The following is a 56,845-nucleotide window of genomic DNA, read 5'->3' as shown; positions in this document are numbered from 1 at the left end:
AATCGCACAGGAATTCGTAACTGTCCTGGTCATCAATGCCGATACGCGTTTTCACCGTTACCGGAATCGACACCACGTCGCGCATTGCTTTGACGCAATCGGCGACCAGTTGCGCATTCCCCATCAGGCAAGCGCCAAACATGCCATTCTGCACGCGGTCGGAAGGACAACCCACGTTGAGATTGATTTCGTCATAACCCCGCTGTTCAGCGAGCTTCGCGCACTGCGCCAGCGCCGCAGGATCGCTCCCGCCCAGTTGCAATGCGACCGGATGCTCTTCTTCGCTATACGCCAGATAATCGCCTTTACCATGAATGATCGCGCCGGTGGTTACCATCTCCGTATAGAGCAATGTCTGGCTGGACAGTAAGCGCAAAAAGTAGCGGCAGTGTCTGTCCGTCCAGTCGAGCATCGGCGCGATAGAAAAACGATGAGCGGGAAAAGCGGTAGACTGAGATTCAGGCAGCATGGCGAATATTCAAGCATCCGATTAAAAAAGGGGCGCTACTATAGCATAGACCGTTACGATAGTGAGCCACATCCTCGCGGCTCACTCCCCCAGCCCATCAACAAACGCTATTTACGCCCCGGTTTTCCGTCGTGTGATCCGAAAAACTGCGGCGGATGGTCGACCCAGCGATCCTCACGTGTAGCGGCATAGACCGGGTTAAGCGGATAATAAATGCGGTTATATTTTTTGTTCGCCTCACCCACGACTAACAGACGCACCTCTTCACTGGTGTTATTGATAAAAGTATGGCACACGCCTGTACCTGCCGGGAAACCGACGCTGTCGCCCGGCTCTAGCTTCCATAAATACCCGTTAATCCAGGCCTCAGGATAACCTTCCAGCACATAGATAAACTCTTCCTCATCGCTTTCAGCGTGCGGGTACGACGTGCGCCGACCCGGCGGCAGGCGTTCATGATGAATGCCGAGTCGTCCTAACCCCAATTTGCGGGCAAGCGGCGCGCCAATAGCAAATAGCTCATCGCTGTCGGGATAAGTGGAGTCATCAGCCCCCTCAACCTCACGCCAGTGGCGAATACAATCGGGTCTTTTCATGGTTATTTTCCAGTATTGCGATGCGTCAGGTATAGCACACCGCGGTGGATCTCGGCGTTTTAAGCAGAACATGTTAAAGTAAGGGATTAACCTTCCACGCAAATCGAGGCGCCAAATGGACAAAACCACTACGCAAGAGTTATTGGCTCAAGCTGAAAAACTCTGTGCGCAACGCAACGTGCGGCTTACGCCACAGCGTCTCGAAGTGTTGCGCCTGATGAGCCTGCAGGAAGGGGCTATCAGCGCCTATGACCTGCTCGACCTGTTGCGGGAAACTGAGCCGCAGGCCAAGCCGCCAACCGTGTATCGTGCGCTCGATTTTCTGCTGGAACAAGGGTTTGTGCATAAGGTGGAATCCACCAACAGCTATGTCCTTTGCCATCTGTTCGATCAGCCAACCCACAGTTCCGCGATGTTCATTTGTGACCGCTGTGGTGTGGTAAAAGAAGAGTGCGCAGAAGGTGTGGAAGACATCATGCATACGCTGGCGGCCAAAATGGGCTTTGCTCTGCGACATAATGTTATTGAAGCACACGGGCTGTGTCCGGCCTGTGTAGAAGTTGAGTCATGCCGCCATCCTGGCGAGTGCCAGCATGACCATACGATTCAGGTGAAGAAGAAAGTGGGGCGCTAGGTAAGCGGGAGAGCGTACATCCTTGTACTCTCAGGAGGGAGGGGTTAATTACCAGCGGTAATCATTACGTTTTTCCCAATCGTTAACTTCTTTCTCCGCCTGATCTTTCGCGTAACCGTAACGCTCCTGGACTTTACCGACCAGTTGGTCACGTTTACCTTCAATGACCGTCATATCATCATCGGTCAGTTTGCCCCATTGCTCTTTCACTTTACCTTTAAACTGCTTCCAGTTGCCGCCGACTTCGTCTTTATTCATCATCAAGTCCTCATCGTTAGGTTGTGAATAGCGAGAGTGCCATGTCCAGACACATGCTGTTTTTGCTGGACGTGAGAATAAGTGTAGTCAGTGATTCTGGGTTTTATTTACTATTCGGAATTTTTAACCATCCTGCTCAGGCGAACCAGGTTCCATTACGCCAGTGGCGTCGCCAGATAAAGGCCAGTGAAAGCCCACGCAGCGCGAGGAAAACGGTTAACGCCAGCCACAAGCCATGATTTCCCAGCCACGGCAACGTCAGGAGCGTTAATGCGAATCCTGTGGCGGCAACGGCCATACTGTTGCGCATTTCTGCAGCCCGCGTCGCGCCAATAAACATGCCGTCGAGCAGATAACACCAGACACCCACCAGCGGTAACACCACCTGCCAGAAGAGATAGCGATCGGCCAGTAGTCGGATTTGCGGCAGCGAGGTCAGTAGCGCAACAATCTGCTCGCCAAACAGGGCATAAACCAGCGAAAACAGAATAGCCACAATACCGGACTGCCGACAGGCCGCCCGCCATACGTCCAGTAACTGGCTACCATCTCGCGCCCCATAGGCCTGGCCCGAATGCGCTTCCACGGCATAGGCAAATCCATCCAGCGCGTAGGCGGTAAAGGTTAGCAGGGTCATCAGAACGGCATTAACCGCAATAATATCGCCTCCCAGACGTGCACCCAGCACCGTGATAGCGCCAAAACAGAGCTGCAGCAGCAGCGAGCGCAACATGATGTCACGGTTAAGCGCCAGCAAACGACGGAAGTTGCCACGCCACGCCTGCTTCAGCATTGCCAGCGATATTCCGCGCATATGCAGGACTTTGCGCACCATCATCAGGCCGATCAGTAAGGTGGCATATTCAGCAATCACCGTCGCCAGTGCCGCACCTTGCACGTTCATATGCAGGCCCATCACCAGCCATAAATCGAGCACAATGTTAAGAATATTGCCAACAATCAACAGGATAACCGGCGCACGCGCATACTGAACGCCAAGCAGCCAGCCGAGCAGCACCAGATTAGCCAGCGAGGCGGGTGCGCTGAGCCAGCGGATTTCAAGGAAACGCCGGGCTTGTTCCAGTACCGCTTCACTTCCCCCGACAATATGCAGCGCTACATCGATAATCGGCGTACGAAACAGTGCGATAAGCAACCCCGCGCCCAGCGCCAGCATTAGCGGCTGCACCAGTGCGCGCGCCAGCGCCTGAGGATTTTTCGCACCAAATGCCTGCGCAGTAAGACCCGTGGTGCTCATGCGCAGGAAAAGCAGCAGCATAAAGAGAAAACTGGTTGCCGTAGCACCAACCGCAACACCGCCAAGATAGACCGGGCTATCCAGATGACCAATCACCGCGGTATCCACCAGTCCCAGCAGGGGAACGGTGATATTGGAGAAGATCATCGGTAAGGCGAGGTGCCAGAGTGCTTTATCAGAAGAGGTAAAGAAAGGCATACAGGAAAGCCTGATGAAAAGAAGTGAAAACTAACTGTGGCGCAGAATGCGCCACAGTATTAATACATGATTACAGCCATTCACCGTTACGAATGACACCTACCGCCAGCCCTTCAATGGTGAAGCTTTGCTCACGCAGGTCGACAACGATAGGTTTAAATTCGCTATTTTCTGGCAGAAGTTCAACCTTGTTGCCCTGCTTTTTCAGGCGCTTAACCGTAACTTCGTCATCAATACGGGCAACAACAACCTGTCCGTTACGCACGTCCTGAGTTTTATGCACCGCCAGCAAATCGCCGTCCATAATACCGATATCTTTCATAGACATACCGCTGACGCGCAGCAGAAAATCGGCGTTCGGTTTGAACAATGAGGGATCGACCTGGTAGTGGCCTTCGATGTGCTGCTGCGCCAGAAGTGGCTCGCCTGCCGCCACACGACCGACAAGCGGTAATCCCTCTTCTTCTTCCTGCAGCAGTCTAATACCGCGCGATGCGCCGGAGACAATTTCCAGCACACCTTTACGCGCCAGCGCTTTCAGATGTTCTTCAGCGGCATTTGGGGAACGGAACCCCAAACGCTGCGCGATCTCCGCACGCGTCGGTGGCATACCTGTCTGGCTGATGTGATCTCTAATGAGATCAAACACCTCTTGCTGCCTGGCCGTTAACGCTTTCATTCCGCCCCCTGGGTGTATATACAGTTATGCTGTGAGTATATACAGCTAAAGGTGATTTTGGAACCGCAAACTGCACAAAAAGCAGGAGATTTATGAAGATGTGGAATCCTTATCGCAAATGCGACCACAACAGGATGCCCCAGGTAATCAGAGCGACAAAAATAGACAACAATACCGCCGCCGACCCCATATCTTTCGCCCGGCCGGAAAGTTCGTGATACTCAGAGCCTATACGGTCAACTACCGCCTCAATCGCACTGTTGAGGATTTCAACGATCATCACCAGCATCACGGAACCAATCAACAGCACGCGAGTAATCGCATCGACGTCCAGCCAGCAGGCGATAGCTACGCCCAGCAGTACGGCAACGCTTTCCTGGCGGAATGCCGCCTCATTGATCCATGCGGCGCGAAAACCTTTCCAGGAATAGCCTGCAGCTTTGATAATTCGGGTGAATCCAGTGGTATTATTGGCCATCAAAAAGAACCTTTTTACATTATTAGCGTCAATGTCATTGTAACGTTACCCCGTTTGTTTCAGGGTGTGGCAAAGCAGCGCGAAGTATGACGGGATACCACAGAAATTCACTAAACTTTCTGATATCCTTGCAGCGCATTTGCATTATTAACCAGAGGCTTTACATCGTTTATGTCCGGCTGGCCACGAATTTACTACAAATTACTGAATTTACCATTAAGCGTCCTGGTAAAAAGCAAGTCTATTCCGGCAGAACCTGCCCCGGAATTGGGACTCGATACGTCTCGTCCCATTATGTACGTCCTACCGTACAATTCAAAAGCAGACTTGCTGACGCTGCGTGCCCAATGTCTGGTGCACGATCTCCCCGATCCCCTGGAACCGCTGGAGATAGACGGGACTTTACTGCCGCGCTACGTGTTTATTCACGGCGGCCCGCGTGTGTTCACCTATTACACGCCAAAAGAAGAGTCCATCAAGCTGTTCCATAACTATCTCGACTTACATCGCAGCAATCCAGACCTGGATGTGCAGATGGTGCCGGTTTCGGTGATGTTTGGCCGTGCGCCAGGGCGTGAAAAAGGTGAAGTTAATCCGCCATTACGTATGCTAAACGGCGTACAGAAATTCTTTGCGGTTTCATGGCTGGGTCGCGACAGTTTTGTCCGCTTCTCCCCGTCGGTCTCTCTGCGTCGTATGGCGGATGAACACGGTACGGATAAGATCATTGCCCAGAAGCTGGCACGCGTGGCGCGTATGCACTTTGCTCGCCAGCGTCTGGCCGCTGTCGGCCCGCGCCTCCCTGCCCGCCAGGATCTGTTTAATAAACTGTTAGCTTCAAAAGCGATCGCTCGCGCGGTAGAAGATGAAGCGCGCAGTAAAAAAATCTCCCACGAAAAAGCGCAGCAAAATGCCATTGCGCTGATGGAAGAGATTGCCGCCAACTTCTCCTACGAAATGATCCGTTTGACGGACCGTATCCTGGGCTTTACCTGGAACCGTCTGTATCAGGGGATTAACGTTCATAATGCGGAGCGTGTACGCCAGTTGGCGCACGATGGGCATGAAATCGTGTACGTTCCGTGCCACCGCAGCCATATGGACTATATGCTGCTGTCGTACGTTCTGTACCACCAGGGTCTGGTTCCGCCGCACATCGCAGCCGGTATCAACCTGAATTTCTGGCCAGCGGGTCCGATTTTCCGTCGTCTGGGCGCATTCTTTATTCGTCGTACCTTCAAGGGCAACAAGCTCTACTCCACCGTATTCCGTGAATACCTGGGCGAATTGTTCAGCCGCGGCTACTCGGTTGAGTACTTTGTCGAGGGTGGACGTTCACGTACTGGTCGTTTGCTCGACCCGAAAACCGGCACCCTGTCGATGACTATTCAGGCGATGCTGCGCGGCGGTACGCGTCCTATTACTCTCGTACCGATCTACATCGGCTACGAGCACGTAATGGAAGTGGGCACCTACGCCAAAGAGCTGCGTGGCGCGACGAAAGAGAAAGAAAGTCTGCCACAAATGCTGCGTGGCTTAAGCAAGCTGCGCAACCTGGGTCAGGGCTACGTCAACTTTGGTGAACCAATGCCATTGATGACTTACCTCAACCAGCATGTGCCAGAATGGCGTGAATCTATCGATCCTATCGAGTCTATCCGTCCGGCCTGGCTGACGCCGACGGTGAATAACATTGCCGCCGATCTGATGGTGCGCATTAACAACGCTGGCGCGGCCAACGCCATGAACCTGTGTTGTACCGCGCTGTTGGCTTCCCGCCAGCGCTCTCTGACCCGTGAACAGTTAACCGAGCAGCTCGACTGCTACCTGAGCCTGCTGCGCAACGTGCCGTACGCGGCGGACTCAACCGTTCCTGCGCAAAGTGCCAGTGAACTGATCGACCACGCCTTGCAGATGAACAAGTTTGAGGTCGAGAAAGACACCATCGGTGACATCATTATTCTGCCGCGCGAGCAGGCGGTCTTGATGACGTACTACCGCAATAACATTGCGCATATGCTGGTTCTGCCTTCGTTGATGGCAGCCATTGTGACTCAGCATCGTCGTATTTCACGCGTCGCGCTACAGCAGCATATTGATGCGTTGTACCCGATGCTGAAAGCCGAGTTGTTCCTGCGCTGGGAGCGCGATGAGCTTGCCGGGGTGATTGACGAACTGGCCAGCGAAATGCAGCGCCAGGGGCTGATTACTCTACAGGATGGCGAGCTGCATATTAACCCTGCCCGCTCCCGTACGCTGCAGCTGTTGGCTGCGGGTGCTCGCGAGACGTTGCAACGCTACGCTATCACCTTCTGGCTACTGAGCGCCAACCCGTCGATCAACCGTGGCACGCTGGAGAAAGAGAGCCGCACCGTGGCACAACGCCTCTCAGTGCTGCACGGCATTAACGCGCCGGAATTCTTCGATAAAGCGGTGTTCAGCTCTCTGGTGCTGACACTGCGTGACGAGGGATTCATTAGCGATACCGGGGATGCCGAGCCGGAAGAGACGATGAAGATCTACCAGATGCTGGCCGAACTGGTCACATCGGATGTGCGTCTGACCATCGAGAGCGCCACACAGGGCGAATAAGCATAAAAAAACCGGTCGAAATGACCGGTTTTTATTTTGCAGGCTAAGCCAAACTCAAAAGTGCCAGTAGCTCATCGCCAGTCCTAAGAACAGTACCAGGCCTACATAGTTATTGTTCATAAACGCTTTAAAACAGGCATCACGCTCACGATTAACGATCAGCTTCTGCTGATACACAAACAGCGCACCCGCCACCAGCAGAGACCAGTAATAGCCCGGTCCCAGCCCGTTCAGCCACCCAACCAGCGCCATCAGCACCAGTACACCGACCTGCAGAATACCAATAATGAGTTTGTCGTTCTGGCCGAACAGGATCGCGGTCGATTTAATGCCAATCTTCAGGTCATCATCCCGGTCAACCATCGCATACTGTGTGTCATAGGCCACCGCCCAGAGAATGTTGGCGAGGAACATCAGCCAGCAGCTCAGTGGTACAGACTCGCTCACGGCGGCAAACGCCATCGGTATAGACCAGCCAAACGCCGCGCCCAGCACCACCTGCGGCAGATGCGTGTAGCGTTTCATGAAGGGATAGACCCACGCCAGCGCTAGCGCCGCAACGGACAACAAAATGGTCATCGTGTTGAGCGTCAAAACCAGCAGGAAGGCGAGCAACACCAATACGACGAACAGCGTTCGGGCTTCTTTTTCGGTGACAGCACCGCTCGGCAGCGGTCGATTCGCGGTGCGTTTAACGTGTCCGTCAAACTTCCTGTCGGCATAATCATTTACCACACATCCAGCGGCGCGCATTAACCAAACGCCGGCGACAAATACCGCCAGGATCCACAGTTGCGGCATGCCTGGGGTCGCCACCCACAATGCCCATAGCGTTGGCCAGAGCAGCAGTAAGGCGCCGATCGGCTTATCCGTACGCATCAAGCGGTGAAACGCCAGCAGCTTATTCTGCGTCAGACTCCACTCCATCTTTATCTTCCTCTCAGTACAACGGCGATGCAGGCAGAAAAAGCTCGGTAAGCATCAGCGGCTTACCGCTCAGCCGTAGGCGGGAACGACGCCCCCATAGCGCTGCATCGCGGCCAATCTCAATAAAATCTCGGGTCAATGTCGATGACGTAAACAGGTAGCGTCCGAGCGGGGTTTTCCCCAGGTTCTGTAAGGCCAGTTCAGGGCCGCACAAGGTTGATTCAGGCACCACGGTCCGTCCGGCAAGCCAGGGTTCACCATCCGCACATAACAGGATTTCACGTAACCAATAGCGAGACTCTTTAGGCAGCAGCGTCAGTTCTTCAGCCACCTCATTTTGCCCAACAAATCCTTCGCGAAGTAACGTGACGGTGACCTTTTTCCCCTGCTGCTCAAAACGTTTGGTCATGGAATCTTCCAGTAACAACCAGTCGAGCAGTTGGGGGTCCAGCGCCGGGATCGCATCAAAATAACGCAGCGCACGCAGTTGCGTTAACGCAGGGTGTGGCATGCCTTACTCTCCGATTTATAACCTGAAGGCATTGTATCGCAGAAAATGCATTACGGGGTGAGCAAACACAATTAAGTGATCGTCAGAGCAACATAAGTGTAACAATTAGCACCGAAGGATAAAAAAAGGTGCGCCAGGAGACGCACCAGTTGTTGCAAAATCAGCACTGCGGGGAGACGTTTACCCCTTGCCTTTTACACTGCTGATAAAGGTGGATCGGGCAGATTTGGATCCCAGACGTTCAGCTTCATCAAGCAGCTTCAGCGCTTTATCGACATCGCCTTTCGCCACGGCATCCTTAATGCCCTGGTTAAAATAACTTTCCGTGTCATTTAACATCGGCTCACTTTTCTTCACCGGTTGTGGCGCTGGAGCAGCAACGGCTGCCGCCGGAGCCGCATAAGTAACTGCAGGCGCTGCGGTATTACCCACCGTGACAGGGCCAGGGCCGGATGAGCCAAACAGCGGCCCTACCAGCACGCTGGAGGAGGAACTGGTTTTGACTTTCAGCTTCAGCAGACCGTCGGTGGTATGACGGGCGATCGGGTCAGGAATATCCGGAACAGCGTTACCTACACCCTTGGCATAGGCTTTTGCCGGGTCAAGCAGGGTCGTGGTCTGCTGGAGATCTTTATCTGTGGTAAAGACCAGAACATAGAGCTTTTGCTGGCCCAGCGCTGGCGTCAGACGCATTACGCCTTCCAGACGATCGGCACTCATCACGCCGGGTTCCTGGTAGGTGAAATAGCTGCTGGGGAAGAACGCAGATGGCGTCATGTTCTGATCAAGAATTAAAACGTTTGGTGCAAATACGCTGGTTTGTTTGTTGACTTCACTGGTCAGCGTCAGGGTTAACTCACCAATATTCGCGGGTACGCTGTACGCAGCGACTGGGCCAGTAATACCAGCAACATCAAGACGCTGACCCGCTGTCGCTAGCTGTGTCGACTGGGTTTTGGATTGATCAACCGGCGTCCAGGTTAACTGTTGTAGCGCAGCAGTGGGAATAGCTGGAGCCGCGGTGGTGTTCTGCGGAACAATATTTACATCGGCCAGGCTGATGCCAGGCGCGCTGGCAAATAACCCTGCAGATAAACAAAGGGCAACGAGACTTTTCTTCATTTTCATTGTTATCACCTCAGATAGCATGGGTTCAGCGGTGGCCAGGCAATAGCGCGCTAAACCGTAATCAAGAGGGGCTGGCGCCCCTCTTTCGGTCTTTACGTCAGGTTAGTGCTGAATTACCACCAGATTTCCATCTGGGCACCGAAGGACCACTCATCGCTGTCGCCACGGCTGGTTGTGCTGATACCAGAGTTGGTTGCAGCAGCGTATTTGGTTACGTCGTTACCATTTTTAACGTAGCCCCACTCTTCATCCCATTTGGCATAGGTTGCAAAGACACGAATTGCCGGGCGGGACCAGATGCTGTCGCCAGCCTGCCACTGTTGCGCCAGGGTGATTTTGTACTGGCTGTTGCGATCGCCAGTTTGCTGAGATTTGACGTTGTCGTAACCGACTTCCAGCAGGGTGCTCATGATCGGTGTCCATTTGTACATCGGACGAATACCGACGGTGTACCATTCGGTCCCCAGGTCGTTATCCATATCGAGGTTCTGGTACATACCGACGTACATCAGATCCCATTTGTCGCCCAGGGAGATTGCACCGTGGTCAAGTACGCGGAACAGGCTACCGTTGTTATTCACAACGTTGTTAGCATAGTTCACGCCATCAATAGTCACGCTAGAAGAACCGTAAGACCCCTGGTTCAGACCTTTACCCTGAGTTGTCATGGAATCTGTGGCGTACTGAACAACAAACTTGTTGTAGCCCTTCAGCATGCTCTGGGTATGTTCAGCGGTGAACATCCAGCCATCTTTTGATGCACCGTCTGCCAGGCTGTAGTCGTCTGTGGTGTTAGCGCGACCGTAGTCAACGCCCAATTCCAACATCCCATCCGGGTTAGTTGCCAACTGTGCTAAACGAACGTCAAATACGTCGTTGGCGGTGTCTTTGGTACGATCATATATATTCTGGCTGCTGAAAGCATATGAACCACCCGCTTCCTGTGAACGGCTCGCGGCCAGAGACAGTTTACCGAAGCCCAGATCGATGTTTTCAATACCAGCACCAGGACCTGAAATATCCCAGTAGTAGAAGTCGATCATGTGAACATCATGACGCTGATAGAAGCGCTTACCTGCCCAGATAGTGGAGCCTGGCAGCCATTCAATCAGGTTTTTACCCTGCACGTTGGCTTCACGGAAGGCCGGGTCAGTCCCTTCCCAGTCATTCTGCTGTGCGACGGAATAGGCAACGTTAGTGTCGAAGTAGAAGCTCTTATCGCCCTCTTTCCACACTTCCTGACCTAATTTAATTTCCGCATAGGTTTCACATTCGTTACCAAGACGGTATTTACTTTGGGCGCCGGTTGCCTGGAAACACTGTTGTTCACCGCCGCTACCCGTCCAGCCAATACCGGAACGTGCATAGCCATGGAAATCCACAGCCATTGCCTGAACAGACATAATGCCTGCCGCCACAGCAACCGCCAGAGGGAGTTTGCGCAGAGTAATCATCGTTCTATCTCCTGAGATCATTGCTTTTCTTTAAACGCTTCACCTTGACGGTTTTGCGCTTTTTTTTAATGGGATACCTTAAACACCCGGCTCTTGATGCAACCGACGACATGCACTGCCATCCTCACGGAACAGATGGCAACGCTCTGGCGGCAGGCCGATAGCGAATGTGGCACCCTCTTCTACCAACACCACGTCGTTCTGGCGGTAAACCAGGTTTTGACGGATGGCGGGGATCTGGATATGAATTTGTGTTTCGTGACCAAGCTGCTCGACCACCTGCACTTCACCTTCGAGGGTGACATCGGCGATATCGCTGGGCAGCAGATGTTCCGGGCGGATACCTAAAGACATGTTGGCGCCAACCTGCACCGCATGGCTGTCTACCGGGAGCCATATTTGCTGGCGGTTAGGCAGTTCAACCTGCACCTGATCGATGGCTGTCCCGGTGACTTTCACCGGCAGGAAGTTCATCTTCGGCGAGCCAATAAACCCGGCAACAAAGCGGTCAGCCGGGTAGTGGTATAGCTCCAGCGGTTTACCGACCTGCGCTACGCGACCGGCATCCAGCACCACAATTTTGTCAGCCAGGGTCATCGCTTCGACCTGATCGTGGGTGACGTAAATCATCGTGCGACCAAGACGTTTATGCAGGCGGGAGATTTCAATACGCATCTGCACGCGCAGCGCGGCGTCGAGGTTTGACAGCGGTTCGTCCAGCAGGAATACACGCGGTTCGGCGACCAGCGTACGGCCAATCGCCACACGCTGACGTTGTCCGCCGGAAAGCGCTTTTGGTTTACGCTCCAGCAGGTGTGCCAGTTGCAGAACTTCCGCAACCTGGTTCACACGTTGGTTCATCACCTCTTTTTTCGCCCCGGCCAGTTTGAGGCCGAATGACATGTTTTCCGCGACAGATAAATGGGGGTATAACGCGTAGGACTGAAAGACCATACCCACACCGCGTTCGGCGGGCGGAATGTCGTTCATCCGGGTCTCCCCGATAAACAAGTCACCACTGGTGATGGTTTCAAGCCCGGCGATCATACGCAGCAAGGTCGACTTACCGCAGCCTGACGGTCCGACAAACACCACGAATTCCCCTTCGTGAATGTCGAGATTGATATCTTTCGATACCACCACGTCACCCCAGGCTTTTGTTACATTTCGCAGCTGTACGCTCGCCATGCCCTTCTCCCTTCGTTACAACCTGTCATCGACAGCAACATTCATGATGGGCTGACTATGCGCGATCACTTGACTGCGTGAATCCTCCACCCCCCGGCTTTTTTATGGGGGAGGAGGCGGGAGGATGAGAGAGCAGCGTCTGAGACCCGGGCTACCTGCCTCAGAGGAATTTCGTGATGCAGCCTGCAAAAATCGGTGGGTTTTTATGTGCGCCAGTACGCAATACTCACATTTATGTAACACAGATCACATAAAGAGCGGGTGGGGCGTAGGAGTAAGGAGGATGGAAAGAGGTTGTCGTATAAAGAAACTAGTAACCGTTAAGCCACCTCTGCAAAATCACCAAACAGGATGGGAACTATGAAAATCAAAACTGGCGCACGCATCCTCGCATTGTCTGCATTAACGACGATGATGTTTTCCGCCTCGGCTCTCGCCAAGATTGAAGAAGGTAAGCTGGTTATCTGGATTAACGGCGACAAAGGCTATAACGGCCTCGCTGAAGTGGGCAAAAAATTCGAGAAAGACACCGGGATCAAAGTCACTATTGAGCACCCGGACAAACTGGAAGAGAAATTCCCGCAGGTTGCCGCGACCGGCGACGGCCCGGACATCATCTTCTGGGCTCATGACCGTTTTGGCGGTTACGCTCAGTCTGGCCTGCTGGCTGAAATCACGCCTGACAAAGCGTTCCAGGACAAACTCTATCCGTTCACCTGGGATGCCGTACGCTATAACGGCAAACTGATTGCCTACCCGATCGCGGTTGAAGCGCTGTCGCTGATTTACAACAAAGACCTCGTGCCAAACCCACCGAAAACCTGGGAAGAAATTCCTGCACTGGATAAAGAACTGAAGGCGAAAGGTAAATCCGCGCTGATGTTCAACCTGCAAGAGCCGTACTTCACCTGGCCGCTGATTGCCGCCGACGGCGGTTACGCATTCAAGTTTGAAAACGGCAAGTACGATGTGAAAGACGTGGGCGTGGATAACGCCGGCGCGAAAGCGGGTCTGACCTTCCTGGTTGACCTGATCAAGAACAAACACATGAACGCGGATACCGATTACTCCATCGCCGAAGCGGCCTTTAACAAAGGTGATACCGCGATGACCATCAACGGTCCGTGGGCGTGGTCCAACATCGACAAGAGCAAAATCAACTACGGCGTCACGCTGCTGCCAACCTTCAAAGGCAAAGCGTCTAAACCGTTTGTTGGCGTTCTGAGCGCCGGTATCAACGCCGCCAGCCCGAACAAAGAACTGGCGAAAGAGTTCCTCGAAAACTACCTGCTGACCGATCAGGGTCTGGATGAAGTGAACAAGGACAAGCCGCTGGGCGCCGTTGCGCTGAAATCCTTCCAGGATCAGTTAGCAAAAGACCCACGCATCGCCGCCACCATGGATAACGCCCAGAAAGGCGAAATCATGCCGAACATCCCACAGATGTCCGCATTCTGGTATGCCGTTCGTACCGCAGTGATCAACGCAGCCAGCGGCCGTCAGACCGTCGATGCCGCGCTGAAAGATGCACAAGGTCGTATCACCAAGTAATGCTGTAGCACACGTGCCGGATGGCGGCATAAATGCCTTATCCGGCCTACAACACACCGTAGGCCTGATAAGCGCAGCGCCATCAGGCACGCTGACCAACAGGTTTTCATTGTTGTTGAGGATTGAACCCCATGGATGTCATTAAAAAGAAACACTGGTGGCAAAGCGACACGCTGAAATGGTCAGTGATGGGTCTGCTTGGGCTGCTGGTCGGTTACCTTGTTGTTTTGATGTACGCTCAGGGGGAGTACCTGTTTGCCATCATGACGCTGATTTTAAGCTCTGCTGGCCTGTATATTTTCGCTAACCGTAAAGCCTATGCCTGGCGCTATGTTTACCCGGGCGTTGCCGGTATGGGGCTATTTGTCCTGTTTCCGCTGATTTGTACGATCGCCATTGCCTTTACCAACTACAGCAGTACTAACCAACTGACCTTTGAACGTGCTCAGGAAGTCCTGATGGATCGTTCGTATCAGGCTGGGAAAACCTACAACTTTGGCCTGTATCCGGCGGGTGATGAGTGGCAATTGGCTCTCACCGACGGTGAAACCGGCAAGAATTATGTTTCCGACGCCTTCAAATTTGGCGGCGAACAGAAACTGCAACTGAAAGAAACGGATGCTTTGCCAGCGGGCGAGCGTGGGACGCTGCGCATCATCACGCAGAATCGCCAGGCGCTGAACCAACTGACCGCCATCCTGCCGGATGAAAGCAAAGTGATTATGAGCTCGTTGCGCCAGTTTTCCGGCACGCAGCCACTTTATACGCTCGCTGATGACGGTACGCTCACCAACAGCCAGAGCGGCGTAAAATACCGCGCCAATAACGATATTGGTTATTATCAGGCGATTAACGCTGACGGTAGCTGGGGTAGCGAAAAACTCAGTCCAGGCTATACCGTTGCCATCGGCTGGGATAACTTCACTCGCGTGTTTACCGACGAAGGCATCCAGAAACCGTTCTTCGCCATCTTTGTCTGGACGGTGGTCTTCTCCGTTCTGACCGTGATCCTCACCGTTGCTGTGGGGATGGTGCTGGCCTGTCTCGTACAGTGGGAATCTCTCAAAGGCAAAGCGATTTACCGTGTCCTGTTGATTCTTCCGTATGCCGTACCGTCGTTTATCTCGATTCTGATTTTCAAGGGCTTATTCAACCAGAGCTTTGGTGAAATCAACATGATGCTGAGCGCACTGTTTGGTATCAAACCGGCCTGGTTCAGCGACCCAACCACCGCGCGTTCGATGATTATTATCGTCAACACCTGGCTCGGTTATCCATACATGATGATCCTGTGCATGGGTCTGCTGAAAGCGATTCCTGACGATCTGTATGAAGCCTCGGCGATGGATGGTGCAGGTCCGTTCCAGAACTTCTTTAAGATAACGCTACCGCTGCTGATTAAGCCGCTGACACCGCTGATGATCGCCAGCTTCGCCTTTAACTTTAACAACTTCGTGCTGATTCAGCTGTTGACCAACGGTGGCCCGGACCGACTCGGCACCACCACGCCAGCCGGTTATACCGACCTGCTCGTGAGCTACACCTACCGTATTGCCTTTGAAGGCGGCGGTGGTCAGGACTTCGGTCTGGCGGCGGCGATTGCCACGCTGATCTTCCTGCTGGTCGGCGCGCTGGCGATTGTGAACCTGAAAGCCACACGTATGAAGTTTGATTAAGGGAGACAACGAACATGGCTATGGTACAACCCAAATCTCAGAAACTGCGTCTCTTAACAACGCACCTGCTGCTGCTGATTTTCATCGCGGCGATCATGTTCCCGTTGCTGATGGTTATCGCTATCTCGCTGCGCGAAGGTAACTTTGCCACCGGCAGTTTGATCCCGGAAAACATCTCCTGGGAACACTGGAAACTGGCACTGGGCTTTAGCGTTGAACACGCGGATGGCCGCGTGACGCCACCGCCATTCCCGGTATTGTTATGGCTGTGGAACTCGGTGAAAGTGGCCAGCATTACCGCGATCGGTATCGTGACGCTTTCCACCACCTGTGCTTACGCCTTTGCGCGTATGCGTTTCCCGGGCAAAGCAACCCTGCTGAAAGGGATGCTGATTTTCCAGATGTTCCCGGCGGTGCTGTCTCTGGTCGCGTTGTATGCTTTGTTTGACCGCCTGGGTCAGTACATTCCGTTTATCGGCCTGAACACGCACGGCGGCGTGATCTTCGCCTATCTTGGCGGTATTGCGCTGCATGTATGGACGATTAAGGGTTATTTCGAAACCATCGACGGTTCGCTGGAAGAAGCGGCCGCGCTGGATGGCGCAACGCCGTGGCAGGCATTCCGCCTGGTGCTGCTACCACTTTCCGTTCCGATTCTGGCGGTCGTGTTTATTCTGTCTTTCATTGCCGCTATTACCGAAGTACCGGTCGCGTCACTGCTGCTGCGTGATGTGAACAGCTATACCCTCGCGGTAGGTATGCAGCAGTACCTCAATCCACAGAACTATTTGTGGGGCGACTTTGCCGCCGCAGCTGTACTTTCAGCCATTCCGATCACTCTGGTGTTCTTGCTGGCGCAGCGCTGGCTGGTCAACGGACTGACGGCAGGTGGTGTGAAAGGTTAAGTTTTACCGAAGTAACTGCCCGGCAACGGGCAATGCCACTGCAACCCTCAACTTATGTTATCCCAACCTGTGACTGTTATTCGGCGCTCTACGGAGCGCCCTTTTTTTATGTTATTTTGTATTACGCTTACGATTATTTCCTTTCGTGCTCCCCATCACTGCAATTCTATTTTTCACCCGAACGCAATAAAATTAAACAGAATTAAGATCACAGAAAAGACAAAACGTAATTGCAATGTAAAAAATGATAATTGTCTTCCCTGCCTGTTAAATTCAACATCACGGCACTGATCAAAAGAGCTGTATCCTCTAAGGCAGGTCTGAATGAACACTCAATATAATTCCAGTTATATTTTTTCGATTACATTAGTGGCAACATTAGGAGGGCTATTATTCGGCTACGACACTGCAGTCATATCCGGAACGGTAGAGTCCTTAAATACCGTATTTGTCGCCCCACAACACTTAAGTGAATCCGCCGCCAACTCGCTGTTGGGCTTTTGCGTTGCCAGTGCGTTGATTGGCTGCATCATCGGCGGTGCGTTGGGCGGCTATTGCAGTAACCGATTTGGCCGCCGGGACTCGCTGAAAATCGCGGCGCTGCTGTTCTTTATTTCTGGTATTGGTTCCGCCTGGCCGGAACTAGGCTTTACAACTATTAATCCAGATAGCGCCGTACCCGTTTATTTAGCCGGATACGTTCCCGAATTTGTTATTTATCGTATCATTGGGGGTATTGGGGTAGGTTTAGCTTCAATGCTCTCACCAATGTATATTGCTGAACTGGCACCCGCACACATTCGTGGGAAACTGGTGTCATTTAACCAATTCGCCATTATTTTTGGTCAACTGTTAGTGTATTGCGTTAACTATTTTATCGCCCGTTCGGGTGATGCGAACTGGCTGAATACCGATGGCTGGCGCTATATGTTTGCGTCCGAAAGTATTCCCGCTCTGCTGTTTTTACTGCTGCTGTACACCGTACCAGAAAGCCCGCGCTGGCTGATGGCGCGTGGCAGACACGAACAAGCGGAAGGTATTCTGCGCAAAATTATGGGCAGTACCCTCGCCACCCAGGCCATGCAGGAGATCAATCACTCTCTGGAACATGGTCGTAAAACCGGTGGTCGCCTGTTGATGTTTGGCGCAGGCGTTATCGTCATCGGCGTAATGCTGTCTATCTTCCAGCAATTCGTCGGTATTAACGTCGTGCTCTACTACGCCCCGGAGGTGTTTAAAACGCTGGGAGCCAGCACCGACGTGGCCTTGTTACAGACCATTATTGTTGGCGTGATCAACCTGAGCTTCACCGTGCTGGCTATCATGACGGTGGATAAATTTGGTCGCAAACCGCTGCAGATTATTGGCGCTCTGGGCATGGCCATCGGTATGTTCAGTCTCGGTACCGCGTTTTATACCCAGGCTTCCGGGCTGGTTGCTCTGCTGTCGATGCTGTTTTACGTCGCCGCATTCGCCATGTCCTGGGGACCAGTTTGTTGGGTGCTGCTGGCCGAAATCTTCCCGAACGCGATTCGTGGCAAAGCGCTCGCCATTGCCGTTGCAGCTCAATGGCTGGCGAACTACTTCGTCTCCTGGACCTTCCCGATGATGGACAAAAATTCGTGGCTGGTTTCCCATTTCCACAACGGTTTCTCCTACTGGATTTACGGTTGCATGGGCATTCTGGCCGCGCTGTTTATGTGGAAGTTTGTGCCGGAAACCAAAGGCAAAACGCTGGAAGAACTTGAAGAACTGTGGGAACCCTCCGCAGAGAAAACCCAGCCTGCCTCTGCACAGTAATCCTGACCTGCAACACGCCGCAGCCCGATTGCGGCGTGTTGTCTTTTACTCTCGCTTCAGCCGTTTGGAATTACACAGCCACAGGGTGATCACCAGCAGCAGGATCGCCGCAGAATAGATCAGCACATCCATCGGCGCTTTATGATCGACGATGATCAACCGCACAATCGCGGTGATCCCGATATAGACAAAGTAGCGCAACGGAAAGTGAAACCCTGACTGAAAGTACTTCACAATCAACGCGATAAATTCAAAGTAGAGGAAGTAAACCACCAGCCCTTCCACCAGCTCATACTTGCTGGTTTGTTCCGGGGCGAACAGCACGTCCGCCAGATGCAGCGTTTCTTTCCCGAGGAATACAACCAGGATCAGGCCCAGACTCAGCAGTCCCAGATTCAACACGGTCTGTAAAATAGTGGAGATAAACTCCACGCGCGGACGAGATAGCGACGTCATAGCAGCACCTCTTACTCAGTGGCGAGGTTCCTGTATAACGCAAAAATGTGACAGAGATCTACATTTTTTGTTTATATTTTGTGCAAGAAAGGTCAACGGAGAATGATGAATGCCACGATACATTTCACAGGATGAATTATGCAGCTAAGACAATCCGCTGTCCGCAACGTTACCTGCGGTGAGAACGTGGTGATTTATGAACCCGCCAATCTCTACGATTGCACATTGGGAGACAACGTTTTTGTCGGACCATTTGTTGAAATCCAGGGCAACACACAGATTGGCGCAGACAGCAAAATTCAGTCGCACACCTTCATCTGCGAATATGTCACCATCGGTTCCCGCTGTTTTATCGGGCATGGCGTGATGTTCGCCAACGATATGTTCCGCGAAGGAAAACCCAACGCCGACCCCAACAGCTGGGGACGCATTACGATTGGCGACGATGTTTCGATCGGCAGCGGGGCGACCATTCTGGCGGTCACTGTCTGCGATGGCGCGGTCATCGGCGCAGGAAGCGTAGTGACCAAATCGATCACCGAGAAAGGCGTGTACGCGGGAAACCCGGCAAAATTATTGCGTCGCCTGTAACTTCCCTGATGACGGCTTAAATACCTTATCCGGCCTGCAATACAGGCACTTTGTAGGCCGGATAAGCGTAGCGCCATCCGGCTGGCAAACGGCTCGATTACCGAAAATTCACGCTGCGATCGCTGGTCATATCGTACAGACCAAACTTACGCCCAAGCTGCTGACCGCCATCACGTGTTAACGGCGTCCAGCCAATCGCCGCACGGCTGCGGGTCGGACCAGACGAGAACAGATCCAGCGGCACGGAAACGTACACCCCTTTAGTAAAATCACCCTCGCCATACTCATCCGGCGAGGCGTTAGTGATAGTCGCATAACCACCCACCACGACACCGCTGTCGAAGCGTTTGGCGATCTCCAACGTTCCGCCCTTATCCCCGGCCAGATACTGACCCACGCTGGCTTTCACCAGCACATCCTGGGCGAAAGAAGGATTCCAGTACGCGGTCAAATGCCCGGTCTTCACACTGTAGTCGGTGAATTTCATCATGTCCTGCGCGCTACGCCAGTCACGCTGTTTCACGTAGTTGGCATCAACACCAAACGCCCAGTTGCTGTCCAGCGGACGATAGAGCACTTCTGCCCCCGCGCCGCCGTACATGGTCTCCAGATAGCCGCCGTACACCTGTCCGTAAAAGCCGTTGCCGAGTGACTGGAAGTAGTTGGCCTGCAGGTTATTCACGTAAACATCGTTTTGCACGTAGTCACGTACATGGGTACGCACACGCGGCAAATGCGAATCCTGCGGCGGGTTGGTGTAGTTAAACTTGTCATAGTTATTGGCGAGATTGGCGAACAAACTCCCGGTGGTCAGCAGATGATCGGTCACCCACCAATCCGCCGTACCCATCACGCCCAACTGATACATATAGAAGTTTTCCGGGCCGCCCACCGACTGGTTAAGCACCGGATCGATGTGGAAATCGAAGCGCGACTTATCGATATACCAGCCCTGCTCGGTCGTTTTCGGCACCACCGGCTCCACGCGTTTTTGCGCCAGCTGAGTCTCATGGCCCAACGGCTCGCCTTCCAGATGGCGCTTGAGGCTGGAAACCTCTGTTTCGGTCGTCACCTGCGGCAAGTTAAGGCGATTTTCCGTAATACGGATCGTGCGGATCCCGTCAGGAAGATCGTTCATCACGATCCGGTTGGCACGCTCGATCCCCTCGCGCGAATCACGGTATTTCACCTGTTCGCCTGTTACATACAGCGTATCGCCCTGCACCTGGATTTTAGGGTCCGCCAGCCCGGCATTGTATTTCAGCAGCGTTAGCTGATTCGCCACCACCGAATGTTGCAGGATGGCATCCTGCGGCTGCGGCTGATATTTCGGGCGGGCGTTATCGTTATAGTTTGGTCGCAAATCGTTAAAGTTAGTCCGCAGCGTGACCCCAAACATAAAGGTGTTGCCGCGCTCATAGCTGAGGTTAACGTCGGCCCAATCGGTGACGCGATAAATAGCGCCGACGTTAAACTTGCTCTTCTGATCCAGCTTGCCCGCGAAATCCTGCTGGTAATTATTACCCTCATACTCCAGTTTCAGACGCAGCGGCTGCCAGGGTGTCTGATATTCCACGCCGCCAAACAGCGACGCCGGGCCGTGGAACATCTGGCTGCCGTCAATGGAACCCGCCTGCTTGTAACTGTTATCGCGATGACAGAATTTATCGCTGAATGAGCAAAACGGATTGCTGACGTTGCCGCTGGTCCCGAGGTATCCCCAGCCAAGACCGAGTGAGAAATCAAACGGTCCCCAGGCTTTGTTCGCCACAATATACTCCGCATCGAACAGGCCCGTTCCGCCAATATCTCGCGCGCCAACTGCCACCTGCGGCATCCAGTAGCTCTCTTCCCACAGACGTAGTTTGAGATCAAAAGCTTTATCCTTGTAAGTCTGATCGCCAGAAAACGACTCCACGCTACTGTATTGTTTGGTACGCACATCGGTATAGCGCAGCGTGGTTTCCAGCCACGGGAAGAGCTGCACCGACGCAGAGTAATAGCGGTACTGATCGTTATCGCGGTAGTTAAGGCTCATTTCGCCCTCACGCGCCATGCGTGCGGTTGGGGTTTGCAGCAGCCCCACGCCGCCAAAATCGGACTGGGAAGGACCAATCGCCGCAGGATACGCTTCACCGTGACAGGCCGCACTGATACCCAGCGCCAACAGGCTGAGCAGATAAGTTTTTCTCATTATTCGGGTATCCGCTGGGTCAGGGTGCGAAGAATGTCGGCATTGATTTCATCCGGGGTGCTGCTCCAGACAGAGTCCGACAGCCCGACAAAAATGATGCTGCCGGGCATCGGCTCAATGTGACGTTTGTTCCAGTAGGCGACCGGTACTTTTTGTGTGCGTCCGTCGGGATAGACAACCCAGGCGTAGCTACGATCCGCGCCGCTGAGCCGATGCTGCCCATCGAGATAGCTGGCAACATCACGTCCGGGTATAAAAGGCTGTTTACCCGTGTGGCTTAGCAAACCCAACAGCGTGATATCCGTGGGCTGTGGTCCGACCCACAGTGTGTAATTACCCTGCAACGGCGGGTTGCCTGGTTCACTGGTACGTACTACATCCGGGTCGAGATTAATCGTCTGTCTACCGGCTACCTTCAGCGCCTGAATTTGCTGGCGTAATGCGTTGATAGCGCCAGCATCCTCACCGCTTGCTTCAGCGCTCAACGTCGCCAGACGAGCCAGTAATGCCTGCTGCTGACGTTGTGCCTCAGTTGTTGCCCGCTCTTCGCTGATAACCGCGCCTGGCCACCAGCTATTGCTCAACCGCGGCTGTCCAACCAGGTCGAGCAGATGTTCAGCCCCGGTCAGCGTTTTTGCTTCCGTGCTACCTGTCGTAATCACTTTTACGCTGCCCGCAGCAAAAACAGATGCCGCGCACAGGCTGAATGTCAGCGCAGTAATCATTTGTTTCATCATGGTTTTGCCGCCTTAATCAGCGTGGTTTTCACCGGGAAGAAACCTGCGCCAAGATACTGTTCCGACTGGCGAATCATGCCCTCACTGTCTACCCAGTAGCGGTTATGCCAGCGCGTTTGATCGGTGGTGACCTCTTCATCAAGGATCCGTACCGGCGTGTTATCGCTGCCGACTTTGATGGTGTCTGCGCCATCCCATGTGAAAACCGAGCGCGCGGTGGCATAGCGTACCTGCTGATGTTCAGTCCAGCCCATCGTGCGGGTCCACGTTGCGCCGTCGACTATCTGATTTGGCTTGATGAGCGGGTCTGCCGCCAGATTATTCACCTCGATTAGGTTGTCCCCGCCAAGGTGCGTTTTCACAATGCGCCCATGCTGCGTGACGAGAATAGCCCGATCCTGAGTCACCCATTTCTGCTGTCCGTTTTCTGCAAATGCGAGTACCACAAACAGTTGGGGACCGCCGTTGAGCTGCATGTACTGGCTGGCGTAAGGCATGTTTTGAATTTCATCGTCCGTCATCTGTACGCCGGGAGTACCAAACACGCTATCCCACAGCGAATGACCCAGCCCTTCGGTAGTGGCTGAGCACGCCTGCAGTAGCAGGCAAACCATTATGATCGCTGGTCGCTTCACGACGTTTCTCCGCATTATTGCCGGGTGGCGCGACGCTTACCCGGCCTACAAATCCCACAGACTTTTGGCAATTCCAAAATAACCACACCGAAGTGTGGTTAGAATTAAACGTACCTTTATTACTGGGTACTGGTGGTTGTGGTAGTTGTGGTTCCGGTATTAGAACCATCGCCGCCGCCGGTCGCCGCCAGGGCAACCCCCACCGCAGAACTTACGGTGCTCACGCTGATTGCGGAGGAACTTCCTGCCGAAACCGACGCAGCAGCCGACCCTGCAGCCTCACCCACCTGAACGGGGGCGGCATAGACAGAGGTCGCCGCAAGCGCAGATATAGCCCAAAGGCCATACAGAACTTTTTTCATCACAAATTCCCTTCATTGTATGAATGGAGATTTACCCAAAAGAATTTCGGGCGAGATCGAGTATACACAAGCGAAGTATGCAAATTAGGTCGAGAGGGAATTTAGGACAATTAGATAACGAGAGAAAATATGATTAACAACAAATAATAAAAACAACTTAATTCAAAGAGTTAAAATATAATAATAAAAACACAATACCCGGTAAATCTGAAAATATCAGAAACAGGATAACGTTGAATAAATTATTTTAGGATTAAGCTCAATTAAAGGGTGAAGTGAAAAAGTAGATATCCTGGAATAATCTTATAAAAAAGCCGATATTAATATCGGCTTTTTTATTTCATTAATGCCGGATGGCGGCAAAACGCCTTATCCGGCCTACAGGATATGTGCCAGTAGGCCGGATAAGCGCAGCGCCATCAGGCGCGCCAGGCTTTGTAACGGTTAATCAACCCATTAGTAGAAACATCATGGGAAGAAACAGTTTTATCATCGTTCAGCTCTGGCAGAATGCGGTTCGCCAGCTGTTTGCCCAGCTCAACGCCCCACTGGTCAAAGGTGAAGATGTTCAGGATCGCGCCCTGAGTGAAGATTTTGTGTTCGTACAGCGCAATCAGCGCACCCAGGCTGAACGGCGTGATTTCGCGCAGCAGGATGGAGTTCGTTGGACGGTTACCTTCGAACACTTTGAACGGCACAACGTGCTCAAGCGTAGCCGGATCTTTACCCTGGTCGCGATATTCCTGCTCAACCACTTCGCGAGATTTACCAAAAGCCAGCGCTTCGGTTTGCGCGAAGAAGTTAGACAGCAGTTTCGGATGGTGATCCGACAGCGGGTTGTGGGTGATTGCCGGCGCGATGAAATCGCACGGCACCATTTTGGTACCCTGGTGGATCAGCTGGTAGAACGCATGCTGGCCGTTAGTACCCGGCTCACCCCAGATGATTGGGCCGGTCTGGTAATCCACCGCATTGCCGTTACGGTCAACGTATTTACCGTTGGATTCCATGTTGCCCTGCTGGAAGTAGGCCGCGAAACGGTGCATATACTGGTCATACGGCAGAATCGCTTCGGTTTCGGCACCGAAGAAGTTGTTGTACCAGATACCGATCAGCGCCAGCAGCACCGGCAGGTTTTTCTCAGCCGGGGTGGTGGAGAAGTGTTTGTCCATCGCATGCGCGCCGGAGAGCAGCTCAACAAAGTTGTCGAAGCCTACGGACAGGATGATGGACAGACCGATTGCAGACCACAGGGAGTAACGACCGCCAACCCAGTCCCAGAACTCGAACATATTGGCAGTATCAATACCAAACTCGCCAACCGCTTTACCGTTAGTGGAGAGCGCTGCGAAGTGTTTGGCTACGTGCTTGTTGTCGCCAGCGGTCGCCAGGAACCAGTCGCGCGCGCTGTGGGCGTTGGTCATGGTTTCCTGGGTGGTGAAGGTTTTGGAAGCGACCAGGAACAGCGTGGTTTCCGGGTTCACTTTTTTCAGCACTTCGGCGATGTGCGTACCATCGACGTTCGACACAAAGTGCATGTTCAGGTGATTTTTATACGGACGCAGCGCTTCGGTCACCATGAACGGGCCAAGGTCAGAACCGCCGATACCGATGTTTACTACATCAGTGATGGCTTTGCCGGTATAGCCTTTCCAGCTTCCGGAGATGATCGCTTCAGAGAAAGATTTCATCTTCTCCAGTACCGCATTCACTTCCGGCATCACATCTTTGCCGTCAACGATGATCGGCGTATTGCTACGGTTACGCAGCGCCACGTGCAGCACGGCACGGTCTTCAGTACGGTTGATTTTCTCACCGGAGAACATGGACTTGATGGCACCCGCCAAATCGGTTTCTTTCGCCAGATCCTGCAGTTTAGCCAGCGTCTCTTCAGTGATGCGGTTTTTGGAAAAATCCACCAGCATCAGATCGTCAAACGTCGCGGAAAACTTAGTGAAACGATCGCTATCTTTCGCGAAAAGATCCGCGATAGTAACGTCTTTCATTTCTTCAAAGTGTTTTTGTAGTGCCTGCCAGGCTGAGGTCTGCGTTGGATTGATGTTTTTCATTAGCAATACTCTTCTGATTTTGAGAATTGTGACTGAGATCGATTGTAACGCCAGTCACAGAAAAGTGTGATTGTTTTAATGCCATTGCCAGGGCATCCGCCAAACGTGGCTAAAAAGTATAGCGGTTATCAGCGTTGTTATTAGTACCGTTACTCAACGCAGTTGCAGCATGAAAAATCCGCATAATCCCAGCGTTGACAGTGCAAGCTACACATTTTATTTATAAATACGGTATTTGCATTTGCGCCTGCACCGGTTTTCGTTCTGCCTTATGTGCCATGGTCGCTCTATTCATTCCCTGACACGAGGTAGTTATGACTGATGTAGTTGTCTCCAAGTTTGGTGGTACCAGCGTGGCGGATTTTGATGCCATGAATCGCAGCGCTGATGTAGTGCTTTCTGATGCTAACGTCCGTGTGGTGGTACTTTCCGCTTCTGCGGGAATCACCAACCTGCTGGTCGCACTGGCTGAAGGGCTGGAGCCAACCGCGCGCTTCGAAAAACTCGATGCCATTCGTCAAATTCAGTTCAATATTCTGGAACGCCTGCGTTATCCAAACGTGATCCGTGAAGAGATCGAACGTCTGCTGGAAAACATCACCACACTGGCAGAAGCGGCGTCACTGGCGACCTCAACCGCGCTGACCGACGAACTGGTCAGCCACGGTGAACTGATGTCTACCCTGCTGTTCGTCGAGATCCTGCGTGAACGCAACGTGCAAGCGCAGTGGTTTGACGTGCGTAAAGTGATGCGCACCAACGATCGTTTTGGTCGTGCAGAACCCGACGTCACGGCGCTGGCTGAACTGGCAACGCTCCAGTTGGCCCCGCGTCTGAGCGAAGGTCTGGTGATTACTCAGGGCTTTATCGGCAGTGAAGGCAAGGGCCGCACCACCACGCTGGGACGCGGCGGCAGCGATTATACCGCCGCCTTACTGGCAGAAGCCCTACACGCAACGCGCGTTGATATCTGGACCGACGTTCCCGGCATCTACACTACCGATCCGCGCGTGGTTCCGGCTGCGCAGCGTATTGATGAAATCGCCTTTGAAGAGGCCGCGGAAATGGCGACCTTTGGCGCGAAAGTACTGCATCCGGCAACCCTGTTGCCAGCCGTACGTAGCGATATTCCGGTGTTTGTGGGCTCCAGTAAGGATCCAAAAGCAGGCGGTACGCTGGTCTGCAATAAAACCGCTAATCCACCGCTGTTCCGTGCGCTGGCGCTACGCCGTAAGCAGACGCTGCTGACGCTGCATAGCCTGAATATGCTGCACTCTCGCGGGTTTTTAGCGGAAGTGTTCGGCATCCTGGCACGCCACAATATCTCGGTCGATTTAATCACCACATCCGAAGTCAGCGTCGCGCTGACTCTGGATACCACCGGTTCAACGTCCACCGGCGATACACTGTTAACACAGTCTCTGCTGATGGAACTGTCTGCCCTGTGTCGGGTTGAAGTGGAAGAAGGCCTGGCGCTGGTGGCGTTGATTGGCAACGACCTGTCCAAAGCCTGCGGCGTGGGTAAAGAGGTGTTCGGCGTACTGGAGCCGTTCAATATTCGGATGATTTGCTATGGCGCGTCCAGCCATAACCTGTGCTTCCTGGTACCCGGTGCTGAAGCCGAGCAGGTGGTACAGAAGCTACACCATAATTTGTTTGAATAAGTAGACGTCAACGCCCGATGGTTCTTAGGCCATCGGGCATTTTCACCGCATCACCGTTTCATATAACAATCTGTCCAGCTCCCTGACATCGCCTTCCCGGCAATCCGGTAACGCCGGTGGAATCTCTCCTCTTTCCAGCTCGGCGCGGATAAACGCATGCAACAGTGGACGACGCGGGCCGTACTCCGCTTCACCCGCACACTGCTTGCGCTCCAACAGCTCATCAATTTCATGACGCAATGGCGCATCCAGTTCACTTCCCGCCAGCAGCTCGGCAAAACGCATCGGCGGTACGCCCTTGCCCGCTTCCACCCAACGCACCGCCAACAGGGGTCGCAGAACGTAGAAGTACTTCTTCAATCGCACGTCGTCACCCTGCAAATAACCACGGAAGTTTTTCCGCGCCATAGAGTAGTAGTGCCAGCGGGCACGTAGCGGAGAAAACCATTTGGGCACCAGCGCTTTCAGCGCCGAAACGGTCACGTCATCCTGCTGATAGACCACCGGCGAATCCAGCCACTCGATAAGCGTCGGGTTTGCGCCTTTGAGTAACCCCAGCGCCTTGCGCCATTCCCAGCCGCACACGTCCAGCTCATCATCTATCGGCAGCTCGATAACATCGCGTTGCGCTTCGACCCGCAGATACCATTCAGGGGGATGAACATAGAGAAATCGCACGTCGTAGTCGCTGTCCGGCGAGGCAAATCCCCAGCCACGGCTGCCGGATTCACAGGCATACAGCACCCTGACGCCAAAGCGCTGCTCAACCTCTTTTAACTGGCGCAATACCCTTTCACGCATTGCGCCGTCCACTGTGTTGTAACTCATTATTCTTATCCTTTTATGTTCACAAGGCCGTGCAGCACCTGATCCAGGCCCCCGAACACCGAGATTTTATCGATACGCTCAGCAACTCTTTCGAGGGTTTCCAGTTCTTTTAAGCGCAGCGCTACCGGGTTGTTTTCCATCACTTTTGCCGTATTTAACAGCGATCGCGTGGCGGCCGTCTCTTCACGACGTCGGATCACGTTGGCCTGGGCGGATTTTTCCGCTTCAACCAGTTGCGATAAAATAGCCTTCATATCGCCGGGCAGGACAATATCCTTCACCCCCAGTGAAGCCACTTCGATACCAAACGGCGTCATGCGGGCTTTCACCTGCGCGCTCACCACTTCATCGATCGCCTGCTTATCTTCCAGTAATTCGTCCAGTGTGCGCGTTCCCACCGCTTCACGCAGCGCAAACTGCAATTCCCGGTAAAGGTGATCCAGCGGTTTAGTCAGTTGACCAAATGCCAGCAGCACATCGCTATAACGCCAGTTCGCCGCCAGGTTTAAACGCAGGTTGACCTTATCTTTGGTCAGGATCTCCTGGCCGCCAACCTCCAGCACCTGCAAACGGGTATCCACCACTTCCGCTTCAATCAGATGGTTTACCTTCCAGTATGCTGTTAACCCCGGCAGCAACAGCGCCTGAGTTTCACCATCAATTTTCAGTACACCGACGTGCCACGCTGGGACCTGCACCGTTAAGATAGCTTCGCGACCTTTCACCGCACCGCTGCGACGGGGCTGTAACACCGCGTTCATCACGTCAACAGGAACCAAAACCTGACGTGTATCCATCCGTACCAGCTTCAGCGCTTCATCGGACTGCCAGTACAGACGGCGCGATGCCGGTGGCAAAATTTCCTGCAAGACGCCGTTCACATACAGCGCACCTGCTTCAGTATCGGTAAAATCAGCTACCACACAGTACTGCTCCACCCATGCAGGCTGGAAGCGACGTAAATACTCCGCGAGCGCTTCCGGAATTTCGCTGCCATCGGTATTGATTACCAGAACGTCCGGAGTGTTAAACCATGGCAAACGGTGCTCACCTGCATCCAGTACCTGATAGTAATCACCCTGTCGGGATAACAGGCCAAGCTGGCCTTTACGAATAGTGATTTTTTTCATCATTTTTTATTCCTTATTGTGAGTCAGGTGCGGGTGCAGGGGCGAAGCGACAGGGGAATTCCTTTTTGCCTGTCACACGGCATCATTACCGGCAGCCTGTTCTGGAGCGTGCTAACTGCGCATCACTCCGCTTTATTTCTATGATTAACAACCAGTTTTCATTCGGGGATGAAATTGGGAATCGAACCCACTGTGTGTCATCGGCTGACGGAACACTCCCGGAAAACAGCCTGTGCCGTTCCTGACGTGCCGGCGGGGTTTAACCCCCTGCGCTTTCAGCGTGATTGACGCAAGTGTTATTGCCAGAAGCGTGCCAGGAATTAAAACAACATATTTAATTTTTAATTAATTGATTTTTATGATTTTAATTATTAACACCAATAATGGTGGTTGTCTCAACGGGTTAATTTTTTTATCTTTTATTCTCTTATTTATCTTTTCGGATAAACTATGAAGAAGCGACGGGTAGTGATTGGCGTACTGGGAACGGTGCTCGATAAGCGCGGCAAGCGGGCCAATCGGTTTAAGAAGTGGCGACCCACGGTTGGGCTATGCCAACAACCCGATTTCCCTGTCGACAGGCTGGAACTCCTCCACCAACCACGCGATGAGAGCATGGCGCAAAGGTTGATTGAAGACGTCGCCTGCTTTCGCCGCACACCCATGTTCGCCCGCATGCCGTCACCATTAACGATCCGTGGGACTTTGAAGAGGTCTACGCCGCGTTTCTCGACTTTGCCACGCATTATGAATTTGATACGGAAAACGAAGAGTATCTGGTGCACATCACCACCGGCACTCACGTGGCACAAATCTGCTGGTTTTTGCTGACGGAAGCCCGCTACCTGCCCGCCAGCCTGCTGCAAACCGGCCCCGCGCCACGCGGTTCATCAGATGAGGCCATCGCCGCTGGCGTCTGCTCGGTTATCGATCTCGATTTAAGCCGCTACGCCACGCTCACCAGTCGTTTTCAGCGCGAACAGCAGCAGTCGGTCTCTTTTCTGAAAGCCGGGATTGATACGCACAACGCCACCTTCAATAAACTGATCGATCGCATTGAGCGGGTCGCTCTGCGTTCGACCGACCCGATCCTGCTCACCGGCCCTACCGGCGCGGGTAAATCCTTCCTGGCGAAACGTATTTTTCAGCTACGCCAGTCGCGGCATCTGGTGGCGGGAAAACTGGTGGCGGTTAACTGCGCGACCTTGCGCGGCGATAATGCAATGTCCACGCTGTTCGGTCATGTGAAAGGGGCGTTTACCGGTGCGCTCACGGCGCGTAGCGGATTACTGCGAGAGGCCGATGGCGGCGTGCTGTTTCTCGATGAGATAGCCGAATTAGGGCTGGACGAGCAGGCCATGCTACTCAAAGCAATTGAAGAAAAAACCTTTTTCCCGTTTGGGTCAGACAAAGAAGTACGCAGCGATTTTCAGCTGATTGCCGGCACCCATCGCGACATGCGGCAATGGGTCGCTGAAGGCCGTTTTCGCGAGGATCTCTACGCGCGTATCAACATGTGGTGCTTCGCCCTGCCCGGTCTGGCGCAGCGGCGGGAAGATATCGCGCCGAACGTCGAGTATGAGTTGCAACGTTTCTCCAACAGCAAACAGACGCAAATCCGTTTCGATAAAGAAGCCCGCGCTTCCTATCTGGCATTTGCCTGCTCCCCACAGGCGCAATGGCGCGGCAACTTTCGCGAACTCAGTTCATCCATCGCGCGCATGGCGACGCTTGCCGAACAAGGTCGCATCACCTTATCCCTTGTCGAAGAAGAGATTGCGCTGCTAAAGGAGAGTTGGCAGATAGCAACTCCGCAGCCTGAACTGAATATGGACATTGACCTGTTCGATCGCCGCCAGTTAGAAACGGTACTGGAAGTGTGCCGCCGCTGCGCGTCGCTGTCGGAAGCCGGACGCGAACTGTTTGCCGTCTCACGGCAGAAAAAAGCCAATCCTAACGATGCAGACCGCCTGCGCAAATATCTCGCTCGTTTCGGGCTAAGCTGGGAAAGCGCTCGCAGCGATCAGATACAATGAAACAATATCTAGATCTAATATTACCCAATCTGAACTGTTACTGGTTTTCCTAACTTCACCAGCATCATGACCAGCGCATCAAGGGTAAATTTGTTGGTTTTCTGATTAACAACATCTGAAACACGGGGCCGGGAAATATTCAGTTTCACAGCAGCTTCCGCTTGTTTCAGATGGTTTTCATGAATCCATCCGGAAATTTCTTGCATCAACTGCTGCTTCAGGAGAATGAGTTGTTCGGCCTCGCATTCAGCATCATACTTTAAGCTCTTCGCTTCCGCTTCTGCAAACCCCAGTTCGGCAAAAATATTGACATCCGGAGAGGTTACATGGCGAACCTTATTATCAACGGTATTGTTCATTTCTGATTCCTGTCTTCTTGCAAAGCCGTTCGATATCTAACTTTAGCAATGTGTTTATCGTGCTCAGAAGTACGTTTTGTCTTTTTATTGAAGCAATGCAGTACATAGACCGCGTTAGCATAGCGAGCAATGTAGATGATTCGGTATGCGCCAGATTCATACCTGAGCCTTACCTCCTCAACACCGCGACCTATCTCTGGCATCGGCTTCCAGTCAGCAGCTTCTAATCCCGCCTGTAAACGATGTAACTGAAAACCAGCGGTTTTACGTATATCTTCAGGAAAGCTTCGTAAATCATCAAATGAACTGCCAATCCAGACAATGGGCTTTAAGGCCCGCCTTATTGAAAGCATAACACATCCTTGTATAAAATTTTATACAAACAATAAAATGTGTAACCCACACGTTTTCCTGTCATTACGCTAAATCAGAATAGAAATTCCGTCACTTCAACAAGCTATATTTTGCGAGGCTCTTTCAGGATTAGTTTTATTCTGCACGAATTACCGTACACTGAGGATATCGGCTAACAGAGGGCACCCGTATGGCACTCCCCCGCATTACCCAAAAAGAGATGACCGAGCGCGAACAGCGTGAACTGAAAACGCTGCTTGACCGCGCGCGCATTGCACATGGTCGCCTGCTGACCAACGCTGAAACAAACAGCATCAAGAAAGAGTACATCGATAAACTGATGGCCTTGCGCGAAGCAGAAGCTAAAAAAGCCCGCCAATTGAAGAAAAAGCAGGCTTATAAACCGGATTCAGAGGCGTCATTCTCCTGGTCGGCGAATACGCCAACGCGCGGCAGACGTTAACGTCCTTTCTTCTTACGCCCCGGCGAGGTAAAGCGTTTACCGTTTGCTGCCGGGCGTGATTTCTCTTTCTCCGCCGATTTTTCGATTTTCACTACCGGGCGCTTAATGCCTGCGGTTTTTGGCTTCGCTTTCGCCTTCGGTTTGGCCTCTGAGGACGAGTTCTCAATCAACTTGAACAGATCGATCAGTTCGTCATCCGTCAGGTCGCGCCATTCACCAAGCGGCAGGCCGGACAAGCCAACGTTCATGATACGCGTACGCTCAAGTTTGGTAACTTCATAGCCAAAGTGTTCGCACATACGACGGATCTGACGGTTCAGCCCCTGAATCAGCGTGATGCGAAACACAAACGGCGCTTCTTTCTTCACCTTACATTTCTTGGTGACGGTACCGAGGATTGGCACACCAGCCCCCATACCACGGATAAAGTCATCAGTGACCGGCTTATCTACCGTCACCAGATACTCTTTTTCGTGATCGTTACCGGCACGCAGGATTTTATTCACCAGGTCGCCGTGGTTGGTCAGAAAGATTAGCCCCTGGGAATCTTTATCCAGACGGCCAATGGGGAACACGCGCTTGCTGTGATTCACGAAATCAACAATGTTGTCGCGTTCGCTGTCTTCGGTGGTGCTGACAATTCCTACCGGCTTGTTCAGCGCGATAAAAACCAGATCTTCCGCTTCACGCGGCTCAATCAACCGACCATTCACTTTTACGACGTCGCCAGGCATCACCTGATCGCCGATGGTGGCGCGTTTACCATTCAGGAAGACATTCCCTTGTTCGATAAAGCGATCCGCCTCGCGACGCGAGCAGATTCCGCTTTCACTGATGTATTTATTTAATCGGATGGATGAGTCGGGCAGCATAATTTCTCCTGTATACACTTCATCCTTCAAGCCGTCTCTGCGTTGGCTGCCCTCACTTACCCTGGTCACATAGTTATCTATGCTCCCAGGAATTCGTTCCCTTGCCGCCTTGATACAACTTGAATGCTTTTGTGTATTAAAAGCGAAATATACCCTACCTTGCGGACGATAAAAAATAATCGTGTTCGACTGCCCACGCGCTATTTGTGATCCGTCACACCTTTTGACACAAAAGTGTCAGCGATCCATCCCTGCAATTTTGTTGGGTGAAAACAAGCAGAATCAATACATTAGAGAGACAAGCACATATGTGCCGACAGCACGCCATCACCACATCAAATGTGCAACACAATCGGTCATTACAGGGCACTGAAATAAGTGAAAATAGCTTTGAGATGGAGAACAGTTGGGGTTATATCAGATCAAGAAGACAATTTCGTGATTTGCACAAATGTGCAGGAGTCCAAAAATGGCGACGGAAAACAGCGATGATATCCGCCTAATCGTAAAGATAGCGCAGCTGTATTACGAACAGGATATGACACAAGCGCAAATCGCCCGCGAGCTGGGGATTTACCGCACCACGATCAGCCGGTTGCTAAAACGTGGACGCGAGCAGGGTATCGTCACCATCGCCATTAATTACGACTACAACGAAAATCTGTGGCTGGAACAGCAGCTAAAACAGAAATTTGGCCTGAAAGAAGCGGTGGTGGTCTCCTGCGACAGTGAACAGGAAGACGAACAACTCACCATGATGGGTGTGCACGGTGCACAGTTGCTGGAACGCTTACTGGAACCAGGGGACATTATCGGGTTCTCATGGGGCCGCGCGGTGCGGGGACTGGTGGAAGGGTTATCCCCTGCCAGCCAGTCGCGCCAGCTGATCTGCGTGCCGATTATCGGCGGACCGTCCGGCAAGCTTGAAAGCCGCTACCACGTCAATACGTTGACCTACGGCGCTGCGGCAAAGCTTAAAGGGGAATCACACCTGGCAGATTTCCCGGCACTGCTGGAAAACCCGCTGATCCGTAACGGGATCATGCAGTCACGACATTTTAAATCGATTTCAGCTTATTGGGATAATCTGGACATCGCGCTGGTTGGGATTGGATCTCCGGCAATACGTGATGGCGCCAACTGGCACGCTTTTTACGGCAGTGAAGAGAGTGATGACCTGCATGCTCGCCGGGTCGCCGGAGACATTTGCTCGCGCTTTTACGATATCAACGGTGCAACCGTAGAAACCAATATGAGTGAAAAGACGCTCTCCATCGAAACCAATAAATTAAAACAGACGCGTTACTCCATTGGCATTGCAATGGGTGAAGAAAAATACAGTGGGATATTAGGCGCATTACGTGGGAATTATATTAATTGTTTAGTCACCAACAGCCATACCGCTGAATTATTGTTGAAGTAAATAAATTCTAATTGGTCCTGCCATAATTAATTTTATGTGGGATCCCCTTACCTGAAATCGGGAGTTAATTATGCAAACGTGGTTAAACTTGCAGGGCAAAGTCATTATTGTTACCGGTGGTGCATCCGGTATTGGGCTAGCGATTGTTGAAGAGTTATTAGCGCAGGGCGCTAATGTGCAAATGGCGGATATTCACGGTGGTGACGGTAAATATGAAGGCCATAATGGATATCATTTCTGGCCGACAGATATTTCCAGCGCCAAAGAAGTTAATCATACCGTTACCGAAATTATCCACCGCTATGGGCGTATCGATGGTTTGGTGAATAACGCAGGCGTTAATTTTCCGCGGCTGCTGGTCGATGAAAAAGCACCCGCCGGGCAATATGAGCTCAACGAAGCCGCTTTTGAAAAAATGGTGAATATCAACCAGAAAGGTGTGTTCTTAATGTCGCAAGCCGCGGCACGCCAAATGGTAAAACAGCGTAACGGCGTGATTGTGAATGTCTCTTCAGAAAGCGGACTAGAAGGTTCAGAGGGCCAAAGTTGCTATGCCGCCACCAAAGCAGCATTGAATAGCTTTACCCGTTCCTGGTCGAAAGAGTTGGGCAAACACGGCATTCGTGTGGTGGGCATTGCACCCGGCATTCTGGAAAAAACCGGACTGCGTACCCCCGAATATGAAGAAGCGCTGGCCTGGACTCGCAACATCACCGTCGAACAGCTGCGCGAGGGCTACACCAAGAACGCGATCCCAATTGGGCGCTCAGGGCGCTTAAGCGAAGTCGCTGATTTTGTTTGTTATCTTTTGTCTGAGCGCGCCAGTTACATAACCGGAGTAACCACTAACATTGCTGGCGGAAAAACGCGCGGCTAAGGAGGTTTTATGGTCAATGCAATCTTCTGTGCTCACGGCAAACTGGCCTGCGCCATGCTGGAATCGGTACAGATGGTCTACGGTGATGCCAACGTTGAAGCCGTGGCATTTGTCCCCGGAGAGAACGCCAGCGACATCGTGGAAAAGCTGAAAAAGTTAGTAAGTATTCACACTGGCGATGAATGGCTGATTGCCGTCGATTTGCAGTGTGGCAGTCCCTGGAATGCTGCCGCGACGCTGGCAATGCACAATCCGGCGATACGGGTCATTAGCGGGTTATCACTGCCGTTGGCGCTGGAGCTGGTAGACAACCAAAGCAGCATGAATGTGGATGAACTGTGCGAACACCTGACGACCATTGCTCAACAAACCTGTGTCGTCTGGAAACATCTGGAAACGGCCGAAGAGGATTTCTGATGAACATTACCCTTGCTCGTATTGATGACCGCCTGATCCACGGTCAGGTCACCACCGTCTGGTCGAAGGTGGCAAATGCCCAACGGATTATTATCTGTAATGACGACGTTTATAACGATGAAGTACGTCGTACATTATTACGTCAGGCCGCCCCACCGGGAATGAAAGTGAACGTTGTTAATATCGAAAAGGCGGTCGCAGTTTACCATAATCCGCAATACCAGAACGAAACCGTTTTTTATCTATTTACCCGCCCGCAGGATGCATTAGCAATGGTAAAACAAGGGGTAAAAATTACCACATTAAATATTGGCGGCATGGCCTGGCGACCAGGTAAAAAACAATTAACCAAAGCCGTTTCTTTAGATAACGACGATATTCATGCGTTTCGTGAGTTAGATAAACTGGGTGTCACGCTGGATTTACGCGTCGTCGCATCCGATCCATCTATTAATATTCTCGAAAAAATAGAAGAACAATCGTTCGCTGAATAAATAAAAATGCCTGTGTACTTATGCTTTAACAGGCAGGGATGATCACATTCACAAGGTGACATATTATGGAAATAAGTACCCTACAAATTATCGCCATATTCCTATTTTCCTGTATTGCCGGAATGGGTAGCGTGCTGGATGAGTTCCAGACCCACCGTCCGCTAATTGCTTGTACCGTTATCGGCCTGATCCTCGGTGATTTAAAAACCGGGATTATGCTCGGCGGCACGCTGGAGTTAATCGCTCTTGGCTGGATGAACGTCGGCGCAGCCCAGTCTCCCGATTCGGCGCTCGCCAGTATTATCTCCGCCATTCTGGTTATCGTCGGTCAGCAAAGCATTGCTACCGGTATCGCCATCGCCCTGCCGGTGGCGGCGGCAGGCCAGGTACTGACGGTATTCGCCCGTACTATCACCGTGGTGTTCCAGCACGCGGCGGATAAAGCCGCCGAAGACGCCCGATTTCGTACCATCGACATGCTGCACGTTTCCGCTCTCGGTGTACAGGCGCTGCGCGTTGCCATTCCTGCATTAATCGTCTCGCTGTTTGTCAGCGCCGATATGGTCAGCAATATGCTCAACGCCATTCCGGAATTCGTCACCCGCGGATTGCAGATTGCCGGTGGCTTTATCGTGGTGGTCGGCTACGCCATGGTGCTGCGCATGATGGGGGTGAAGTACCTGATGCCCTTCTTCTTCCTCGGGTTTATCGCTGGGGGTTATCTCGATTTGAGCCTGCTGGCTTTCGGTGGGGTTGGCGTGATTATCGCGCTGGTCTACATCCAGTTGAACCCACAGTGGCGTAAAGCCGAACCGCAGGCGCAACCCGCCTCTTCTCAAGCTATCGATCAGCTTGATGACTAATGGAGCCAGCCATGGAACAGAAAAAACTGACCAAATCCGACCTGTTTAGCATGTTCGTTCGCTCCAACCTGCAACAGGCGTCATTCAACTTTGAACGCATTCATGGGCTGGGCTTTTGCTACGACATGATCCCTGCCATCAAGCGCCTGTATCCGCTGAAAGAAGACCAGGTTGCAGCACTCAAACGGCACCTGGTGTTCTTCAATACCACACCTGCCGTTTGCGGCCCGGTGATTGGCGTGACCGCCGCGATGGAAGAAGCTCGCGCCAACGGTGCGGAAATTGACGACGGTGCCATCAACGGTATCAAAGTTGGGCTGATGGGTCCGCTGGCCGGCGTCGGCGATCCGCTGGTATGGGGAACGCTGCGCCCGATTACCGCCGCGCTCGGCGCATCGCTGGCGCTGTCCGGTAACATTCTCGGCCCACTATTGTTCTTCTTTATTTTCAATGCAGTACGTCTGGCAATGAAGTGGTACGGCTTACAGCTTGGCTTTCGTAAAGGGGTCAACATCGTTAGCGACATGGGCGGCAACCTGCTGCAGAAACTGACCGAAGGCGCATCGATTCTCGGCCTGTTTGTGATGGGAGTATTGGTCACCAAATGGACCAGCATCAACGTGCCGCTGGTGGTATCGCAAACGCCTGGCGCAGACGGCACCACCGTCACCATGACCGTGCAGAACATTCTCGACCAACTCTGCCCCGGCCTGCTGGCGTTGGGTCTGACACTGCTGATGGTGCGTCTGCTCAACAAGAAAATTAATCCGGTATGGCTAATATTCGCCCTGTTTGCGCTGGGAATTATCGGTAACGCACTGGGCTTCCTGTCCTGATTTTTTCGCTCCGGCAATGCCGGGGCAACTTCAACAAATAGTCCTCGAAAGAGGAAGAGGTGGTAACAATGCAAACAACAACAGCTTTACGTCTTTATGGTAAACGCGATCTGCGCCTGGAAACTTTCGACCTTCCTGAAATGCGGGATGACGAAATTCTGGCCTCAGTCGTAACCGACAGCCTGTGCCTTTCTTCCTGGAAAGAGGCTAACCAGGGCGAGAACCACAAAAAGGTGCCGGACGATGTGGCCACCAACCCGATCATCATTGGTCATGAGTTTTGCGGCGACATTATTGCCGTAGGCAAAAAATGGCAGCATAAGTTTCAGCCCGGCCAGCGCTATGTCATTCAGGCTAACCTGCAACTGCCGGATCGCCCGGACTGTCCCGGCTACTCCTTCCCGTGGGTGGGCGGTGAAGCCACGCACGTCATCATTCCTGATGAAGTCATGGAGCAGGACTGCCTGTTGGCCTACGAAGGTGAAACCTATTTTGAAGGTTCGCTGGTTGAGCCGCTATCCTGCGTGATTGGCGCATTCAACGCCAACTATCACCTGCAGGAAGGCTCTTATAACCATAAGATGGGCATTCGTCCGCAGGGACATACACTGATACTCGGCGGCACCGGTCCGATGGGACTACTGGCGATCGACTATGCACTGCATGGCCCGGTTAACCCGGCGCTGCTGGTGGTAACCGACACCAATAACGACAAGTTGAGCTACGCCCGCAAGCACTATCCATCAGAACCACAAACGTTGATCCATTATCTCCACGCCCAGGATGCGAGTTATGACACCTTGATGGCGCTGAGCGGCGGGCACGGGTTTGATGACATCTTTGTGTTTGTGCCCAACGAACAGCTGGTTACGCTGGCCTCTTCCCTGCTGGCTGCCGATGGTTGCATGAACTTCTTTGCTGGTCCGCAGGATAAGCAGTTTAGCGCGCCGATTAACTTCTACGACGTACACTACGCCTTCACCCATTATGTTGGGACGTCTGGCGGCAATACCGACGACATGCGCGCGGCGGTAAAACTGATCGAAGAGAAGAAAGTTCAGGCGGCAAAAGTGGTGACGCACATTCTGGGGTTAAATGCGGCAGGTGAAACCACGCTGGAACTGCCAAAAATCGGCGGCGGGAAAAAACTGGTTTATACCGGCAAAGCCTTACCATTAACCGCGCTCACGCAGATTGATGATCCAGCGTTGCGCGATATCCTGGAGCGTCATCAGGGGGTCTGGTCGCAGGAAGCCGAACAGTACATATTGTCTCACGCCGAGGAAATTTAACATGATTAACCGCGACACCCAGTTGTGCATGTCGCTTGCCGGTCGCCCCGGCAACTTTGGCACTCGCTTTCACAACTATCTGTATGAAAAATTAGGGTTAAATTTTATCTACAAAGCCTTTACCACGCAGGATATTGAGGCCGCAGTGAAAGGCGTTCGCGCGCTGGGTATCCGCGGTTGCGCGGTATCAATGCCGTTTAAAGAGAGCTGCATGCCGTTTCTGGATGCCATCGATCCTTCCGCAAGCGTCATTGATTCCGTCAACACCATCGTCAATGACAACGGTACGCTGACAGGATTTAACACCGACTATATTGCGGTAAAAAGTCTGATTGCCAGCCACCAGCTCAATAGCAGCGCACGCGTCATGATTCGCGGCAGCGGCGGCATGGGCAAAGCGGTGATTGCCGCCTTTCGCGATGCGGGGTTTACGGATGTAATCATTGCCGCACGTAATCGAGAGAGCGGCACTACGCTGGCAAAACAGTACGGTTTCCAGTGGCAGCCGCAGCCGGATGGAATTGCCTGCGATATTCTGGTCAACGTGACGCCCGTCGGCATGGCGGGTGGTAAAGAAAGCCATGAGCTGGCCTACAGCGAAGCGATGGTCGCTGCCGCCAGCGTAGTGTTTGACGTCGTCGCCCTACCGCCGGAAACACCGGTGATTAAGCTGGCACAGCAGTTGGGTAAAAAGACCATCAGCGGTGCTGAGGTGATTGCCTTACAGGCCGTAGAGCAGTTCGCCATGTATACCGGCATGCGCCCGGATGACGCGCTGATTGCCGAAGCCGCAGAATTTGCGCAGGCGGGGTAAAGAAGCAGGAACAGAGCGCCAGGGATGGGCGCTCTAATAGCCATTAATCAGAAAATCAATCGCATCTCGAAGTTCAGCCCTGTTTGCGGTCAGGTCTCCCACACAGTTACCCATATTCTTCACAGGTATGCCTGTCATCATATGCGTCATCACCACATAAGCTTGCCCACCAATGCTAACAACCGGGCAAATTTTAGCTGGAGGTACTTCGCTGGGGAACTGGCTTAGCGCGATAACGGGGGCAACCAGTACATGTTGCAAAACAGCGGCCACCGGGTGCTGTAAGCTAATTAAAAACGGATAAACGCTTTTTCCACTGCCAGTGTTCTCATAAGCGCAATACTGCTCCATCAGAATGTCCTTTGAAAATCACTGAACGAACCGTTTTCTTCCACCCATTGATTTAATGCTTCTATCGATTTTTTATTATCCCGCAACCATTCTTCGCGTTTGTTCTCGCGAAATTTTTCGATCAGGGCTTCGGTTAAAACCGCTGACAGATTGATTTTAAGCTTGCGCGCCTCTTCCAGTATCTCTGGAGCCAGAGAGACATTGACTGATTTTTTTACCTTCGACACAGTGCGCATGATAACCCCCATAGCAGTGCGCATGACATGCCTAAGATTAGCGTAATAAGCGAGCATTTCCTATTCCCCGACCAGCAAATCATCATGTCACACTAAGGTGGTTGCACAGGCCTGTCACGCCCCGAAGAAGATGTCTGCGAGGCGCTTTCCAGATTAGTTTAGGGAGTCGCTGACAAACAGCTGCTGGTCAGCTTTCGCTTCCAACTGCGCCAGCGCGGGAATCAACTGGCTGATATTTACCAGACAGTATCCTAACTGGCATATGCTCTCATAGGCAAAATGTTCCTGACCTTCACCCGCCATGGTCAGCAGGCTTTCGCCCATAAAATTCAGCGTCTGGTACAACCCTGCCAGCGCCTCTTCACAGCCAAACGATAGCGCCAGATTTTCTTCGGTGGTGAGATGGCGACAATCAAGATGGCGGAACGCCTCGGCGAGTGGAAAATAAAGCAGGTCAGCTTGCGGTATGAGAGAAGAAGACGCAAAACAGGCGTTAGTGGTACTATTAGCATCAGCCATAGCATTACCTCGTATAATGTTGTGGTTAGAAGCTCGGTATGTGTTCGCGCACTGCCGGGCTTCGTTGTTTCTGTAAGACAATTGACTTACACTTGTCTTACGATCATCAATGTAAATCAGGTGTCAGACACATGTCAACGGTAGAATTCAAAAAGAAAGGTAACAAACAAATCGCGTTACGTGTCGAGCCGGAACTGGAAGCAGGGATCCAGAAAGCGCTTTCAATGGATGGTGACGCGTCAATATCCGCATGGATTAAGCGAATTATTAGGAAAGAACTGAAGCAGAAAGGGATTGAAGTATAGAAGTTGGTATTTCTGGCTTGTAAGAGTAGTGTGTCATCACACATCTCGTATAATCAAGGTGCCAACACACATGAACGAAAGAAGAGGCAATCCCCCGTTTCAATTCCGTCTGGATCCGGAACTGCGCAAAGCGATGGAAGAAGCACAGCGGCAGGATGGCGATGAATCGTTGGCAGCCTGGATTAAACGTGTGATTAGAAAAGAGCTGAAGCAGAAAGGGATCGAAGTCTAGCGATCAGAATGATGTATCGTTTTCTGAAGAACAACTCTACCGCTCGTTTAGTGAGAAAGGAAACCCGACGCTGAAAACCACGCTGGCAGTGATGAAGGCGCTCGGTATTGGATTGACGGTTAAGATTTAAAGTTGGATATCAGCCAAATTTCACTTTCAGCTTTCCTGACATATTGCCCTCTTCCCCGACAACAATCTCTACATCACGGCCCAGTCTCACCAGGCATTCGAGCATCTTTGCTTCACTGATACCACGAAACTGACCACGTAGCAGGTTGGAAAGTTTAGGCTGCGTCATTCCCAGTAGCTGCGCAGCCTGCTGCTGCGTTAACCCTTTGCGTTGCAAAATCTCACCAATCACCATTGCCAGTTGCGCTTTCAACTGCATCTGTTCTGCGTCATACGCGCCTAAATCGGCGTAAACATTACCGCTACTGGCTTCCACTTCATGTGACATATCCACTCTCCTGCGCATGGCGCTGTGCAGCCTTGAGCCGCTGATAAATCAGGTCAATTTCAGGTTTCGGGGTTGCCTTCCCGGAAACGGACTTCTTCTGAAAAACATGGAGAACATAAACCGCATTTTTCAACTGGATGGTGTAAACCGCTCGCCAGGCGTTGCCGTGATGATCCTCAACGACTTCCAGAACCCCCGCGCCACCAAATCCTTTTAATGATTTAGTCTGCGAATGCTGTTTACCCTGCTGCGCAAGCCAAAGAGCAAACCCAAACGTATCCCGAACATGTTCCGGCATCCCCTGCAGATCTTTCCTGGCGTGTCCAACCCAGTATAGTGGTTTCGTCATCCCGACCCCTTAATTATATCCATATAGGTATAAAACACCATCATCCGCCAGAAGAATAAATCAACAATCTCGCTTTCAGCCAAAATAAAACGCCGGTCTGCGAGGCACTTTCCAGACCCCCCCTTCCAACATCGTGAGCCATATCAGGAAGGCGTTAGATTGATAGTGGTAGCATTAGCGCGGTTTGTAATTTTCTGATTACATGGAGAAATGATGGAACTGCTTTTATTGAGTAACTCGACGCTGCCGGGCAAAGGCTGGATGGAACATGCGCTGCCGCTGATCGCAGAGCAACTGAATGGTCGCCGTACGGCGGTGTTTATTCCGTTCGCCGGCGTGACGCAAACCTGGGATGAGTACACGGCGAAAACGGCAGCCATCTTTGCGCCAATGGGCGTTAACGTTACCGGTATTCATACCGTTGCCGATCCAATTGCAGCCATTGAAAACGCCGAGCTGGTGATTGTCGGCGGCGGGAATACCTTCCAGTTGCTGAAAGAGAGTCGTGAGCGCGGACTGCTGGCGCCGATCGTGGATGTCGTCAAACGCGGCGCGCTGTACATCGGCTGGAGCGCGGGTTCCAACCTTGCCTGCCAGACCATCCGCACCACCAACGACATGCCGATTGTCGATCCCAAAGGTTTTGATGCGCTGGGTCTGTTCCCGCTGCAGATTAACCCACATTTCACCAACGCGCTGCCGGAAGGCCACAAAGGCGAAACGCGTGAACAGCGTATCCGCGAACTGCTGGTTGTGGCACCGGAGCTGACGGTGATTGGCTTGCCGGAAGGTAACTGGATCAAGGTGAGTAACGGTAAGTCCGTGCTCGGCGGCCCGAACACCACGTACATCTTTAAAGCGGGTGAAGAGGCGGTTGCTGTTGAAGCAGGCCACTGCTTTTAGTTGATTTGTTGTCTGATGCCGGATGGCGGCATAAATGCCTTATCCGGCCTACCGCTTCACCTCACTCAATAATCATCCCGCTCATCGTCTTCATCCGGCTGTTCCAGCACGCTGTAGGCCACGGAGCAAAACAGCGAGTTCAGACGCTGCATGTCGCCCAACAGTGCCAGGTGCAAGGAGCTGGTTTCAATGCTCTGCACGTTCTGCTGATGCAGTCGGTCAACGTGCGCATGCGAATAACGACGGTTAAGAATACGAAAACGGTGCTTGCTGCGGCGCAGACGGCGGGCGCTGGTCACATCGCCTGAGAAGAACACCGACATCGCCAGTTGCAGATTGCTGAGCAACTGATCGTAAAGCGCATCCAGCTCTTTCAGCCCTTCTACCGAGAATGCCCGACGGGCGGCCAGCGACTTATCGGCAATCTCGCTGCCCATACGTTCAACGATATCGGAAGCCTGTTCGAGGTTGAGCGACATTTCGATAATCTCCGCCCAACGGCGTGATTCCTCTTCCGCCAGTTCATCCTTTGGCATCCGCGCCAGATAGAGCTTAATCGCTGTGTACAACACGTTGATGTCATCCGCCATCCTGCGCAACTCTTTCTCTTCGCGCGGCTCGCCGTGCATCACCTTCTTCAACCCGTCCATCATCTGCTCCATCGCGTCGCCGATACGCAGCGCTTCGCGGGCGGCATTAGCCAGAGCGAGCGTCGGCGTATCCAGCGCACTGACGTCCAGATGTTTGGGCTTCAGATGCGCATCCAGCTCCGGCTCATCGCGGATGATGCGCTTACAAAAACGCGCCATCGGTTCGGCGAACGGCACCATTGCCACGCAGCGCACCAGGTTGTAGAAGACGTGGAAGTAGATAACCAGTTCAGATTTCGGCAGCGGCAGTTCATCCATCAGATTGGCCAGCGGATGAACAAACGGCAGGATAATCAGGCTGCCCACCAGCTTAAACAGCAGGCTACCGAGCGCCACACGACGAGCGGCGGCATTCGCAGCACTGTTGTTGAGCATCGCCAACAGACCAGAGCCGAGGTTGGCGCCAATCACCAGACACAACGCTACCGGGAACGAGATAATGCCCGCCGCGGTCAGCGTTGCCGTCAACAGTACCGCCGCCAGGCTGGAGTAACTGATAATCGCAAACATGGCGCCAATCAGCGCATCGAGCATGATATCGCCGGTGAGCGAGGCGAAAATAACCTGTACGCCATTAGCCTGAGTGATCGGCGTTACTGCCTGCACAATCAGCTCCAGCGCCAGTAAAATCAACCCCAGACCAATACCAACCCGCCCCAGTTGCCCCACGCGGGACTGCTTACGGCCGAGAAAGAAGATCACGCCGATAAAAATTAGCAGTGGCGACAGCCAGGAGAGATCGAAGGTCAGGATACGCGCCATCAGCGCGGTCCCCACGTCGGCACCAAGCACAATCACCAGCGCAGGAGTCAGCGCCACGAGATCTTGTGCAACAAACGAGGTCACCAGCATGGTGGTGGCGTTGCTACTTTGCACCAGCGCCGTCACGCCGATACCCGCACAAAAGGCGAGCGGCTTCTTTTCAACGCTACGGCTGAGCACGGTGCGTAAACGCGCGCCAAAGACGCGCATCACGCCGGTACGCACAATATGCGTACCCCAAACCAGCATCGCGACGGCAGAAAGCAGGTGTAACAGAGTTAACACGGAATCAGGTACTCCTTATCGTTATATGTTCCTGGGCTCGGCGCAGATAGCGTGCCTGATGGCGCTGCGCTTATCATGCCTACAGAATGTCCCTTGTAGGCCGGATAAGACGTTTACGCCGCCATCCGGCAAACAGCGCTCGCGAACCTTCTTTCAGTATAAGGGTTTAAACGTAATAAAGAGACAGGGCACTCATTGAGCGCCCTGTTTGTTGTAAAGAAAGATGACAGTTTTGTGAATCAGTCGGCGTCGTAGCCGAGGTTCGGCGCTAACCAGCGCTCCACTTCTGCCACGCTCATCCCTTTACGGAAGGCATAATCTTCAACCTGATCGCGCTGGATTTGCGCCACAGCGTAGTACTTGCTGTCCGGATGACTGAAATACCAGCCGGAAACCGACGCACCTGGCCACATGGCGAAGGATTCGGTGAGCTTCATCCCGGTATGCGCCTCCACGTCCAGCAGTTCCCAAATGGTGGCTTTTTCGGTGTGTTCCGGACACGCCGGATAGCCCGGTGCCGGGCGAATCCCCTGGTAGTTTTCGCGGATCAGCTCCTCGTTACTGAGATTCTCATTCGCCGCATAGCCCCAGTAGACTTTACGTACGCGCTCATGCAGATATTCTGCGAACGCTTCCGCCAGACGGTCAGCGATCGCTTTCACCATGATCTTGTTGTAGTCGTCATGCTGGGCTTCGAAGGCGTCCGCCAGCGCATCTTCTTCCAGACCACCAGTGACCGCAAAAGCACCGATGTAATCCGCTTTACCGCTCAGTTTCGGCGCAACAAAGTCAGACAAGCAGTAGTTGGCGAAACCGACTTTTTCCGTCTGCTGGCGCAGGTGATGACTCACGTTGATGACGTGCGTACGCGTCTCGTCACGGTAAATCTCGATGTCGTCACCCACGCGGTTGGCCGGGAATAAACCCACCACACCACGCGGATTCAGCGTCTTCTCAGCGCTGAGTTTATCCAGCATGTCGTTGGCATCTTTGAACAGGCGCTTCGCCTCTTCGCCCACTACTTCATCTTCGAGGATGCGAGGATATTTCCCGGCCAACGACCAGGTCATAAAGAACGGCGTCCAGTCGATGTAGTTGCGCAGGGTTTCGATACTGGCTTCCACTTCCTGTACGCCCAGACGGTGCGCCACCGGCGGGGTGTAGTTTTCCCAGTCAAAGGCCAGATCGTTGTCGCGGGCAGCCTGTAACGTTACGGGCGGAGTACGCGGTTTCTTACGCGCATGCTGGATACGCACGGTTTCATACTCTTTACGCGTACGGGCGACAAAGTCATCACGCTGGGTGTCAGAGAGCAGCGCAGCGACGACGCCAACGGTACGCGAGGCGTTCTGCACGTACACCGTCGGGCCGCTGTAGTTCTGCTCAATTTTCACCGCGGTGTGCGCTTTCGAGGTGGTCGCGCCGCCAATCAGCAGCGGAATAGTGAAGCCCTGACGCTCCATCTCTTTCGCCACGTTGACCATTTCGTCCAGCGATGGGGTAATCAGCCCGGAAAGGCCAATCAGATCGGCATTCACTTCACGCGCCGTTCTGAGGATTTTCTCCGCGGGTACCATCACGCCAAGATCGACGATTTCGTAGTTGTTACATTGCAGTACCACGCCGACGATATTTTTACCGATATCGTGCACATCGCCCTTCACGGTTGCGATGACCATTTTGCCGTTGCTGGAACCTTTCTCTTTGCTGGCCTCAATGTACGGTTCAAGGTAGGCCACCGCCTGCTTCATCACGCGAGCGGATTTCACCACCTGCGGCAGGAACATTTTGCCCTCACCGAACAGGTCGCCAACCACGTTCATGCCGTCCATCAGCGGCCCTTCAATAACCTCGATCGGGCGCGCGGCCTGCTGGCGAGCTTCTTCGGTATCCAGCTCAATAAACTCGGTTATGCCTTTCACCAGCGAGTATTCGAGGCGCTTTTTCACATCCCAACTGCGCCACTCCGCCATCTGGGCATTCGCTGTGTCGTCGGTTTTACTGCCGCGATACTTCTCAGCAAGCTCCAGCAGTCGTTCGGTGCCATCGTCACGGCGGTTGAGGATCACGTCCTCAACTGCATCGCGCAGCTCGGCGGGCAGGTCGTCGTAAATTGCCAGTTGTCCGGCGTTGACGATCCCCATGTCCATACCGTTGCGAATGGCGTAGTAGAGGAATACTGCGTGAATGGCTTCACGTACTGGGTCGTTGCCACGGAACGAGAATGAAACGTTAGAAACGCCGCCGGAGATCAGCGCGTGCGGCAGTTCGCGTTTGATGTCTTCACAGGCCCCGATAAAGTCCTGCGCGTAGTTGTTGTGTTCATCAATCCCGGTCGCCACCGCAAAGATGTTCGGGTCAAAGATAATATCTTCTGGCGGGAAGCCAACCTCTTCGGTAAGAATCTTGTACGCCCGACGGCAGATCTCAATTTTGCGCGCGCGAGTGTCGGCCTGGCCCTGCTCGTCAAAGGCCATCACCACCACTGCAGCACCGTAGCGACGCAGCAGTTTCGCGTGATGGATAAAGGTCTCAACCCCCTCTTTCATCGAGATGGAGTTAACGATGCCTTTACCCTGAATGCACTTCAGCCCTTTTTCGATTACTTCCCATTTCGAGGAGTCGATCATAATCGGCACGCGGGCGATATCCGGTTCACCGGCAATCAGGTTGAGGAAACGAACCATCGCCGCTTCGGCGTCGAGCATCCCCTCATCCATGTTGATATCGATGATCTGCGCGCCGCTTTCTACCTGCTGGCGGGCGACGTCCAGCGCCTCGCTGTATTTCTCTTCTTTGATCAGGCGCTTAAACTTCGCCGAACCGGTAACGTTGGTACGCTCGCCGACGTTCACAAACAGGCTGTCGTCGCCGATGTTCAGCGGCTCAAGGCCAGACAGACGGCAGGCAACCGGGATTTTCGGCAGGCGGCGTGGCGGCAGTCCGTCCACCGCGCGGCTCATGGCAGCGATGTGTTCCGGCGTGGTGCCACAGCAGCCGCCAACAATATTCAGGAAGCCCGCCTCGGCCCATTCGCGGATTTGCGCCGCCATGGTGTCGGCATCGAGATCGTACTCACCAAAGGCGTTCGGCAGCCCGGCGTTCGGGTGTGCGGTAACGTAGCATTCGGCAATACGCGACAGTTCCTGCACGTACTGGCGCAGCTCGTCCGGACCTAAGGCGCAGTTCAGACCAAAAGTCAGCGCATCGGCGTGGCGCAGGGAGTTGTAGAATGCTTCAGTGGTCTGGCCGGAGAGCGTACGCCCGGAAGCGTCGGTGATGGTGCCGGAGAGCATAATTGGCAGCTCAACGCCCAGCGCTTCGAATTCAGTTTTAACCGCGAAAATAGCGGCTTTGGCGTTGAGGGTATCGAAAACGGTTTCAATCAGGATTAGGTCGCTACCACCTTCCACCAGCGCTTTGGTGGATTCGCGGTAGGCAGCCACCAGCTGATCAAAGGTAATATTGCGGTAAGCCGGGTCGTTGACGTCGGGCGAGATAGACGCCGTACGGTTGGTTGGGCCAAGCACGCCCGCGACGTAGCGCGGTTTGTCTGGCGTGCGCGCCGTCCATTCATCTGCCGCCGCGCGCGCCAGTTTGGCTGCAGCAAAGTTGATTTCCGCCGACAGGGATTCCATCTGGTAATCCGCCATGGCGATAGTCGTGGAGTTAAAGGTGTTGGTTTCGATGATATCCGCGCCCGCCTCAAAGTAGGCGTTATGGATCGCGGCAATCACCTCCGGCTTGCTGAGCACCAGCAGGTCGTTGTTGCCCTTCAGGTCGCAGGGCCAGCCGGCGAAGCGCTCGCCGCGGAAATCCTCTTCGCTCAGACGATATCCCTGGATCATGGTGCCCATCCCACCGTCCAGCACCAGAATACGTTCATTTAACTGCTGACGTAATTGTTCTACTTTGCTGCTCACACTCGCTCCCGACAACGCTCAACCAGACCGAAAAAAACTCAACAGGCCATACTGGCACAAACCTGAGAGGCGGAAAAGAGAACAACGGCCAACATGAGACATGTTCAGCTTCACTCATCCGATCAGTACAGGAATTCTTGCATTATAATTGAATAAAACGAAAATGATTTCCACGATACAGAAAAGGAGTCTGCCATGGTTGCCCCCGTTCCCGCGAAACGCGGTAGAAAACCCGCCGCTACTACTGCGCCCGCAACCGGGCAGGTTCAGTCCCTGACGCGCGGCCTGAAGCTACTGGAGTGGATTGCGGAATCCAACGGCAGCGTGGCGCTGACCGAGCTGGCGCAGCAGGCCGGCCTGCCAAACTCCACGACTCACCGATTATTGACCACCATGCAGCAGCAGGGATTTGTTCGTCAGGTCGGTGAATTAGGGCACTGGGCCGTGGGCGCACATGCGTTTATCGTCGGCAGCAGCTTTTTGCAAAGCCGTAATCTGCTGGCGATTGTCCACCCAATCCTGCGTAAACTAATGGAAGACTCCGGTGAGACGGTCAACCTCGCCGTGCTGGATCAAAGCGATCATCAGGCCATTATTATCGACCAGGTGCAGTGCACCCAACTGATGCGCATGTCCGCGCCTATCGGCGGCAAACTGCCGATGCATGCTTCCGGCGCGGGTAAGGCGTTTTTATCCCAACTGAGCGAAGAACAGGTGACAGGGCTGCTGCACCGCAAAGGACTACACGCTTATACCCACGCCACGCTGGTGTCGCCAGTGCATCTGAAAGAGGATTTGGCTCAGACGCGCAAGCGCGGCTATTCCTTTGATGATGAGGAACATGCGCTGGGCCTGCGCTGCGTGGCGTCGTGCATTTATGACGAGCACCGCGAGCCGTTCGCCGCGATTTCCATTTCCGGGCCAATCTCACGCATTACCGATGACCGTGTGACCGAGTTTGGCGCAATGGCAATCAAAGCAGCGAAAGAAGTGACGCTGGCGTACGGCGGATTTCGCTAAGATGGGGTTGCCGGGTGGCGGTTACGCCTTACCCGGCCTACGGTCGGTTTCATAACGCACGCTGAAACGCTGTTTGCGTCGGTAGGCGTAAACATCTTCCACATGCCCGTTTTTAATCCGCGTTTGCAAACCCCGCCAGTAGTCGGCGCTGAACAAGTCAGCGTGCATCTCTTCAAATAGCGGCCCGATACGCGGGTCGGCACATAGCCAGTGGCGAAACTCTTCCGGGAAGACATCTCCAGGCGATACGCTGTACCACGGCTCAGCGCTCATCTCATCTTCCGGGTAGCGTGGCGGCGGGATATGACGGAAATTAACCTCCGTCATGTAGCAGATTTCATCGTAGTCGTAGAACACCACGCGCCCGTGACGGGTGACGCCGAAGTTCTTAAACAGCATATCGCCGGGGAAAATATTGGCGGCGGCCAGCTGACGAATCGCGTTGCCGTACTCTTCAATGGCATCGCGCAGTTGTTGACCTTCGACTTGCTCCAGCCAGATATTCAGCGGCACCATCCGTCGTTCGATATACAGATGGCGAATGACAATCTGATCGCCAAGATCGGTAATTTTTTCCGGGGCTTCCTGCAATAACAGCGCCATCAGCGCCGGATCGATTTGCCGTTTATCCAGCACAAAATTCTCGAACTCCTGGGTGTCAGCCATCCGCCCCACACGATCGTGCTCTTTGACCAGTTGATAACAGGCGCGGACGTGGGCGGCAGACATCTCTTTTTGCGGCGCAAATTTGTCTTTGATGATTTTAAACACCCGGTCAAAGCCCGGCAGGGTAAACACCAGCATCACCATACCGCGGATCCCCGGTGCTTCAATAAACTGCTCATCACAGTTGGCCAGGTAGAGCAGATACTCCCGATAACTTTCCGTTTTTGCATGCTTCTGACAGCCAATCGCCATATACAATTCAGCGGTGGTTTTACCGGGCAGGATCTCGCGCAACCACTCCACCAGTGCCGCGGGCAGCGGGGCATACACCATGAAGTAGGAGCGAGCGAAGCCAAACACAATGCTCGCCTCCGCCGTCGTGGTCAGACAGGTATCGACAAACAATTCGCCTTCGTCTGTCCGGTGGATTGGCAGTAAAAACGGCAGCGTCCCGGAAGGGGTAATCAGCTTCCCGACCAGCCAGGCGGCCTTGTTACGATAAAACAGTTCATTCGCCACCTGTAAATGGCAGCCTGGCAACACATCCGCTCCCAGGGTTTCGGTCAGGTGTTCGATGATGTAGTGGATATCACGATGTTTATTCTGCCATGGAAGACGTAGGGGAAGATCGCTAAGGACGCGAGTTAGCAGCCACTCCCAGCCGGTATCAGGAAAAAAGTCTTTCGCCAACGGGCGTGGGATCGTGCGGAAACGACGCTCTGGCTGAGAACTGAAAATAAACAGCCGCTCGGGAGTCAGCGAGCGGTGGTCAAATAACCGACAGTAAACGGAGTTAAAAAAGCTCTCCGCAATCTCGAAGCGCGGGTAATCCGGCAGTAGCCGGGTGTAATGCTCTTTCACGCGAAGTAAAAAATCCGCGTCGGTACTTTTGCCGTCTGTAATGCAGCGCAACTGCTCCACCACCAGACCTACGTGATGATCGTAAAGGTGAATACGGCTTTTCATCGCCTGCTGAACCGCATGCCAGTCGGCATGTTCAAAACGCTGCTGCGCGCCGGAGGTGACTTCCAGAAAACGCCCGTACTGGGCGTCGAAACCTTGCAAAATCGTCTGAGCAATCAGTAATTCCAGGCCACGCGTCATCGACTTCTCCCATTCGGCACAACGTCATGCCGGATGGCGCGTTCGCTAATCCGGCCTACATCCCTTCGTAGGCCCGGTAAGCACAGCGCCACCGGGCATTAATCAAAACTGCGATTCTTCGGTCGAGCCGGTCAGCGCGGTCACCGAGGAAGCGCCGCCCTGAATGATAGTAGTGACTTTGTCGAAGTAGCCTGTACCCACTTCCTGCTGATGGGACACGAAGGTGTAACCGTCTTTAGCCGCCGCAAATTCTGGCTGCTGAACCTTCTCAACATAGTGGCGCATGCCTTCACCCTGCGCATAGGAGTGTGCGAGGTCGAACATGTTGAACCACATGCTGTGGATGCCCGCCAGGGTAATGAACTGGTATTTGTAACCCATATCCGACAGTTGCTGCTGGAAGCTGGCAATGGTTTTGTCATCCAGGTTTTTCTGCCAGTTAAATGACGGCGAACAGTTGTAGGCCAGCAGTTTGCCGGGGAATTTCGCGTGAATCGCATCGGCAAAGCGCTTCGCCAGTTCGAGATCCGGCGTGGAGGTTTCACACCACACCAGATCCGCATAAGGTGCATAGGCCAGACCACGGCTGATCGCCTGCTCAATGCCCGCATGCGTACGATAGAACCCTTCGCTGGTACGTTCGCCGGTGATGAACTCGCTGTCGTATGGGTCGCAGTCAGACGTTATCAGATCGGCTGCGTCAGCATCAGTACGCGCAATAACCAGCGTCGGAACACCCATGACGTCGGCTGCCAGACGGGCGGCCACCAGTTTCTGGATAGCTTCCTGAGTCGGCACCAGAACTTTGCCGCCCATGTGACCACATTTTTTTACCGATGCGAGCTGATCTTCGAAGTGAACGGCCGCTGCACCAGCCTCAATCATCGATTTCATCAGTTCAAACGCGTTCAGGACGCCGCCAAAACCCGCTTCGGCATCGGCGACGATCGGCAGGAAGTAATCCACATAGCGCGGATCGTTCGGCTCAATACCGGTTGACCATTGGATCTGATCGGCGCGACGGAATGTGTTGTTGATCCGATCCACCACTGCCGGGACGGAGTTCGCCGGATACAGCGATTGGTCCGGGTACATGCTAGATGCCAGGTTGGCATCTGCCGCCACCTGCCAGCCTGAAAGGTAGACCGCTTCAATACCGGCTTTCGCCTGCTGCAGCGCCTGACCGCCAGTCAGCGCGCCGAGGCTGTTGATATAACCTTTCTTCGATTCGCCGTGCAGCAGACGCCACATTTTCGCCGCGCCAAGCTGAGCCAGCGTGCATTCCGGGTTGACCGAGCCACGTAATTTCACCACTTCCTCCGCGCTATATGGACGGGTGATGCCTTCCCAGCGCGGTTGAGTCCATTCTTTCTGTAATTCTTCGATTTGTTGAGTACGGGTTTTCATGTGCAGATGCTCCATATTGTTATGTGGTGGATTACGCCAGCAGGCGGTAGCCTGGCAGGGTCAAGAAATCGATCAATTCATCAGAGGTAGTGATTTGCTCCATCAGGCGCGCGGCATCGTCAAAACGCCCGCTGCTGTAGCGGTGTTCGCCCAGCTCGTCCTGAATCACCAGCATCTCTTCGGCCAGCATCTGACGGAACAGCGGTTTGGTAACCGGCTTGCCGTTGCTGAGCGTCTTCTGGTGATGGATCCATTGCCAGATGGAGGTACGGGAGATTTCGGCAGTGGCCGCATCTTCCATCAGACCGTAAATCGGTACGCAGCCGTTACCGGAGATCCACGCTTCGATGTACTGCACCGCAACACGAATGTTGGCGCGCATGCCTTCTTCAGTACGCTCACCTTCACAAGGCGCCAACAGTTGCTCTGCGGTAATCGGGGCATCTTCTTCACGGGTCACGAACAGCTGATTTTTGTTTTCACCGAGTACGTCGTTGAACACCGCCATAGCGGTATCTGCCAGCCCCGGATGAGCAATCCATGTGCCGTCATGACCGTTATTTGCTTCCAGCGCTTTGTCCGCTTTTACCTTGGTCAGAACCTGGTTGTTACGTTCCGCATCTTTGCTGGGAATGAAAGCTGCCATGCCGCCCATCGCGAATGCGCCACGTTTATGACAGGTTTTAATCAGCAGACGCGAATAGGCGCTGAGGAATGGCTTATCCATCGTCACCACCTGACGGTCCGGCAGCACGCGATCCGGATGGTTCTTCAGCGTTTTGATATAGCTGAAAATGTAGTCCCAGCGACCGCAGTTCAGACCGACAATATGGTCACGCAGGGCGTGCAGAATTTCGTCCATCTGGAAGACGGCCGACAGCGTTTCAATCAGCAGAGTCGCTTTGATGGTGCCGCGTGGCAGATTAAAGCGATCTTCTGCATAGCTGAACACTTCGCTCCACCATGCTGCTTCTTGCCAGGCCTGCGTTTTTGGCAGGTAGAAGTAAGGGCCGCTGCCTTTTGCCAGCAACGTTTTGTAATTGTGGAAGAAATAGAGGGCAAAATCGAACAGGCTGCCCGGGATGGATTCGCCACGCCAGGTGACGTGTTTTTCCGGCAGATGCAGACCACGAACGCGGCATACCAACAGAGCCGGATTAGGTTTGAGCTGGTAAATTTTGCCCGCTTCGTTGGTATAGCTAATGGTGCCATTGACCGCATCACGCAGGTTTATCTGCCCGTCGATAACTTTGTTCCACTCAGGAGCCAGCGAATCTTCAAAATCAGCCATAAAGACTTTGACGTTCGCGTTCAGCGCGTTGATAACCATCTTGCGCTCAACAGGCCCGGTTATCTCTACGCGGCGATCCAGTAAATCATCAGGAATTCCGCGAATTTTCCAGTCACCTTCTCGAATGGAAGCCGTTTCCGAAATAAAATCAGGCAACTTACCGTCATCAATATCCTGCTGCTGCTGGATTCGTGCAGCCAGAAGTTTATTGCGTTTTGGCGTAAATCTTGTCACCAGTTCAGTCAGAAACTCTACTGCTTCAGCGGTCAGAATTTGTTGCTCCTGTTCGCCACGCGGCCTGGTGAAGACCAGTTCATCGGTTGTCGTTGCCTGTTGATTCATTGCTTAGTTCCTCGTCATTGATCCAAACACATCCCCAATGCGAACGAAGGATCGTTGTGCGCTTTTCGTTCAGCACAACTAAGACTACTCATTTAAATTTCAAAATCAAAAACAATTTCCATTTTTAATTTAATTATCAATTAACCTATTGATAACAATATAAATAAAATTTAATTACACGGTGAGGTGCGTTTCGGAAATAAAAAAGGCACCCGAAGGTGCCTGATTCAATATGCTGAAACGCTTAAGGATCGTCTGCTACAGAAGATTAATCCAGCGTTGGATTCATGTGACGCAGATCATATGGCGTGATCTGGTAGACGTAATAGTTGAGCCAGTTGGTAAACAACAGATTACCGTGGCTACGCCAGGTTGCCCGCGGTTTGTTTTGCGGGTCATCTTTCGGGAAGTAGTTATAGGGCACTTCCGGCGTTAGGCCCGCTTCGACGTCACGAAAATACTCACTGCCGAGCGTATGGGCATCATATTCCGGATGGCCCGTCACAAAGGCAATTCGTTTATCTTTGCTGGCAAACAGGTAGGCATCTCCCTCTTCGGTTTCAGCAAAAATCTCGAGATCGGTGTAGTCGCGAATAAGCGCAGCAGGAAAATCGGCATAGCGCGAATGCGGAGCCAGGAACGCATCATCGAATCCACGCGTCAGCAGCGCATGAGGATGCAGAATATGGTGCTCATAGACGCCTGAGAGTTTGTCCGTACGGGTTTGCTTAGGAATTCCGTACAGGATATTCAGCGCGGCCTGCACCGCCCAACAAACAAATAGCGTTGAGGTAACGTGATCTTTCGCCCATTCAAGCACTTGTTGAATCTGCGGCCAGTAAGCCACGTCATTAAATTCGACCAGACCCAACGGCGCGCCGGTCACGATCAGTCCGTCAAAGTTCTGATCGCAGATATCCTCGAAATTACAGTAAAAGTTATTCAGATGCTCCGTAGGGGTGTTACGTGACTCGCGAGCATCGATGCGCAATAGCTGAACATCTACCTGTAGCGGTGAGTTAGACAGTAAGCGCAGGAACTGGTTTTCCGTTTCAATCTTCTTGGGCATCAGGTTGAGGATGAGCACCTTCAGTGGTCGAATTTCCTGACCGGAAGCGCGGGATGTCGTCATCACAAAGACGTTTTCCTCACGCAAGAAATTGACGGCGGGTAGCTCGTCCTGCACGCGAATTGGCATAACCTGATAACCTCACTACATACGTTTAAACGTTTAGACATCCAGATAGCTGAAGATACCCAGGAATCATGCGAATGTCGAGCCTGCATCCTCAAGTTGAGAAAGTTTCACGGCCCTTGCTGTAGAATAGTGCAGTAAAGATAAAAGGAGAATGCCATGCCCTTTACCATTCGTCGTTCGCGTAAGGACGAAGGCGATAAGCTCGCTCATATCTATTTGGTGTCGTTCTGTCGATGCGACGCACCATTTCCTCTCTACGGATTATCGGATTGAGCTGGAAGAGCTGGTAAGTTCATTTTTACCAGAAGCTCCGCTATGGGTTGCAGTGACAGAACAAGATGAGCCTGTCGCCTTTATGCTTTTGACCGATCAGCATATGGATGCGTTGTTTGTCGATCCGGATGTGCGTGGTAGTGGCGTTGGTAAACTGCTGATTGAACATGCTTTATCAATGGTTTCAACGCTAACGACCAACGTTAATGAACAGAATGAGCAGGCAGTTGGATTCTATAAGAAGATGGGATTTACTGTGACGGGACGGACGGAAGTGGACGATCTCGGACGAGCGTACCCGTTACTCAACCTCGTACACGGGTAGCCGTATCCGGATAACTGCTGGCGCACATCGCATCCGGCGTTTTTTACCCCGCACACACGCAAAAAAGCCCATCCTGACGGATGGGCTTCTTCACTTTAATTGATGCCTGGCAGTTTATGGCGGGCGTCCTGCCCGCCACCCTCCGGGCCGTTGCTGCGCAACGTTCAAATCCGCTCCCG

At 53.0% G+C, this 56,845-nt stretch carries 54 protein-coding genes and 3 pseudogenes (1 of these 57 cut by a window edge); 24 read left to right on the top strand and 33 right to left on the bottom strand.

What is annotated here, in order from left to right:
• Nucleotides 1-469, bottom strand: the beginning of a protein-coding gene (gene dusA, locus OGV57_RS00345; protein WP_003841361.1) for a tRNA dihydrouridine(20/20a) synthase DusA. It extends 530 nt beyond the left edge of the window; 469 of the gene's 999 nt are visible here — the first part of the coding sequence; it begins with the start codon at nt 467-469; the stop codon falls past the left edge of the window.
• 107 nt (nt 470-576) lie between these two features.
• On the bottom strand, nt 577-1,065 hold the full coding sequence (locus tag OGV57_RS00340; protein ID WP_003031710.1) for a cupin domain-containing protein: 489 nt from the start codon (nt 1,063-1,065) through the stop codon (nt 577-579).
• Between the two features lie 115 nt (nt 1,066-1,180).
• Between OGV57_RS00340 and zur the strand changes: the two genes are divergently transcribed.
• Entirely contained in the window at nt 1,181-1,699 is a 519-nt protein-coding gene (zur, locus tag OGV57_RS00335; RefSeq protein WP_003031709.1) for a zinc uptake transcriptional repressor Zur, read from the top strand.
• 48 nt (nt 1,700-1,747) lie between these two features.
• On the opposite strand, the gene OGV57_RS00330 is transcribed toward zur, so the two are convergent.
• The 4 genes from OGV57_RS00330 to OGV57_RS00315 form a co-directional block, all read right to left on the bottom strand.
• A complete protein-coding gene (locus OGV57_RS00330) occupies nt 1,748-1,957 on the bottom strand; it encodes a CsbD family protein (RefSeq protein ID WP_003031706.1) in 210 nt (69 codons plus the stop codon).
• 136 nt (nt 1,958-2,093) lie between these two features.
• Nucleotides 2,094-3,413 carry an MATE family efflux transporter DinF gene (dinF, locus tag OGV57_RS00325; RefSeq protein WP_054527960.1) on the bottom strand — a complete coding sequence of 440 codons (1,320 nt, stop codon included), beginning with the start codon at nt 3,411-3,413 and terminating at the stop codon, nt 2,094-2,096.
• 70 nt (nt 3,414-3,483) lie between these two features.
• Nucleotides 3,484-4,092 carry a transcriptional repressor LexA gene (lexA, locus tag OGV57_RS00320; RefSeq protein WP_003031703.1) on the bottom strand — a complete coding sequence of 203 codons (609 nt, stop codon included), beginning with the start codon at nt 4,090-4,092 and terminating at the stop codon, nt 3,484-3,486.
• A gap of 109 nt (nt 4,093-4,201) precedes the next feature.
• A complete protein-coding gene (locus OGV57_RS00315; RefSeq protein WP_003826594.1) occupies nt 4,202-4,570 on the bottom strand; it encodes a diacylglycerol kinase in 369 nt (122 codons plus the stop codon).
• Nucleotides 4,571-4,741: 171 nt separating this feature from the next.
• Between OGV57_RS00315 and plsB the strand changes: the two genes are divergently transcribed.
• Nucleotides 4,742-7,162, top strand: coding sequence for a glycerol-3-phosphate 1-O-acyltransferase PlsB (gene plsB, locus OGV57_RS00310; protein ID WP_003841366.1), 2,421 nt, complete (start codon nt 4,742-4,744; stop codon nt 7,160-7,162).
• A 54-nt stretch (nt 7,163-7,216) separates the two neighbouring features.
• On the opposite strand, the gene ubiA is transcribed toward plsB, so the two are convergent.
• The 5 genes from ubiA to malK all read right to left on the bottom strand — a co-directional run bounded on the left by ubiA (nt 7,217) and on the right by malK (nt 12,370).
• On the bottom strand, nt 7,217-8,089 hold the full coding sequence (gene ubiA, locus OGV57_RS00305) for a 4-hydroxybenzoate octaprenyltransferase (protein WP_016149402.1): 873 nt from the start codon (nt 8,087-8,089) through the stop codon (nt 7,217-7,219).
• 13 nt (nt 8,090-8,102) lie between these two features.
• Nucleotides 8,103-8,600 carry a chorismate lyase gene (gene ubiC / locus OGV57_RS00300; RefSeq protein ID WP_054527959.1) on the bottom strand — a complete coding sequence of 166 codons (498 nt, stop codon included), beginning with the start codon at nt 8,598-8,600 and terminating at the stop codon, nt 8,103-8,105.
• A 180-nt stretch (nt 8,601-8,780) separates the two neighbouring features.
• On the bottom strand, nt 8,781-9,728 hold the full coding sequence (malM, locus tag OGV57_RS00295) for a maltose operon protein MalM (RefSeq protein ID WP_003841372.1): 948 nt from the start codon (nt 9,726-9,728) through the stop codon (nt 8,781-8,783).
• Nucleotides 9,729-9,841: 113 nt separating this feature from the next.
• Nucleotides 9,842-11,182 carry a maltoporin gene (locus tag OGV57_RS00290; protein WP_054527958.1) on the bottom strand — a complete coding sequence of 447 codons (1,341 nt, stop codon included), beginning with the start codon at nt 11,180-11,182 and terminating at the stop codon, nt 9,842-9,844.
• Nucleotides 11,183-11,260: 78 nt separating this feature from the next.
• Nucleotides 11,261-12,370 carry a maltose/maltodextrin ABC transporter ATP-binding protein MalK gene (gene malK, locus OGV57_RS00285; RefSeq protein WP_003031682.1) on the bottom strand — a complete coding sequence of 370 codons (1,110 nt, stop codon included), beginning with the start codon at nt 12,368-12,370 and terminating at the stop codon, nt 11,261-11,263.
• 360 nt (nt 12,371-12,730) lie between these two features.
• Here malK and malE point away from each other — a divergent pair, with 360 nt between their 5' ends.
• The 4 genes from malE (at nt 12,731) to xylE (ending at nt 18,302) form a co-directional block, all read left to right on the top strand.
• Nucleotides 12,731-13,921: a maltose/maltodextrin ABC transporter substrate-binding protein MalE gene (gene malE / locus OGV57_RS00280; RefSeq protein WP_003031680.1), complete on the top strand. Its 1,191-nt coding sequence runs from the start codon at nt 12,731-12,733 to the stop codon at nt 13,919-13,921.
• Between the two features lie 131 nt (nt 13,922-14,052).
• Nucleotides 14,053-15,597, top strand: coding sequence for a maltose ABC transporter permease MalF (malF, locus tag OGV57_RS00275; RefSeq protein WP_046671359.1), 1,545 nt, complete (start codon nt 14,053-14,055; stop codon nt 15,595-15,597).
• 14 nt (nt 15,598-15,611) lie between these two features.
• Nucleotides 15,612-16,502: a maltose ABC transporter permease MalG gene (gene malG / locus OGV57_RS00270; protein ID WP_003031677.1), complete on the top strand. Its 891-nt coding sequence runs from the start codon at nt 15,612-15,614 to the stop codon at nt 16,500-16,502.
• Between the two features lie 324 nt (nt 16,503-16,826).
• Nucleotides 16,827-18,302: a D-xylose transporter XylE gene (gene xylE, locus OGV57_RS00265; RefSeq protein WP_054527957.1), complete on the top strand. Its 1,476-nt coding sequence runs from the start codon at nt 16,827-16,829 to the stop codon at nt 18,300-18,302.
• Nucleotides 18,303-18,347: 45 nt separating this feature from the next.
• Here the strand turns inward: xylE and psiE are convergent, their stop codons facing one another.
• Nucleotides 18,348-18,758, bottom strand: coding sequence for a phosphate-starvation-inducible protein PsiE (gene psiE, locus OGV57_RS00260; protein ID WP_003031674.1), 411 nt, complete (start codon nt 18,756-18,758; stop codon nt 18,348-18,350).
• A 138-nt stretch (nt 18,759-18,896) separates the two neighbouring features.
• On the opposite strand from psiE, the gene OGV57_RS00255 reads away from it, so the two are divergent.
• The gene (locus OGV57_RS00255; protein ID WP_046671404.1) at nt 18,897-19,349 is read left to right on the top strand and encodes an acyltransferase; all 453 of its coding nucleotides are present in this window, start codon (nt 18,897-18,899) and stop codon (nt 19,347-19,349) included.
• A gap of 97 nt (nt 19,350-19,446) precedes the next feature.
• Here OGV57_RS00255 and OGV57_RS00250 read toward each other — a convergent pair whose 3' ends face one another.
• From OGV57_RS00250 to pgi, 5 genes are all read right to left on the bottom strand, one after another.
• A complete protein-coding gene (locus OGV57_RS00250) occupies nt 19,447-21,543 on the bottom strand; it encodes a YjbH domain-containing protein (RefSeq protein ID WP_054527956.1) in 2,097 nt (698 codons plus the stop codon).
• The gene (locus OGV57_RS00245) at nt 21,543-22,280 is read right to left on the bottom strand and encodes a capsule biosynthesis GfcC family protein (RefSeq protein ID WP_003844706.1); all 738 of its coding nucleotides are present in this window, start codon (nt 22,278-22,280) and stop codon (nt 21,543-21,545) included. The genes OGV57_RS00250 and OGV57_RS00245 overlap by 1 nt, the downstream gene beginning before the upstream one ends.
• Nucleotides 22,277-22,915 carry a YjbF family lipoprotein gene (locus tag OGV57_RS00240; RefSeq protein ID WP_003844705.1) on the bottom strand — a complete coding sequence of 213 codons (639 nt, stop codon included), beginning with the start codon at nt 22,913-22,915 and terminating at the stop codon, nt 22,277-22,279. Before OGV57_RS00240 ends, OGV57_RS00245 begins: the two co-directional genes overlap by 4 nt.
• Before the next feature lie 119 nt (nt 22,916-23,034).
• Complete coding sequence (gene yjbE, locus OGV57_RS00235; protein WP_054527955.1) at nt 23,035-23,277, bottom strand: exopolysaccharide production protein YjbE; 243 nt, start codon at nt 23,275-23,277, stop codon at nt 23,035-23,037.
• A 419-nt stretch (nt 23,278-23,696) separates the two neighbouring features.
• Nucleotides 23,697-25,346, bottom strand: coding sequence for a glucose-6-phosphate isomerase (gene pgi, locus OGV57_RS00230; RefSeq protein WP_003031668.1), 1,650 nt, complete (start codon nt 25,344-25,346; stop codon nt 23,697-23,699).
• A gap of 314 nt (nt 25,347-25,660) precedes the next feature.
• Between pgi and lysC the strand changes: the two genes are divergently transcribed.
• Entirely contained in the window at nt 25,661-27,010 is a 1,350-nt protein-coding gene (lysC, locus tag OGV57_RS00225; RefSeq protein WP_003844704.1) for a lysine-sensitive aspartokinase 3, read from the top strand.
• A 42-nt stretch (nt 27,011-27,052) separates the two neighbouring features.
• Here lysC and OGV57_RS00220 read toward each other — a convergent pair whose 3' ends face one another.
• Together OGV57_RS00220 and OGV57_RS00215 are read right to left on the bottom strand one after the other, a co-directional pair.
• The gene (locus OGV57_RS00220) at nt 27,053-27,838 is read right to left on the bottom strand and encodes a nucleotidyltransferase domain-containing protein (protein WP_054527954.1); all 786 of its coding nucleotides are present in this window, start codon (nt 27,836-27,838) and stop codon (nt 27,053-27,055) included.
• Between the two features lie 5 nt (nt 27,839-27,843).
• Nucleotides 27,844-28,971: a slipin family protein gene (locus OGV57_RS00215; RefSeq protein WP_054527953.1), complete on the bottom strand. Its 1,128-nt coding sequence runs from the start codon at nt 28,969-28,971 to the stop codon at nt 27,844-27,846.
• Nucleotides 28,972-29,418: 447 nt separating this feature from the next.
• Between OGV57_RS00215 and rtcR the strand changes: the two are divergent.
• Nucleotides 29,419-31,004, top strand: a pseudogene (gene rtcR / locus OGV57_RS00210) (RNA repair transcriptional activator RtcR).
• A 20-nt stretch (nt 31,005-31,024) separates the two neighbouring features.
• Here rtcR and OGV57_RS00205 read toward each other — a convergent pair.
• Nucleotides 31,025-31,363 carry a helix-turn-helix domain-containing protein gene (locus tag OGV57_RS00205; protein WP_054527951.1) on the bottom strand — a complete coding sequence of 113 codons (339 nt, stop codon included), beginning with the start codon at nt 31,361-31,363 and terminating at the stop codon, nt 31,025-31,027.
• Nucleotides 31,360-31,716 carry a type II toxin-antitoxin system RelE/ParE family toxin gene (locus tag OGV57_RS00200; protein WP_016149391.1) on the bottom strand — a complete coding sequence of 119 codons (357 nt, stop codon included), beginning with the start codon at nt 31,714-31,716 and terminating at the stop codon, nt 31,360-31,362. The genes OGV57_RS00205 and OGV57_RS00200 overlap by 4 nt, the downstream gene beginning before the upstream one ends.
• Nucleotides 31,717-31,907: 191 nt before the next feature.
• Between OGV57_RS00200 and OGV57_RS00195 the strand changes: the two genes are divergently transcribed.
• Nucleotides 31,908-32,180, top strand: a complete 273-nt coding sequence (locus tag OGV57_RS00195; RefSeq protein ID WP_003031655.1) for a YjbD family protein — start codon at nt 31,908-31,910, stop codon at nt 32,178-32,180.
• On the opposite strand, the gene rluF is transcribed toward OGV57_RS00195, so the two are convergent.
• A complete protein-coding gene (rluF, locus tag OGV57_RS00190) occupies nt 32,177-33,052 on the bottom strand; it encodes a 23S rRNA pseudouridine(2604) synthase RluF (RefSeq protein WP_008786901.1) in 876 nt (291 codons plus the stop codon). The two genes, OGV57_RS00195 and rluF, sit on opposite strands and share 4 nt — an antisense overlap.
• A gap of 469 nt (nt 33,053-33,521) precedes the next feature.
• Here rluF and OGV57_RS00185 point away from each other — a divergent pair, with 469 nt between their 5' ends.
• The 8 genes from OGV57_RS00185 (at nt 33,522) to OGV57_RS00150 (ending at nt 40,068) form a co-directional block, all read left to right on the top strand.
• Nucleotides 33,522-34,475, top strand: a complete 954-nt coding sequence (locus OGV57_RS00185) for a sugar-binding transcriptional regulator (protein WP_048234163.1) — start codon at nt 33,522-33,524, stop codon at nt 34,473-34,475.
• Nucleotides 34,476-34,545: 70 nt separating this feature from the next.
• The gene (locus OGV57_RS00180) at nt 34,546-35,352 is read left to right on the top strand and encodes an SDR family oxidoreductase (RefSeq protein ID WP_003031649.1); all 807 of its coding nucleotides are present in this window, start codon (nt 34,546-34,548) and stop codon (nt 35,350-35,352) included.
• Nucleotides 35,353-35,361: 9 nt separating this feature from the next.
• A complete protein-coding gene (locus OGV57_RS00175) occupies nt 35,362-35,769 on the top strand; it encodes a mannose/fructose/sorbose PTS transporter subunit IIA (protein ID WP_003031647.1) in 408 nt (135 codons plus the stop codon).
• Nucleotides 35,769-36,263, top strand: a complete 495-nt coding sequence (locus OGV57_RS00170; RefSeq protein WP_003031646.1) for a PTS sugar transporter subunit IIB — start codon at nt 35,769-35,771, stop codon at nt 36,261-36,263. The genes OGV57_RS00175 and OGV57_RS00170 overlap by 1 nt, the downstream gene beginning before the upstream one ends.
• A gap of 65 nt (nt 36,264-36,328) precedes the next feature.
• Nucleotides 36,329-37,126: a PTS mannose/fructose/sorbose transporter subunit IIC gene (locus tag OGV57_RS00165; protein WP_003841402.1), complete on the top strand. Its 798-nt coding sequence runs from the start codon at nt 36,329-36,331 to the stop codon at nt 37,124-37,126.
• Nucleotides 37,127-37,137: 11 nt separating this feature from the next.
• A complete protein-coding gene (locus OGV57_RS00160) occupies nt 37,138-37,962 on the top strand; it encodes a PTS system mannose/fructose/sorbose family transporter subunit IID (RefSeq protein WP_003031641.1) in 825 nt (274 codons plus the stop codon).
• 68 nt (nt 37,963-38,030) lie between these two features.
• The gene (sorE, locus tag OGV57_RS00155) at nt 38,031-39,254 is read left to right on the top strand and encodes an L-sorbose 1-phosphate reductase (RefSeq protein ID WP_003031639.1); all 1,224 of its coding nucleotides are present in this window, start codon (nt 38,031-38,033) and stop codon (nt 39,252-39,254) included.
• A 1-nt stretch (nt 39,255) separates the two neighbouring features.
• Entirely contained in the window at nt 39,256-40,068 is an 813-nt protein-coding gene (locus tag OGV57_RS00150; protein WP_048234164.1) for a shikimate 5-dehydrogenase, read from the top strand.
• Nucleotides 40,069-40,101: 33 nt separating this feature from the next.
• Here the strand turns inward: OGV57_RS00150 and OGV57_RS00145 are convergent, their stop codons facing one another.
• From OGV57_RS00145 to OGV57_RS00135, 3 genes are all read right to left on the bottom strand, one after another.
• On the bottom strand, nt 40,102-40,419 hold the full coding sequence (locus tag OGV57_RS00145) for a CcdB family protein (protein WP_054527950.1): 318 nt from the start codon (nt 40,417-40,419) through the stop codon (nt 40,102-40,104).
• Nucleotides 40,419-40,712, bottom strand: a complete 294-nt coding sequence (locus OGV57_RS00140) for a type II toxin-antitoxin system CcdA family antitoxin (protein ID WP_003844689.1) — start codon at nt 40,710-40,712, stop codon at nt 40,419-40,421. Before OGV57_RS00140 ends, OGV57_RS00145 begins: the two co-directional genes overlap by 1 nt.
• 96 nt (nt 40,713-40,808) lie before the next feature.
• Nucleotides 40,809-41,174 carry a hypothetical protein gene (locus OGV57_RS00135; protein ID WP_054527949.1) on the bottom strand — a complete coding sequence of 122 codons (366 nt, stop codon included), beginning with the start codon at nt 41,172-41,174 and terminating at the stop codon, nt 40,809-40,811.
• Nucleotides 41,175-41,305: 131 nt separating this feature from the next.
• Here OGV57_RS00135 and OGV57_RS00130 point away from each other — a divergent pair, with 131 nt between their 5' ends.
• The 3 genes and pseudogenes from OGV57_RS00130 to OGV57_RS23750 form a co-directional block, all read left to right on the top strand.
• On the top strand, nt 41,306-41,479 hold the full coding sequence (locus OGV57_RS00130; RefSeq protein WP_032938222.1) for a hypothetical protein: 174 nt from the start codon (nt 41,306-41,308) through the stop codon (nt 41,477-41,479).
• A gap of 70 nt (nt 41,480-41,549) precedes the next feature.
• Entirely contained in the window at nt 41,550-41,711 is a 162-nt protein-coding gene (locus tag OGV57_RS00125) for a phage protein (RefSeq protein ID WP_003841416.1), read from the top strand.
• A gap of 22 nt (nt 41,712-41,733) precedes the next feature.
• Nucleotides 41,734-41,841, top strand: a pseudogene (locus tag OGV57_RS23750) (helix-turn-helix domain-containing protein); the annotation flags it as partial.
• A 9-nt stretch (nt 41,842-41,850) separates the two neighbouring features.
• Here OGV57_RS23750 and OGV57_RS00120 read toward each other — a convergent pair.
• Nucleotides 41,851-42,168 carry a helix-turn-helix domain-containing protein gene (locus tag OGV57_RS00120; RefSeq protein ID WP_032938223.1) on the bottom strand — a complete coding sequence of 106 codons (318 nt, stop codon included), beginning with the start codon at nt 42,166-42,168 and terminating at the stop codon, nt 41,851-41,853.
• Nucleotides 42,158-42,517 (bottom strand): type II toxin-antitoxin system RelE/ParE family toxin, encoded by a 360-nt coding sequence (locus tag OGV57_RS00115; protein WP_032938228.1) that lies wholly within the window; start codon nt 42,515-42,517, stop codon nt 42,158-42,160. Before OGV57_RS00115 ends, OGV57_RS00120 begins: the two co-directional genes overlap by 11 nt.
• Nucleotides 42,518-42,730: 213 nt before the next feature.
• On the opposite strand from OGV57_RS00115, the gene pepE reads away from it, so the two are divergent.
• Nucleotides 42,731-43,420, top strand: coding sequence for a dipeptidase PepE (pepE, locus tag OGV57_RS00110; protein ID WP_003841421.1), 690 nt, complete (start codon nt 42,731-42,733; stop codon nt 43,418-43,420).
• A gap of 65 nt (nt 43,421-43,485) precedes the next feature.
• On the opposite strand, the gene OGV57_RS00105 is transcribed toward pepE, so the two are convergent.
• Nucleotides 43,486-45,117 carry a Na/Pi cotransporter family protein gene (locus OGV57_RS00105; protein WP_003031618.1) on the bottom strand — a complete coding sequence of 544 codons (1,632 nt, stop codon included), beginning with the start codon at nt 45,115-45,117 and terminating at the stop codon, nt 43,486-43,488.
• Between the two features lie 239 nt (nt 45,118-45,356).
• On the bottom strand, nt 45,357-49,040 hold the full coding sequence (metH, locus tag OGV57_RS00100) for a methionine synthase (protein ID WP_054527947.1): 3,684 nt from the start codon (nt 49,038-49,040) through the stop codon (nt 45,357-45,359).
• A gap of 195 nt (nt 49,041-49,235) precedes the next feature.
• On the opposite strand from metH, the gene iclR reads away from it, so the two are divergent.
• Nucleotides 49,236-50,060 carry a glyoxylate bypass operon transcriptional repressor IclR gene (gene iclR, locus OGV57_RS00095; protein WP_003844677.1) on the top strand — a complete coding sequence of 275 codons (825 nt, stop codon included), beginning with the start codon at nt 49,236-49,238 and terminating at the stop codon, nt 50,058-50,060.
• Between the two features lie 21 nt (nt 50,061-50,081).
• Here the strand turns inward: iclR and aceK are convergent, their stop codons facing one another.
• The 4 genes from aceK to metA form a co-directional block, all read right to left on the bottom strand.
• Complete coding sequence (gene aceK, locus OGV57_RS00090) at nt 50,082-51,830, bottom strand: bifunctional isocitrate dehydrogenase kinase/phosphatase (RefSeq protein ID WP_003841427.1); 1,749 nt, start codon at nt 51,828-51,830, stop codon at nt 50,082-50,084.
• Nucleotides 51,831-51,932: 102 nt separating this feature from the next.
• Nucleotides 51,933-53,237, bottom strand: a complete 1,305-nt coding sequence (aceA, locus tag OGV57_RS00085; RefSeq protein ID WP_003031609.1) for an isocitrate lyase — start codon at nt 53,235-53,237, stop codon at nt 51,933-51,935.
• A gap of 31 nt (nt 53,238-53,268) precedes the next feature.
• Complete coding sequence (gene aceB, locus OGV57_RS00080) at nt 53,269-54,870, bottom strand: malate synthase A (protein WP_054527946.1); 1,602 nt, start codon at nt 54,868-54,870, stop codon at nt 53,269-53,271.
• 268 nt (nt 54,871-55,138) lie between these two features.
• Entirely contained in the window at nt 55,139-56,068 is a 930-nt protein-coding gene (gene metA / locus OGV57_RS00075) for a homoserine O-acetyltransferase MetA (RefSeq protein WP_003841431.1), read from the bottom strand.
• Between the two features lie 156 nt (nt 56,069-56,224).
• Between metA and OGV57_RS00070 the strand changes: the two are divergent.
• Nucleotides 56,225-56,666 (top strand): annotated as a pseudogene (locus OGV57_RS00070) (acetyltransferase).
• Nucleotides 56,667-56,845 lie beyond the last annotated feature (179 nt).

The sequence above is a fragment of the Citrobacter sp. Cf087 genome (assembly GCF_030334285.1).
In the GTDB taxonomy this organism is placed as follows: Bacteria; Pseudomonadota; Gammaproteobacteria; order Enterobacterales; family Enterobacteriaceae; genus Citrobacter; species Citrobacter freundii.
Note: the sequence above shows the minus strand (reverse complement) of the source record. Positions and strands in the feature narration are given on the sequence as shown.

Excerpts from the sequence above, each read along its gene's own strand:
- OGV57_RS00120 (WP_032938223.1), bottom strand. The coding sequence starts at position 42,168 with ATGTCACATGAAGTGGAAGCCAGTAGCGGTAATGTTTACGCCGATTTA.
- OGV57_RS00175 (WP_003031647.1), top strand. The coding sequence starts at position 35,362 with ATGGTCAATGCAATCTTCTGTGCTCACGGCAAACTGGCCTGCGCCATG.
- plsB (WP_003841366.1), top strand. The coding sequence starts at position 4,742 with ATGTCCGGCTGGCCACGAATTTACTACAAATTACTGAATTTACCATTA.
- malE (WP_003031680.1), top strand. The coding sequence starts at position 12,731 with ATGAAAATCAAAACTGGCGCACGCATCCTCGCATTGTCTGCATTAACG.
- OGV57_RS00250 (WP_054527956.1), bottom strand. The coding sequence starts at position 21,543 with ATGAGAAAAACTTATCTGCTCAGCCTGTTGGCGCTGGGTATCAGTGCG.
- xylE (WP_054527957.1), top strand. The coding sequence starts at position 16,827 with ATGAACACTCAATATAATTCCAGTTATATTTTTTCGATTACATTAGTG.
- aceB (WP_054527946.1), bottom strand. The coding sequence starts at position 54,870 with ATGAATCAACAGGCAACGACAACCGATGAACTGGTCTTCACCAGGCCG.
- OGV57_RS00140 (WP_003844689.1), bottom strand. The coding sequence starts at position 40,712 with ATGCTCGCTTATTACGCTAATCTTAGGCATGTCATGCGCACTGCTATG.
- OGV57_RS00255 (WP_046671404.1), top strand. The coding sequence starts at position 18,897 with ATGCAGCTAAGACAATCCGCTGTCCGCAACGTTACCTGCGGTGAGAAC.
- malM (WP_003841372.1), bottom strand. The coding sequence starts at position 9,728 with ATGAAAATGAAGAAAAGTCTCGTTGCCCTTTGTTTATCTGCAGGGTTA.
- OGV57_RS00315 (WP_003826594.1), bottom strand. The coding sequence starts at position 4,570 with ATGGCCAATAATACCACTGGATTCACCCGAATTATCAAAGCTGCAGGC.
- aceA (WP_003031609.1), bottom strand. The coding sequence starts at position 53,237 with ATGAAAACCCGTACTCAACAAATCGAAGAATTACAGAAAGAATGGACT.
- lexA (WP_003031703.1), bottom strand. The coding sequence starts at position 4,092 with ATGAAAGCGTTAACGGCCAGGCAGCAAGAGGTGTTTGATCTCATTAGA.
- OGV57_RS00290 (WP_054527958.1), bottom strand. The coding sequence starts at position 11,182 with ATGATTACTCTGCGCAAACTCCCTCTGGCGGTTGCTGTGGCGGCAGGC.
- yjbE (WP_054527955.1), bottom strand. The coding sequence starts at position 23,277 with ATGAAAAAAGTTCTGTATGGCCTTTGGGCTATATCTGCGCTTGCGGCG.
- OGV57_RS00215 (WP_054527953.1), bottom strand. The coding sequence starts at position 28,971 with ATGATGAAAAAAATCACTATTCGTAAAGGCCAGCTTGGCCTGTTATCC.
- OGV57_RS00185 (WP_048234163.1), top strand. The coding sequence starts at position 33,522 with ATGGCGACGGAAAACAGCGATGATATCCGCCTAATCGTAAAGATAGCG.
- pepE (WP_003841421.1), top strand. The coding sequence starts at position 42,731 with ATGGAACTGCTTTTATTGAGTAACTCGACGCTGCCGGGCAAAGGCTGG.
- lysC (WP_003844704.1), top strand. The coding sequence starts at position 25,661 with ATGACTGATGTAGTTGTCTCCAAGTTTGGTGGTACCAGCGTGGCGGAT.
- ubiA (WP_016149402.1), bottom strand. The coding sequence starts at position 8,089 with ATGGAGTGGAGTCTGACGCAGAATAAGCTGCTGGCGTTTCACCGCTTG.
- OGV57_RS00180 (WP_003031649.1), top strand. The coding sequence starts at position 34,546 with ATGCAAACGTGGTTAAACTTGCAGGGCAAAGTCATTATTGTTACCGGT.
- pgi (WP_003031668.1), bottom strand. The coding sequence starts at position 25,346 with ATGAAAAACATCAATCCAACGCAGACCTCAGCCTGGCAGGCACTACAA.
- OGV57_RS00195 (WP_003031655.1), top strand. The coding sequence starts at position 31,908 with ATGGCACTCCCCCGCATTACCCAAAAAGAGATGACCGAGCGCGAACAG.
- OGV57_RS00170 (WP_003031646.1), top strand. The coding sequence starts at position 35,769 with ATGAACATTACCCTTGCTCGTATTGATGACCGCCTGATCCACGGTCAG.
- OGV57_RS00200 (WP_016149391.1), bottom strand. The coding sequence starts at position 31,716 with ATGCTTTCAATAAGGCGGGCCTTAAAGCCCATTGTCTGGATTGGCAGT.
- OGV57_RS00125 (WP_003841416.1), top strand. The coding sequence starts at position 41,550 with ATGAACGAAAGAAGAGGCAATCCCCCGTTTCAATTCCGTCTGGATCCG.
- sorE (WP_003031639.1), top strand. The coding sequence starts at position 38,031 with ATGCAAACAACAACAGCTTTACGTCTTTATGGTAAACGCGATCTGCGC.
- zur (WP_003031709.1), top strand. The coding sequence starts at position 1,181 with ATGGACAAAACCACTACGCAAGAGTTATTGGCTCAAGCTGAAAAACTC.
- rluF (WP_008786901.1), bottom strand. The coding sequence starts at position 33,052 with ATGCTGCCCGACTCATCCATCCGATTAAATAAATACATCAGTGAAAGC.
- aceK (WP_003841427.1), bottom strand. The coding sequence starts at position 51,830 with ATGACGCGTGGCCTGGAATTACTGATTGCTCAGACGATTTTGCAAGGT.
- OGV57_RS00130 (WP_032938222.1), top strand. The coding sequence starts at position 41,306 with ATGTCAACGGTAGAATTCAAAAAGAAAGGTAACAAACAAATCGCGTTA.
- psiE (WP_003031674.1), bottom strand. The coding sequence starts at position 18,758 with ATGACGTCGCTATCTCGTCCGCGCGTGGAGTTTATCTCCACTATTTTA.
- malK (WP_003031682.1), bottom strand. The coding sequence starts at position 12,370 with ATGGCGAGCGTACAGCTGCGAAATGTAACAAAAGCCTGGGGTGACGTG.
- ubiC (WP_054527959.1), bottom strand. The coding sequence starts at position 8,600 with ATGCCACACCCTGCGTTAACGCAACTGCGTGCGCTGCGTTATTTTGAT.
- metA (WP_003841431.1), bottom strand. The coding sequence starts at position 56,068 with ATGCCAATTCGCGTGCAGGACGAGCTACCCGCCGTCAATTTCTTGCGT.
- OGV57_RS00135 (WP_054527949.1), bottom strand. The coding sequence starts at position 41,174 with ATGGCTGATGCTAATAGTACCACTAACGCCTGTTTTGCGTCTTCTTCT.
- iclR (WP_003844677.1), top strand. The coding sequence starts at position 49,236 with ATGGTTGCCCCCGTTCCCGCGAAACGCGGTAGAAAACCCGCCGCTACT.
- OGV57_RS00115 (WP_032938228.1), bottom strand. The coding sequence starts at position 42,517 with ATGACGAAACCACTATACTGGGTTGGACACGCCAGGAAAGATCTGCAG.
- OGV57_RS00165 (WP_003841402.1), top strand. The coding sequence starts at position 36,329 with ATGGAAATAAGTACCCTACAAATTATCGCCATATTCCTATTTTCCTGT.
- OGV57_RS00160 (WP_003031641.1), top strand. The coding sequence starts at position 37,138 with ATGGAACAGAAAAAACTGACCAAATCCGACCTGTTTAGCATGTTCGTT.
- OGV57_RS00245 (WP_003844706.1), bottom strand. The coding sequence starts at position 22,280 with ATGATGAAACAAATGATTACTGCGCTGACATTCAGCCTGTGCGCGGCA.
- malG (WP_003031677.1), top strand. The coding sequence starts at position 15,612 with ATGGCTATGGTACAACCCAAATCTCAGAAACTGCGTCTCTTAACAACG.
- OGV57_RS00205 (WP_054527951.1), bottom strand. The coding sequence starts at position 31,363 with ATGAACAATACCGTTGATAATAAGGTTCGCCATGTAACCTCTCCGGAT.
- OGV57_RS00220 (WP_054527954.1), bottom strand. The coding sequence starts at position 27,838 with ATGAGTTACAACACAGTGGACGGCGCAATGCGTGAAAGGGTATTGCGC.
- dinF (WP_054527960.1), bottom strand. The coding sequence starts at position 3,413 with ATGCCTTTCTTTACCTCTTCTGATAAAGCACTCTGGCACCTCGCCTTA.
- OGV57_RS00145 (WP_054527950.1), bottom strand. The coding sequence starts at position 40,419 with ATGGAGCAGTATTGCGCTTATGAGAACACTGGCAGTGGAAAAAGCGTT.
- malF (WP_046671359.1), top strand. The coding sequence starts at position 14,053 with ATGGATGTCATTAAAAAGAAACACTGGTGGCAAAGCGACACGCTGAAA.
- OGV57_RS00330 (WP_003031706.1), bottom strand. The coding sequence starts at position 1,957 with ATGAATAAAGACGAAGTCGGCGGCAACTGGAAGCAGTTTAAAGGTAAA.
- OGV57_RS00150 (WP_048234164.1), top strand. The coding sequence starts at position 39,256 with ATGATTAACCGCGACACCCAGTTGTGCATGTCGCTTGCCGGTCGCCCC.
- OGV57_RS00340 (WP_003031710.1), bottom strand. The coding sequence starts at position 1,065 with ATGAAAAGACCCGATTGTATTCGCCACTGGCGTGAGGTTGAGGGGGCT.